Here is a 57671-nt window from a genome sequence, read left to right as displayed (position 1 = left end):
TCAACTTTAAAAATCTCGCCCACAAAATCTGAATAGGCATGATGATGACGCATTTCGTCGCCGGCAATCATTTTGCACATTTTGGCCAAGCGTTTCTCGCCGTATTGTTTGGCTATTTGCGACACGCGGTTGTGCGATACATACGTAGCCAATTCTTGAAAACTGGTGTAAACAAAGTTTTTATAGGGATCGGCTCCTGTGCCAATATCAAAACCGTCGGCTATTAAATATTGTGTTGAAATTTCTACCTCGCGCATATTGATGCGGCCCGAAAGGTATAAGTATTTGTTGAGTACATCGCCGTGGCGGTTTTCTTCGGCTGTCCAGTTGCGCACCCAGCTTGACCAGCTATTGGGCCCGAGTTGATCAATACCTTCAACGGTCATGAGCCATGATTCATAGGTGGGTAATGCTTCTTCAGTAACGGCATCGCCAATAAGGGTAATCCAGAAATCATACGGAAGGTCTTTGGCAATTTCTTGAAGTTCTTTGATTTCTTCAAAAAAGTTGTCGTTTTGCGCATCGGGCAAAAAATCTGAAGGTTGCCAAATGGTATCGGTAGGAATGAGGTATTTGTCAACAAATGACCCGATTTTTCCTTCGAGCAACTGCATGACTTCTTTGCGAATGTTGATTACTGACATGTATAGTATTTTATTAGGCTTTGCCTAGGGTTGAATAGATTTTATAATGGCCGATTCTGTTTGGGCGAAAAGTGTGTCAAAATCAAACGCACTAACAGCCATCGGCTCGTGAATAGTAAAGGTGACATGGTTGCCCAAGCCAAGCGGAAAGAATCCGAACTTGACCATTTTCCATGAGTTGTTGATCGTAATAGGCACCACATAAGCCGATGGAGCATATTTGCACAAAATCTTGAGTCCGTTGGGCGCAAAAGTTTTTGGTTTACCATTGCGAGAGCGTGTTCCTTCAGGGAAAATCACCGCTGAACGATTGTGGGTTTGAATATATTCGCCCATTTGTTTGATGACCGGCAAGGCTTGTTTGGGATCTTTGCGATCAATCAATACTGAGCCTCCGTGGCGCAGGTTAAATGAAACGCTGGGAATGCCTTTGCCGAGTTCTTTTTTACTGACGAATTTGGGGTGGAATCGGCGCAAAAACCAAATGATTCCGATGATGTCATACAAACTTTGGTGGTTGGCAACCATAATTAGCGGAACGCCTTCAGGAATGCGTTCACGTCCTTCAACTTTAAAAGTGGTTCCCACCAAATGTGCGATTCTGAGCAAGCAAAAGTTGAGATAATCTACACTTTTTTTATGTGCTTGATAACCAAATAAGTTCAGACAAATCCATTGAATAGGATGAAAAATAATCAATGCCAAAAAAAACACTACAAAGGCGAGTGCAGAAATCGGGTATGAAATGATTTTTTCCATCAAATAAATTTGCGCCAAAAGTATAAAAATATTTGGGTTTTTAGATGGTTTAAAGCTGGTTCATTTTGGTTTAACAACTGATGAAGAAAATCCTCAATGAGCAAAACATTATTATTTCTAGGTTTGAATTCTATTATCAACGCCATGCAAAACAATATCTATAAAATCCTACCGCTTTTTTATCTGCACTGTATTTTAGGGCAAAGTAAACAACCCAATACTCTATTCGATACAGACTATTTCAACGCCGTAAACCATTGGGTTGTTTTGCCCCAAAATCTACCTTCAGAAACATTTTTATTGGGATATGTTTATCCTGATCCGCATCAAGGATTCACCTTTGTTTTTGAGGACGAGCTCAAACTAAGTCCGCGCAAAAATTGGCAAAGAATCAATACGGACAACAATGCCATCATTAGATTCGTGCTTGACCTGAAAAGCCCAAAACTTCATTTACTAAATGCTCAAACAATCAAAAAGTTCAAATTGCCTATTGCGCCAGCTTGGATTGAGTTGATGTCTTATGATTCGGAAAGCTGGATTGAATCGGCTAGAAAATTTATGAAAAAGCGGCAATATCACGAAGCTATCCATGGCTTTGAGTCTGCTTTTAAACAAAATCGCGCAATTCCAAACTTGGCTTTTGAGCTAGCTTTAGCGTTCAATTCAGCCGAACAATATCCTAAATGCATTGCTCATTTAATGCGTTATTTACCTTTGGAATCAACTGACTATCGCCTATATCGCGAATTAGGCTTTGCGCTCGTGCAATTACATCAAGCAGAAGAAGCCGAAAAAATATACGAACAAGGTCTGCAAGTATGCCAAAAAAGTGAAGAAAAAAGAGAAATGGCGCTTGATATGGCACAAACTTTTTATCGATTACGCGATCAGCAGCGATTTGAAAAATGGGCCAAAATATTACGCCATTTTTGATTTGTAAACCGCTAAAATATTCTTGATAACTGTTCAAAAAGTCTGTTGCAACTTGTCAAAAAAAAAGTAAATTTACCAGCCTAATACTTAATATAATCCACAGAAAAATGAGCTCAGAAAAAGAAGCAAAACTCAAAGCTTTACAGCTTACTTTAGATAAACTCGACAAAGCTTACGGCAAAGGAACTGTCATGAAAATGGGCGATCGCGCCGTTGAAGAAGTTGAAGTTATTTCGTCAGGATCACTCGGGCTTGATTTGGCTTTAGGCGTAAATGGTTATCCAAAAGGCCGTATCATTGAAATATACGGACCGGAATCATCGGGTAAAACAACCCTGACTTTACACGCCATAGCTGAGGCTCAAAAAGCAGGTGGAATTGCCGCGTTCATTGATGCGGAACACGCTTTTGACCGTCATTATGCCGAAAAGTTGGGTGTTGATATTGAAAACCTCATCATCTCACAACCCGATAATGGTGAACAAGCGCTTGAAATTGCCGAAAACTTAATCCGCTCCGGAGCCATTGATATTGTAGTGATTGACTCGGTTGCTGCTTTGACTCCGAAAAGTGAAATTGAAGGTGAAATGGGCGATTCAAAAATGGGATTACACGCCCGATTGATGTCGCAAGCGCTCAGAAAACTCACCGCAACCATCAGCAAAACCAACTGTACCGTGTTTTTCATCAACCAATTGCGTGAGAAAATCGGTGTGATGTTCGGAAACCCTGAAACAACTACCGGTGGTAACGCTCTTAAATTCTATGCTTCGGTTCGATTGGATATTCGTCGTTCATCGCAAATCAAAGAAGGCGAAAGCGTGATTGGTAACCGCACCAAAGTAAAAGTTATCAAGAACAAAGTAGCGCCACCGTTTAAAACCGCTGAGTTTGATATTATGTACGGTGAAGGTGTTTCAAAAACAGGTGAAATTTTGGATTTGGCAGTTGAATTTGAAATCATCAAAAAATCAGGTTCTTGGTTCAGCTATTCGGATACCAAACTCGGGCAAGGTCGCGATGCAGTAAAATCACTCATCAAAGACAATCCGGAATTGGCCGATGAACTCGAGCAAAAAATAAAAGACCACATCAAAGAAATGGATGCTTAAGAATCAACCCGACTCGTTCGGGTTTTTTTATGCGCGATTGAGTTCGGCAAGAATTTGCTCGCGCACTTGCTCACGCAAAACTTTGATGTCTTGCTTGTCTTCTGCAGAAAAAGGTTTTGTAGACACTTCGGGCAAAATGGTGACACGCATTCGACCAGTGCTTCCGCTTAAAAAAGTATAAGAAAATCGCTTTTTATTATCGTGAAAAACCAACGGTAAAATAGGAATTTGATGTTCAATCGCCAATCGGAAAGCTCCGTCTTTGAACTGATCCAGCACAATGGATTCATCAGCAGGAACACCGCCTTCAGGAAAAATACAAATGCTCAAACCTTGATTGAGTCGCTTCTGGGCTCGATTAAAAACCTCCATACGACTTTTAGAACTGCTGCGATCAACCAAAATACAAGTGCGTTTATAGAAAAACCCAAACAACGGAATTTTAGCCAACTCTTTTTTTCCGACAAAAACAAACGGATTGCGCACCACAGCGAGCATCAGCATAATGTCGGTCATTGAGGTGTGGTTGGCCACAAACATATAGCTTTGATGTGGGTTGATTTGCGTTTGCGATTGAACGCGGTGGTAAAATCCGCAAGTAAACAAAATTGATTTAGCCCAAATTCTCGCCAAAACAAAAAAGAACGGATACCATTTTTCTTTGAGAATGGACACCAATAAAAAAGGCAACATCAATATAATCGGAACGGCCATCATGATGTAAAACCAAATGCGCCACAGAATCCAGAAGGTTATTTTGAGGATTTTCATGTTTTCAAAAGTAACAATTCGATTTATATTTTTGTCAAATCAATTACCTTTGCCCGAAAATTTCACCTTATGGCCAAAATACTCACCGGGATACAAAGCACCGGAACCCCGCACTTAGGAAACTTGCTCGGAGCGATTCTTCCGGCCATCGAACTCTCTGAGCGCCCAGAAAACGAGTCTTTTTTGTTTATTGCCGATATGCACGCAACCACACAAATTAAAGACGCAAACGTTTTGAGCGCAAACAATTTGAGTACAGCTGCTGTATGGTTGGCCTGCGGACTCAATACCGATAAAGTTATTTTTTACCGTCAGAGTGATGTGGCGCAAACCGCTGAACTTTCTTGGTATTTGAGTTGTTTTTTTCCGTATCAAAGACTCACTTTGGCGCATTCTTTTAAAGATAAAGCCGATCGTTTAGAAGATGTCAACGCCGGATTGTTTACCTATCCGATGCTGATGGCTGCTGATATTTTGTTGTATGATGCCGAGTTTGTTCCGGTGGGAAAAGACCAATTACAACATATTGAAATCACGCGCGATGTGGCTTCGAGATTTAACTATCAAATGGGTGAAACCTTTGTCTTGCCTGAAGCGAAAACTTCTGAAGAAACAATGTATGTTCCGGGAACCGATGGCCATAAAATGAGCAAATCACGCGGCAACATCATCAATATTTTCTTAGATGATAAAGCGCTGCGCAAGCAAATCATGAGTATTGAAACCGACAGCACGCCGCTTGAAGAACCCAAAAATCCGGATACTTGTAAAGTGTTTGCCATTTATCAACTTTTGGCCAATGCAGATCAAATAACACACATTCGCGAACGCTACCTAAATGTAAATCGCGATTTTGGTTATGGTCACGCCAAGCAAGCGCTGTTTGAACTGATTATTGAAAAATTCAAAACCCAGCGCGAAAAGTACAACCATTTTATGGCGAATCCGCAAGAAGTTGAAGCGGCACTCATGAATGGTGCGGCCAAAGCACAAACTGTGGCACAAGGTGTTTTGTCTCGCGTTCGTGAAAAACTTGGTTTTAAAGGCTAAACAATGGCCTCAAAATATTTTCCGGGCAATGGCGTAACCAAACCTTTGAGTTCCATTTGTAAAAGCAAACTTGAGAGTTCATAGATTGGAATTTCACAACCTCGGGCAATCCAATCGATTTGTTCTTTTCCGGTGGTTTTTAAAAATTCATAGACTTTTTGTTCTGAGGGTTCTAAATCAAAAAACAATTGCTTTTGTCTGATTTTGGGGGCTTGCTTCAAATCCCAATTGAGTTGATAAACCAAATCAGCCGCCGACGTCAGAATTTGTGCCCGATGTGTTTTGATGAGTTGATGACATCCTTGACTCATGGTATCATTCACTCTGCCGGGAACTGCAAAAACTTCTCGTCCATAATCATTGGCCATTTGTGCTGTAATCAGCGAACCACCTTTCATGGCTGACTCAACCACAATAGTAGCTTCAGACAGCCCGGCAACAATGCGATTGCGGCGAATAAAGTTTTCGCGCAACGGCTGCGAATCACTCGTAAATTCGGTCAGAAAACCACCGTTGTAAAACATTTGAGGTGCATATTTTTGATGCTTTTTCGGATATATTTGGTCGAGTCCGTGGGCCAAGACACCAACGGTTGTCAGGTTGTTTTCTAGCGCTGAAACATGGGCGGCAATATCGATTCCGTAGGCATAACCACTCACAATCATCGGATCTAGTGGCGCTAAATCAGAAATCAGTTGCCGACAAAACTCAATGCCTGCCGCGGTTGCCTGCCGGGTTCCGACAATGCTGATGATTTTGCGGTTCTTGAAATTAAAATGACCTTTTGAGAACAACAATACCGGAGCGTCTGTGCAATGTTCAAGCGCTGAGGGATAATCAGCATCTTTAAAATAGGTTGTGGTAATTTGATTTTGCTCGATAAACAAAAGTTCTGCTTCAGCAGCTTTAAAAAGCTGATCTTTGTCAATGCTTTTTGTTGCGGGGAATCTGATCCCAGAACGGGGCCAATGTTTGGGCTTTTCAGTAAAGATATCTGACGGTGAAGGATAGTTTTCAAGGAGCTTTCTGGCGTAAACACCGCCCACACCTTCTACTTTTAGCAAGGCTAATACATAAAATAAATCTTCGTGGCGCATAGTAAATAATTGAATCTGAAAAATATAAAATTTAATCGGGATTGTTAATAAAAATTGTGAATAAAATTTTGCTGGCGGCGTTCATTATTTAACTTTGTTGACATGAAGATTGAACAATACATTTCCCAACTTTTATATCGTCACCAGTGTGTAACCGTTCCCGGATTTGGTGCTTTTTTGACCGAAATCCAATCGGCACAACTACATGAAAGCACGCATTCATTTTACCCGCCAAAAAAGGTTATTTCTTTTAATGCTCAGGTAAAAAACAACGATGGTTTATTGGCGAATCACATTGCCCAAATTGAAAAAACCAATTATGAGTCTGCGGTTGCGTCTATTGAAAGTGAAGTGGTGATTTGGAACAGCATCTTAGAGGTCAACCAAAAATTTGCGCTCAAAAACATCGGCGAATTATCGTTAAACTCTGAGAAAAACTTGGTGTTCACTCCTTCTGAAAATGTCAATTATCTCAAAGAATCTTTTGGATTAAATTCATTTGTGTCTCCGGCGGTCAAACGCGAACAATACCAACAACAAGCCGAAGTTTTCTATCAAGAACCACCTGTTGCGAAAGAAGTCCAAACTGATAAAACACCGGTAATTGAGTTGGCTACTGAATCTAAAAAAGGACGCGGTTATTTAAAATATGCCGCCATCTTGGTTTTAGCTTTGTCAGCAACGGGCAGCATCGGATTCAAATTGTATCAAGATCATGTAGCCGAGCAAACGCTTTTAGTTGAAACCCAAGTTCAGAAAAAGGTGCAGAATAAAATTCAAGAAGCAACTTTTATGATCGACAATGCGATTCCGGCAGTAACCCTCACGGTTCGCGAAGAAAAGTTTGCCTATCACATCATGGCGGGTGCTTTTAGAAACGAAGCCAATGCAGAGAACATTTACAACAACTTAATTCAATCAGGGTTTAAAGCGCGTCGCATTGCGCCCAACAAGCACGGATTGTTTCCGGTTTTATACGGAAGCTACGCTACACTTGAAGAAGCGCGCGCAGCTCTTGACACCATTCACCAAAGCAACCCGGACGCTTGGTTACTGGTTAAAAACTTATAAAATCAAATCCCGTTATCAAGCGGGATTTTTTATTTAACCAATTATCTTTGCCTAAAAAAATGCATCCGAAAACTCCTTCTGAATCACTCACTGTTTTAACTGATTTAGTTTTACCCAGCGAAACCAATCCACTAAACAATCTCTTTGGCGGTGAACTTTTGGCCCGCATGGATCGCGCTGCCAGCATTGCCGCCCGCAGACATTCGCGCAGAATTACCGTAACAGCTTCGGTGAATCACGTGGCTTTTAACCGTTCTATTCCACTCGGAAGCGTGGTCACGGTTGAAGCCAAAGTATCGCGTGCGTTTACCTCATCGATGGAAATTTTTATTGATGTGTGGATTGAAGACCGCGAGTCTGGCATTAGAACCAAAGCCAACGAGGCCATTTATACTTTTGTAGCGGTTGATGAAACCGGACGTCCGGTAGAAGTTCCGCAGATTGTGCCCGAAACAGAGCTAGAAAAAGAACGCTTTGACGCGGCGCTGCGCAGAAAGCAATTGAGTTTGGTTTTGGCCGGAAAAATGAAACCACACGAAGCTTCAGAGCTTAAAGCGCTGTTTGTCTAAGTTGATTGAGTTACATATTTGACAACCAACTCGCCGGATTGTTGTAAGTAGTGTTTTGAGAAATCGTGAATTTAAGAACGGTTTTTCCGGTATCTCCGTTGGTTCTGACTTTGCCAATAGATTGTTTGGTCGATACTTTATCGCCTTTGCTTACCGAAACGCTGCTTAAATTCTGATATACAGTAAAGAAATCTCCGTGTTGAATCATGACGGCTTTATTTACCGGTGAAAGCATCATTACGCTAACCACCTCTCCGCTAAAAACCGAGCGCGCGTTGGCACCATTATCGGTCGTAATCTCAACGCCACTGTTGTGCACCACAAGGGTTTTATATACCGGATGCGGTTGGTCACCATAAGGCAATGAAACAAATCCTTTCTCAACCGGCCAAGGCAATCTTCCTTTATTGGCTCTGAAATTATTGGCCAAAGTTTGTCCTTCGGGTGTCAGTACTATTTTGGTAGAAGTTTCAGTCGCTTTGGTCTCAGCAGCAGTAGTGGTTTTGGGGTTGGCTTTGGCTACTGCTGTAGCGGTTTTCTTATTGGCCGCCGCAATCGCTGCTTTGATCAACTTTTGAATTTGGTTGTCAATATTGCGGGTTTCTTGCTGCTTGCGTTTGATTTCGGCAACAATTTGCTTTTTGTCTTTTTTAATAGAACGCTCAAGTTCTTGTTGCACGATTCTTTCTTTTTCAAGTTGCTCGCGCTCTTTTTGATTTTCTTTTAAGAGCTTTTCTTTTTCAACTTTTTGAACGCCAATTTTCTGATTGTAATCTTCAAGTTCTAACGATTTGTGTTGAATTTCTTCGCCTTGCATTCTGCGGAAACTCGCATATTGCTTCATATATTGTGCGCGTTTGTAGGCTTGGGTAAAGTTTTTAGACGATAGCAAAAACATCGCCCGGCTTTGCTCAGAGCGACTTTTGTATGATTTGAGAATCATCTCAGCGTAATCTTCTTTGAGCTGCTCGAGTTCTCGTTTAAGCCGATTGATGTTGATTTGATTGATGTACATATCATTGTTCAACACCTTGGTTTGTTTCTCGGTGGTTTTAATGAGTTTTTGGTTGAGCTGAATTTTTTCGTTTTGAATTTTGAGTTGTTTTACAACCGTTTTTTCTTTTGAACGCACATCGTCAAGTTGACGTTCCTTTTCTTTAATTTCTCTGAGAATTTCAGCTTTGCGCTGTTCAAGCTTTTCTTGCTGATTCACGCTGGTCTGACTCCAAGAAAAAGTGGTCAGGGTCAAAAATATCAGACAAAGTATGCGTTGTGACATATGGCAAAATTTTGACAAATCTAGTGAATATTTATATGCTTATAACCCTCGGGGACACTATACGGAAAAGAAAGTTCTTCGTCAATAGTCAAGTGATTGAAATCAATGTCAATATGAATTTTACCACTAGGTTGCAAAGCATCAACGATTATCCCTGTAGGCAAACTCATAACTCCATAAGCGTTTTCACCCGGATAAACCACTTGCAATGATTGCTGTTTCTGATTCTGAACAAACTGCTCTTTAATGATACGGCATTTCCCGGATTCAAAACTGTAAACCTTGGTGATATCAGGATTCGTCACATCTTCTAAGCGATAGTATTTATCCGAATCAATCGATGTGTTGAGTGTTTTGCCTTGTAAGTCTTCAAAAGCGCGTGCCAAGAACAAATTCTGTAAACTTGCATAATTGAGTGGCGTTCCTAACCAACGACTCAGGGTTGAAAAATCACCTTCAAAATAGGTGTTGTTCATCTTTTCATAATAGCTGACCTTATTAGGAGTAATGAGCGCCTTGGCCATCGTTATCCCTAGAAACCGAACGCTGATTAATATTTTTTCGTCTTTCTTAATCTTGATTTCAGCGGTCATATTTTGACTGTCTTTATCGTCTTCATAATGCACCGCTGACTTGATGTAGAGCGTTGAAAACAACTTGGCGTTTTGATAATGTCGGTCAACAATAACCGCAGAGCTCAAGGTGTCTTTGGCTTTTCCTTCGGTCAAAATAGGTTGCGCGGTTTTGCACGATGCCATCAAAAATACGAGCAAAATTAATCCGAGGTATTTGGTCATTTTTTTTGTTGTTTGATCAGTTGATCGGCTTTTGAAAAATATTTTTCTTTCTTTTTGGCATCGCCTAGGCCTGCAGCTGCTTCACCGAGTTGAATGTTAAAATTCATCTCTAGAGTCACATCATCAAGCACATAATCTAAACCTACTTCCAGAAACTCCATGGCTTTTTTGTAATTCTTGAGTTGATTGTAAGCCAAACCCGCATCGTAATACAACTGTGGTTGCGACGGATAAAACTCTGTCAAGGCCGAGGCTTTAGAGGCTACAACGTCAAATTGTGCCGTACTGATATAAATCTCTAGCAATAAAAGTGCGGTGTCTAAATCATCGGGCTGGTTTTTAAGCTGGAGCTCATAAAATTTAGCCGCGCGCGCCCAAGCTTTTTTAGCGTGAAAAAATTTGCCGATTTCTTTGGCGGGTTGCACTTTTTTATCTGATTCAAAATAAGAAATAGACTGTGACAAATCAGCATCAAGTTCGGGTTTGTCTTTGGCAAAAACCAAAAACTCGTTCAAAACACGGTGCTTTATTTTGTTGTCAATTTTACTGCTTTTGAGAATTTTATTCATGGATGCAACAGCCGATTTAGCATCATTGCTGTTGATTTGAAATTTGAACAAACTCACTTGCGCCCAATCAGAACTCGGAATTTCTTTTTCAAGTTTTTGCGCAATTTGCTGGGCTTTGTCGTCTTGATTGCTGTCAGAATACAAAAAAATCAACGCCACATAATTGGATTCTTCTTTAGGATATTTGGCAATCAACTCAAGTAAATGTCCGGCCTCTGAACCTTGATATTTGGCTTGACTTAAAATATCACGCCGATAGATATCGCGCTGTTCGGTTCGCCCGACTTTGGCATCGAGTTCGTTGATTAAATCCAGCGCCAAGTCAAACTGTCCGGCATTCATATAGAGCGAAACCAAATCTTCCTGGTAATCTTTCTTGAATGGAATGAGCTTTTGCACAATCGGAATCGCGCGTTTGTAATCTTTGGCTTCATAACAAGCATCGTACATTCCAACCCAATACCAGCTGTTTTTCGGGTCTAATTGCGCCGCTTTTTCAAAAGAATCATACGCTTCTGTGTATTTTTTCAGACCCAGATAATTCTTGCCAAACTCAGAATAAACCACCGGATTTTCGGGTTGTAAATCTTTGCATTTGTATAAATAGACGATGGCTTTGTCGTAGTTTTCGATGCCTTTTTGTAAAAGCGCATCATAAAAAGCATCTTGGAATTTGTTTTCGGGCGGAGCCATCAAATCGGGTTCGGTTTGTGCCGAAAGCCTTCCTGAAAGCAGGATTAAAGCCGTTAAACAAATGATTCTTTTCATGATAATGATGCAATTCTTATTCTAAAACTGAATAATCGCCAATGCTGATGCTCGTGAATTTTCCGTTAAAACTCGCATGACTTCCAATCATAGCATTGTCTAATTGCGCGTTTTTGATGTGCGAATGGTTTTGTACCAAACTGTTTTGTATCGTACTGTCGATCACGTGACATGCTTTACCCAGTGAAACATTCGGGCCAACGGTCGCGTTGATGAGCACCACATCTTCGCCAATAAAACACGGCGGAATAATTTTCGAGTTTTCAAGTTTAACAGATGAATGCACCAGGTTTTCTCCGTCTTCATGCAAAAATCCAAGCATGCGCGTATTAGTTTCAACGGTTACGTTTTTGTTGCCGCAATCCATCCACTCGTCGACTTTTCCGGGTACGAATTTCAAACCTTTGACTTTCATGTTTTCGAGTCCGTCGGTAAGTTGGTATTCGCCGCCTTTGACAATGTTGTTGTCGAGTAAATATTGTAATTCTGCACGAAGCGTCTCGCCTGATTTGAAATAATAAATACCGATGATGGCCAAATCAGAAACAAATTCTTTTGGTTTTTCAACAAAATCAACAATCTGGTTTTGATCGTTGAGTTGCACCACGCCAAACGCGCTCGGATCTTCCACTTGCTTCACCCAAATCACACTATCAGCCGAAGTGTCTAACGTAAAGTCTGCGCGAAAAAGTGTATCAGCATAAGCCACCACAATCGGTCCGCTCATAGAATCTTTGGCACACATAATCGCATGAGCAGTACCTAAAGCTTCATTTTGATAATAGATAGTTCCTTTAGAGCCGAGTTTTTCGGCAATAGCTACGAGGTCTTTTTCAACCTGAGCACCAAAATCTTTGTGAATGATAAATGCGATTTCATCAATTTTTTGGTTGATTACACCGGCAATATCTTCAACCAAACGGTGAACAATCGGTTTTCCGGCAATCGGGATCAGTGGTTTTGGAACAGTAAGCGTATGCGGTCTAAGTCTTGATCCGCGCCCTGCCATAGGTACAATTATTTTCATCTTTACTTTTTTATAAGTTCAAAATTCGTTTATCATTGTTGAATATTCAATATTACTAATGATTCGAAAACTATTTATTCCTATTCTTTGATGTTTCAATACTTTTTACAAAGATTGAAATCAGTTCGTCATTTTCTTTGATTGTTCTATTTAAATTATCTTCTTCTTTCAAATACAAATTTGCGCGCTTTATAATCTTTAAACAAGAGTGTGTTTCTCTTAACTCTTTGAGTACGATAGACATTTTATGAACAAAATCATTTCTTGATTCGGCACTTTGAGCTTCACTATAATTCAATGATGGCGCAGTACCTGACCTCACAATTTGCCCAGACAAATGATGCCCTGCTTTTGTTGATTTTAAATTGTCTGTAATATCAATAATAATTACCGCAAAATCGATTAATCTTTCGTGTAAATCAAATTTCTTCATGGCTTATATTTTTATTTCGGCGTGTATTCTGAATTTTGAACAACGAATGTTCAGCAACGAACTTAAAACGAAATCCGAATCAATTATTTCACTCCTGTACTCCCAAATCCGCCCGCACCACGAGATGTTTCTGAGAGTGTTTCTACTTCCATCCACTCGGCGCGTTCGTGTTTGGCAATAACCAATTGTGCAATGCGCTCGCCGTTTTCGACGATAAAATCTTCAGCGGACAAATTTACTAAAATCACCCCGATTTCACCGCGATAATCGGCATCAACGGTTCCGGGTGAATTCAAAACCGTGATTCCTTTTTTGGCAGCCAATCCGCTGCGTGGACGCACTTGTGCTTCATAACCCACGGGTAATTCTATAAAAAGCCCGGTTTTGATGATGGCTCGACCGAGCGGTTTTAACACGACCGGTTCTGATAAGTTGGCGCGCAAGTCCATTCCGGCTGAAGCGTTTGTTTCATAGGCCGGTAAATCATGGCCTGATGTATTGACAATTTTAATTTGCATTTTATTTTCGTTTGGCTATTCTGAGTAAAGTTTCTTTTTCGTTTCGATAAATAAATCCCAAAAATATGATGAGTAAAAGTATTTTGATAACGTAGTTTTCGCGCAACATCGGCACATAAAACGACACCGCCGAGAAAACCACGGTCAATCCTAGATAACTGAAAATCTTCGGAAAATCATACGGAATTGGATATTCTTTTTGGCCCATTTGATACGAAATAATCATCATGCTTCCGTAGGCGGCAATCGTGGCAATCGCAGAACCGTAATAACTCATTGTGGGAATGAGCAAATAATTGAGCGTCAAAGTAACTGCTGCGCCCACCAGTGAAATATAAGCGCCAATGTGGGTTTTATCAATCAGTTTGTACCAAACCGATAAGTTGGTATAAATACCCAAAAAGAAATTGGCCAGCACAATGAGCGGAACAACCTTCATCGCATCCCAATACTGGATGTTAGGCACCAAAATATGTTTGAATAAATCCGCAAAAACAATCACAAACAAACTAATGAACGATCCAAAAATCACAAAGTATTTGGTAATGGTTGCGTAGGTTTGTTGTGCATTTTCATGGTTGGCATGGCTAAAGAAAAAAGGCTCAATGCCCAAAGTGTAAGCGGTTCTGTACAACACCATAAACATTCCGATTTTATAACAGGCCGAATACGCACCAATGTCAGACATCGGAACATGCAACCAATCCAGCAAAATTTTATCAAAATGCTCGTTGATGGCAAAGGCAATTCCGGCAAAGAGAATGGGCAGTCCGTAACGCATCATTCGCTTCCACAAACCAAAGTCAAAACGCCAAGAAATACGCGTATAATTCGGAATCAAAACCAGTAAGGTAAACAAGCTCGCCAATAAATTGGAAATAAAAATGTAGCCTATTTGGTAGTGTTCAAGATAAATGGTGCTGAAAAATCCGTTGGGGTTTTGCACCGCCCATTTGGGAAGCAATGCCAAAAAGAAAACGTTGAGCAACAAGTTGATGGATACATTGGCCATTTTAATAGCGGCATAACGCATAGGTCGTTTCTCGGCACGTAGTTTTGAAAAAGGAACAATCGCCAAAGCATCTAATGCCAGTATCCAAATGGTATAAGTGATGTATTCTGTGGTGATGCCTGACCACGCTCCGAGGTTTTTTCTAAAAACCAACGCCAAGGCCAAAAATCCAATGGATGACCAAAAAAGCGAAATCGTGGCCGTAGAAATGACTTTGTTTTTGTTGTCCTCTGAATTGTAAAAACGAAAAAAAGCGGTTTCCATTCCGTAGGACAAAACCACATTAAAAAAAACCAAATAGGCAAAAATCACCGAGACTTCACCCATCTGACTTTTGTTGGGCAAATAATACACAAACAGCGGGTTGAGGATGAAGCTAATAATCCTCGGAAAAACCGTTGCCAGTCCGTATATCAGGGTTTGTTTAAAAAGACTTTTGTAAAGACTCAACTTGAAAAATGATTTTTGGAATCAAACAAATGTAACATTTTCTTTGTTTTTTACTGTTGGAGCTGCAAGCTAATTTTCTGGAAGTTATCAGCTGTTTTTGGATAAGGATTTTGATTATATTTACCCAAAAGCCAACCCTTACATGAAAAACATCATCATCGCCTTTTGCCTTTTTTGTGTTGTCTTCGCTGTTCAAGCCCAGAAATATCCAACAACAAAGAAAAATCCACATCAAATCACACAATTCAACATTACTTATAATGACGATTATGAGTGGTTGGAGGATGTTGAAAGTGAAGCTGTGAAAAATTGGCGAAACGCCCAAAATGAAACCGCTAATTTATATTTAGAAGATGTCAAGAAGAAATATAATATTCTCGGAAAAATAAAAGAATATAAAGCATTTTCATCGGGAAGCTTGCCTGCTAAAAAAGAAGCTTATTATTACAAACAGTATATTTTAGACAAGAAAAACACAGGTGTCCTTTTTTATAGAAAAGAACTCAACGGAAATCCGGTGGACCTTTTTAATCCATTTAAAATTTATCGCGATAATGTTGCTGCAATAAGCGGTTATATGCCTTCAAAAAACTCGCGTTATATGGCTTGCGCTGTGAGTCTTGACGGAAGTGATCGCCAAGAAATCCGGTTTGTTGACTTTGACAAAATCAAGCTACTTGATGACATCGTTAAGGATGTTAAGTTTTCAAACATTGCTTGGAATAGAGATTCTGGTATTTTTTATAAACGAAATACCAATCAAAAAACTTTTGAAAGAGATTCGACCTATTTTTTGTATTACCATAAATTAGGAACACCTTCCGGTGACGACAAATTGGTTTTTGACGCTTCTGATAAGAATCTAACTTATAGACATTTTACAAAAGATGATAAGTTATATGTCTTGGTGACCAATGAAAGAACAGGTTTGCAGAGCTTTTACTTTGCCTATTTGAATCAAGAAGATTTCAAACTCGAAAAATTCTATGAAAGCCTTGAAGATTATGATTACCATCATACTACCAAAGACAAAATTTATTTCTCTAAAAAAGATTATCAGTGGGGTGAAGTCCGCGTGATGGATCTAAATAAACAGAATGAAGAAACCCAAATTATTCCACAAACATACAATCATTTGCTTTTAGGGGTTTCTTTCTATGATGATTATATATTTTGTCAATATAAAAATCTAGGTAAATATTATGTGGCTGTTTATGATTTACAAGGTAATTTTGTGCGCAAGTTCTTTACCCCTGAGGGAACATCTTTCTCTATAAAATTTTATGACAGCAAATACAAAAACCTCTACGTGAGTGTATACTCATATACTATTTCGCCACAAAATTTTAAATTAAATATAACTACCGGAAGTATTGACCAGTACTACAATGATTATTTGCCGCCGACGCCAACTTTATTTCCTTTAGATCATTTTGTAACCAAGAATATTACTTGTAAAAGTCGTGATGGAGTTGATATTCCGCTTACCATTATCTATAAAAAAGGCACCGCTTTAGACGGAAATAACCCAACGCTTTTAGAGGCCTATGGCGGTTTTGGCGTAGTTAGCGGACCAAGCTTTGAACCGGGTTTACTGTGTTTTTTAGAAAAGGGCGGCGTATTTTGTTTTGCCGAAATCAGAGGTGGTGGCGAAAAAGGAACAAAATGGCATACCGATGCAGTGAAACTCAAAAAAATGAATTCGTTTAATGATTTTATTGATGCCGCTGAGTTTCTGATTAAAGAAAAATATACTTCGCCACAAAAACTTGCTATTACCGGCGGCTCATACGGCGGATTGGTTGTGGGTGTAGCCATGACGCAAAGACCGGACTTATTCAAAGTGGCTGTTCCGAAGGTAGGGGTTTACGATATGCTCAAGTTTGAGCAATTTACTGTTGGGCGTTACCATTTGGATGAATTTGGCAGTGCAAAAAAACCTGAAGACTTCAAAATGCTGTATTCGTATTCGCCTTATCACAACATCAAAGAAGACGTTAATTATCCGATAACTTATATCATTACTTCAGAAAATGATGACCGCGTTCCGCCTTTGCACTCATATAAATTTGCAGCCTCACTACAAAACCGAGCAGCACAAAAAAATCCGATTATACTAAAGACCAGATCAGATGCCGGGCATTACGGAAAATCATCTTACCAAGATTATTTTGAGGATGAAGCAGAGTTTTACGATTTCATACTCTATCATTTAAACCCATAAAAAAAGGCGCTTTTAAAGGCGCCTTTTTTATTTTTATTCAAACTTAAATTATCCGTTCAAAGCTTCTGCTCCACCTACGATCTCAAGGATTTCGTTGGTAATAGCCGCTTGACGCGCTTTGTTGTAGGTTAATTTGAGTTGGTTTCTGAGTTCGGTTGCGTTGTCTGTTGCTTTGTGCATAGCCGTCATACGCGCTCCGTGTTCTGCGGCAAATGAATCTCTGATGCCTTTGTACAATTGGGTTTTCAATGATTTTGGAATCAAGGTCAACACAATTTCTTCTTTCGATGGCTCGAAGATATAATCAGCGGCGGCTGAAGCATCACCGGTTACCGGAGCCAATGGTAAATATTGCTCGGTTTGGATGATTTGCGTCGCTGCATTTTTGAATTGGTTGTAAATGATCTCAACGTGATCATAATCTCCATTCAAAAATCTTTCGGTGATCTCATCGGCAATATGCGCCGCATTTTCATAGGTTAAATCGTCAAAAATTACATTGTTGAAACCTATTACCGTATGCGTTTTCTTTAAAGTATCAGAAGCTTTTTTACCGATAGCATAAACATCTACTTGTTTGCCGACGTGAAAATCAGTTCTGTTTTTTACTTCTTTAAGAACGTTGGTGTTAAAAGCACCACACAATCCGCGGTTTGAAGTAATGGCTACCAACAAAACTTTCTGTACTTCACGTTGCGAAGTATACGCTCCTCCGGTATCACCGTCAAGCGTTGCTGAAAGGTTTTGCAAAAGTTCAGTAAGTTTCTCAGCATACGGACGCATCGCCGTAATAGCATCTTGCGCCTTTTTTAATTTAGCGGCAGAAACCATTTTCATCGCCGATGTAATTTGCATCGTCGACTGTACCGAAGTAATTCTGTTACGTATTTCTTTTAAGTTTGCCATTTAAAAATGGTTTAATGGGTTAATCGGTGAATGTGCTCACTTAAAAATGAACACATTCGTCAAATTAACTAATTAGTTGTATTTCGCTGCAATTTCTTTAGCTGCGCTTTCGATTACATCGGTAATGCTGTCGTCTAATTTACCAGCTTTCAAAGCATCTAAAGTAGCTCTGTGTTTGCTGTTCATATAGGCCAAGAAATCTTTTTCAAATTCTTTTACTTTAGCTACCGGAACGTTTCTCAAAAGGTTTTTAGAACCTGCGTAGATAATCGCTACTTGATCTTCAACCGTGAACGGATCATTTACTGATTGTTTCAAGATTTCAACGTTGCGACGTCCTTTTTCAATTACGTTTAAAGTAACGGCATCAAGGTCAGAACCAAATTTGGCAAACGCTTCTAATTCGCGGAATTGCGCTTGATCCAGTTTTAATGTACCTGATACTTTTTTCATCGATTTGATCTGAGCGTTACCTCCCACACGCGATACCGAAATACCTACGTTGATCGCCGGACGAACCCCTGAGTTGAACAAGTCAGACTCCAAGAAAATCTGTCCGTCAGTAATTGAGATTACGTTGGTTGGGATATACGCAGAAACGTCTCCCGCTTGTGTTTCGATGATCGGTAAAGCAGTCAATGAACCGCCACCTTTTACGATGGGTTTCAATGATTCAGGCAAATCGTTCATGTTTTGAGCGATGCTGTCATCTGCAATTACTTTAGCCGCTCTTTCAAGCAAACGTGAGTGCAAGTAGAATACGTCACCTGGGTAAGCTTCACGTCCTGGTGGTCTTCTAAGCAACAAAGACACCTCACGGTAAGCTACCGCTTGTTTTGACAAATCATCATATACAATCAAAGCCGGACGACCTGTATCGCGGAAATACTCACCAATAGCAGCACCTGCCATCGGAGCATAAACCTGCATCGGAGCCGGGTCAGAAGCATTCGCAGCAACAATAGTTGTATAAGCCATCGCGCCTTTTTCTTCTAATGTTTTAGCAATTCCTGCTACAGTTGAAGCTTTTTGTCCAACAGCAACATAAATACAATATACCGGTTTGCCGGCATCGTAGAATTCTTTTTGATTCAAAATGGTATCGATACAAACCGTTGTTTTTCCGGTTTGACGGTCACCAATTACAAGCTCACGTTGTCCTCTTCCTACCGGAATCATCGCATCAATTGATTTGATTCCTGTTTGCAACGGCTCAGTTACCGGTTGACGGAAGATAACTCCAGGAGCTTTTCTTTCTAATGGCATTTCATATAAATCGCCGGCGATTGAACCTTTACCATCGATTGGGTTACCCAAAGTATCCACAACACGACCTACGATTCCTTCACCTACTTTAAGCGACGCGATACGTTGTGTTCTTTTTACCGTTGAACCTTCTTTGATTCCGGCTGACGGGCCTAAAAGTACCACACCCACATTGTCTTCTTCTAAGTTCAATACGATGGCCTCAAGACCATTCTCAAATTGAACCAACTCACCGTATTGTGCGTTTGACAATCCGTAAACGCGGGCAATACCATCACCCACCTGAAGTACTGTTCCTACTTCTTCTAACGTAGCGCCTGATTGAAAACCTTCAACCTGCTTTTTTAATATTGCTGAAATTTCAGCAGCTTTAATTTCTGCCATTGTATATATCTTTAATGGTGATTAATTACTAAACTCTCTTTTTAATTCTTGTAAACGATTGGCCACCGAAGCATTGAATTGTCGGTCGCCGATTCTGAGGATGAATCCACCTAAAATAGCTGGATCTATGATGTTTTTGACGGTTACTTTTTTATCTGAAATAGAGGCAATTTTTGATTTTACTTGCGCTTCAATTTCTGAGGTCATCTCAACAGCTGTAGTAACATAAGCCACTTCAATTCCGTTCATTTGATCGAACTGATGATTGAATTGTGCCGCCACTGAAGCCAAAATTTCAAAACGTTTGTTTTCAAACAACAATCGAAACAATGAATTGGTTTCAGATTGAACGTTTGTGAAAATTTCTTTCAAAGCGTTTAATTTGATTTCAGAGGTGATGATTGGGCTGGCCAAAAAATGCTCAAGTTCTCTGCTTTGGGCAATAGTATCAACCACCGACAACATATCATCATTGACTTTTGCGGCATTCCCAGAAGCCACCGCGGTATCTAAAATCGCTTTCGCGTATCTAATCGCAGCTCTTGACATATTAGCTTAATTTAACATCGTCCAACATCTTCTCTACCAATTTTACTTGAGCAGATTTATCAGACAATTCGTTTTTCAATAATTTTTCAGCGATGTCTAATGACAAAGTAGCCACGTGAGCTTTAAGTTCAGACAAAGCAGCATTTTTTTCACTTTCAATGGCCGATTTAGCTTGCTCAATCATTTTTTGACCTTGCGCTTGTGCATCAGCTTTGGCATCAGTGATCATTTTTTCTTTGATTTCGCGCGCTTCTTTAAGCATAGAATCTCTTTCGGCACGAGCCTCAGCCAACAATTTATCGTTGTCAGACTTTAAGCTTTGCATTTCTTTACGCGCTTGTTCGGCTGATTGCAAAGCATTTTTGATTCCTTCTTCTCTTTCGTTTACAGAGTCAAGAATCGGTTTCCAAGCAAATTTTTTCAAAAGGAAAATAAGCCCGACAAACAAGATGGTTTGCATGATAAACAAGCCAAGCGAAAACTGTCCAAATAATTGTTCCATTATATTATGTCTTAGTTTTTAATGATGTTTCAATAGTAAAACAAAAGCTACAACCAACCGTTATAGCTTTTGTTTGTTTTTTAGTTTACTGCGAACAAAGCCGCGAAACCAATACCTTCAATAAGAGCAGCTGCGATCAACATAGCTGTTTGGATTTTACCAGTAGCTTCTGGTTGACGAGCAATCGCTTCCATGGCAGAACCACCGATTTTTCCGATACCGATACCGGCTCCGATTACTACTAAACCTGCTCCAATAATTTTAGGAATTTCCATAATGTATATATTAATTAATTAAACATTCAAATGATTAGTGGTGAGCTTCGTGCTCGTGGTGATGCTCTTCAACGGCGGCTCCGAAATAAAGCGCTGCCAACATCGTGAAAATATAAGCTTGTAGCAAGGCTACCAAAATTTCTAACAAGGATAATACAAAAGCCAAGAAAAAAGAAAGCGGGCTTCCGATTGGGCTGTTGAACGTGTACATCAAAGCAATCAAACTCATCAATACAATGTGACCTGCAACCATATTGGCATACAAACGAATCATCAATGAGAATGGCTTGATGATGGTACCGAGTAGTTCAATCGGCGCCAAGATAAACTTCATCGGAACCGGCACACCTGGCATCCAGAAAATGTGTCCCCAATAATCTTTCTTAGCGGTAAAGGTTGTAATCAAATAAGTAACCAACGCCAACGAAGCTGTGATGGCTAAGTTTCCGGTAATATTTACCCCTAGTGGAGTCAATCCAAACATATTTAAAAACCAAATAAAGAAAAAGATGGTCAATAAAAAGCTCATGTATTTTTTGTAGTGTTTCTCGCCGATGTTTGGAATAGCGATGTCATCACGGATGTACAAAATAATCGGCTCAAAGAATCTTCCGGCGCCGGTAGCAATCAATCCGTTTTTTTGATATGATTTACCCAAACCTCTAAACAAGAAGAACATGATTCCGGCCACAATCATAATCATCAAAATACTTTTGGTAATCGAAAGATCTAATGGTTTTACGTTGGTTACGTGACCTTGGGTGTCTTCAGTAAAAGCACCTTCTGCATCGGTTCTGTAAACCAATCCGTCATGGTGATTGATTTTGTAGTAATTCCCGTTTGATTCAGCTACACCTTCACCATGCTCAAATTTAGCTGATGAAAAAACATGCAATCCATTGTCAAACAAAATAACCGGAAGCGGAAACCCGAAGTGATTTTCTCCGTCTTTACCATAAGTAAATAAAGTGAAATCATGCGAGTCCATCAAGTGATGTTTGATGTGTGCTTTTCTTTCTAAATCTGCTTTTTGCTCTTCGGTAAGATTTGCGTCTTCGGCTTCATGACCATGTACTTGAGCCTGAGCCACATGTGGTGTTTGCGCCGGAACAGCGGTGCTGTCAACCAGATTGTTAGCAAAACTAAATAAAGGTAAACACGCTACGAAAGCAGCTATAATGAAATGGAGTGGTTTTTTTGAAATCACCATATAAGGATAATTAACTTAAATTAACTTTCTCAAATTTGGTGCAAAAGTACAATTTTAATTGATTCTGAAAAGTATATGTTTTTATTTTTTTTGGCGGATTGTCAATTTATGTCAGAATTATTGCTTTTTATTTAAAATTCTGATGGTTACAACGGTTTCTACAATCAAAAAATAGATAAAAATCAGAAAAAAGTTGGTTTTTTCAACAGCTGTTTTAGGAAGATCAAAAGATAAGATTGGTTTCAAGAAAAAATAAGCCACACCCATTTTTAAGGTAGTTAATAAAAGGTAGAAATAACCGACATTATTAACGCTTTTTTTACTGATGAAATTTAAGGTCGATACTATAAGTGCAGATGAAACCGCAAAGAAAGCGTAGAGCATTTCAACAGAATACACAAAATCAGCTTCAAATTTTTGCGGAACTATGAAATAAAACAACACTTTGTGCAAGGCATAACCTAAAACTGAGGCAAAAACAACAAATAAAACAGGGTGCAATTTTTTGAGGCTCATGATTCGTCTTTGTTGATGTCTTTAAGTTGACGGTTTAGGTTGTAAAACGATATAGCTACACCTGCCAACGTGAAGATTTTTACATATATATTATGCGGATTCAGGTATTTCGCATCGAGCCATTTACCAAACGAGGCAAAGGCAAAAACAATAACGCCAATTTGAATTGGAATGTTAATTAAAGCTAGCCATTTATTGGGCTTGCGCGGCGGTTCCGGATTGGGTTGTGTCATGCGGAGCTATACTTTTTACTTGAGATTTCATTGTGCAAGTCGCGCTGAACTCTGCTCCTGGCTCAACCGATAATTTTCCGCAAGTGACCTCACCCTGAATACTGGCTTTACCTTTTATGTTGAGCAATTCATAAACTTGAATTTTCCCTTTGAAAAACCCTTCTATGTCGGCATTCTTACATACAATATCACCCTTAATACTACCCGCCGGACCGATAACTATTTTGCCTTCTGATTGAAAATTACCCACCAAATGACCGTCTAACCTAAAATCAGCTTGTGAGGTTATATCTCCACGTATGGTCGTTCCCTCAACAATTCTATTGGTTTTACCCAATAAATCAGTATATGACTTTGGTTTTTTTTCAAACATGATTATCGTTTTTCTGATTTTTCTCCGGTTGATTTTACTCCGCCTCTCGGATCAGCTCCGCCAGTTGGAGGTGCCGCTGGGTTAAGCCCCGGGAGTCCCGGTGGTTGTGTTGAAAAGGCCGGAGGAGCATCCTCACCTTGCTCATGGCTGGCTCTAGGGCGAACAACTTCTTTTTGGCCGTCGTTGTCATGCTTCATTTTCGGAACATAGGTCTTGGCTGGCAACGGGTCAGAATAAGGTGTAGTTAAAAACTCTTCAAAGTTCTTTTTGATTTGAACTATCTTATAATTTTCATTTGAAATAATATAGGCTTTGTCCGGTATTTTATACTCTTTAAACTCTTTTAAAATCGACACAATTCCTTTGGCATATTCATCAGATTTAAGACCGTGGATAACCACAAAGTTTTCACTCATCGTATACAAATCGTACGAAACTGTGAGCTTTTCTAACCCGCGTTCCTGAATGAACTTATTGACTTTATCCAAAATAAACTTTGTTGGTTTGTCTTCTTTATTAGATGATTTGTATAAAATTTTCCAACTCAATGGTTTCTCTGCATAAAACTTCAAGGCTTCAAGTTGTGGAACCTGTTCTCTAAGCAATTTTTCAGCTTGCTTGCCTTCATCGCTGTTTGGGTAATTCAATGCCGCAAAATTCAGCGTTTTCTTATATTGCTCCAAGCCTAACAATCTTCCAACAACATTGGCTTTAAGCAATTCAAATTTTGGCACAACAGGTTCTCCGGTGTATTGCGCAATAGCCAAGTCAATATCTGTAAGCAAAACTTTTAAATCTCCGTCTTTGAGCTGTTTATAAAGCTTGTCGTATTGACCCTCGGGTGTATCAGCAATGGTTCCTGAGGCCGAGGCTTGGTTGGACAAAATCTGTGCATACCGCGAATCCGGAAATTCAGAAACAATTCTGCTTTTCATAGTCAGAGCCTTGTCTTTGTCAATGATTTCGTAAATTTTGAACAAATGATACATCGAAGGCAAAACCAATCTTTCTTCGGGCTTGTTTTCAAGTAACATTTCGAGTTTGTCGGCTGCGCGCTTATATTCTTTAAATTTTTCTTTGTAGATGATTCCCAATTGGTAATAAGCAAAATTTCGCTCTTTGGTTATACTATCAATAACTGTTTGCGAAGTAGGAATTTTATTTAGGTAAGAAGTTGCTAAATAACGTTCGTCAACGGGTTTGTCTTTGGTTGACTTACTGTCGATAGATTCAGTGTTTTCTTGCTTATCATCTTGATTCTTATCATCGTTTTGTACTGAGGCATTTTTATCTTGGGTAATTCGCCAATTGTTTGCATATGCTCGTTCACCCCATTTTTTTATAAAGTCAACCTTGCCTTTTGCAACTGTATTAGCATTGTAAAAATAAAAATTACTGTTCCCTGAAGTGGCTCCTGGGCTATCAGGTGGTCGTGAAGATTTTTTTGATTCAGCAGGATTCATATCTGCGCGACCATCTTTTCCTTGGTCGGTTTTGGTGTCTTGTCCTTTTTCTTTGTCCGCTGCTAAAGCTTTTTGGGCATCTTGTTCTTTAAGTTTTAAAATATAATTCTCAAAAAACACTGTTCGCTCAGCGTCAGACATTTTGCACAACTTAATAATACTATCGTTTTGGGCAGCAATTCCTTCAAACTTAATTACATCATCTAAATTATCGCGTTTTTTGCGAATCAATCTGAACTCTCGTGTGCGCTTTTCTAATTGTACAAGTGTACTATCGTAGTATTTCCCTGCCGTAACATAACTGGCTTCGTTGAAAAAAATTTCGGCCAAGTTTCGGTAATTAGACGCAATCAAATATTTATCAATCGATTTGGCGTTAAGAGAAATGTTGTAGTATTTTTTGGCCTGTTTGAAATTTTTGTTCTTGTCATAAAACAAGGCAATTTCATGGTTGATGAAGTTCAAGTACGGACGGTTCTCTCGATCTTTGAGCAGCTTATTGTACTTTTCAAGAAAAGCAATGCTGTCTCCTTTTTCAAAATCATTGATAAACGCCTGACGCATATGCGCATGAATCACATACGGTTTGGGCGAACGACGTTTCATGTCAATTACTTCTTGGTAACAAATATAAGCGCTGTCGGGTTGCTTCAAATCTTCAAACAACTGGCCGAGAATGTATCGATAACGGGCTTTTTCTTCTTTAGATTTGGTAAAATCACGCGCCAATTTAAGTCTGGCCATCGCGCTGTCTTTCTCACCCAAATTCAAAAAGGCTTGTGCTAGAGTAGCATTGGCGTCAGCAAAAATTTGATCTTTAAATTTAATTTCCTGCAGCAGATTTCTCATGTTTTCTACGGCAATAGCGTCATTCTCTAGACGCATATTGGTTTTTTCGCGCCAAATTTTAACCTCATTAATCTTACTGCTGTTGGCGTGTTTATACAAAACATAATTAAATGCTTCTAAAGCCGGAACAAATCGCTGGTCATAGTAACGCGCTTTTCCGAGTAACAAATGTGCTTCATCCATTTGTGGGTTCTTTTCAGAACCGCCAATATTCATAGAATGTTTTTGAATGGCTTTGGTCGCCTTGGTTTCTGCTCGGGTAAAGTTTGGATTGGATTGGTTTTCTGCTTGGGTCAAATCTTGTTGGTCTTTCACGGTCATGCGTTCAACCGGAAGGATTTTCCAGAAATTGTCTTTGTACTGAGTTTTGAGCTCAACAATTCCTTTATCAAGCGCCAATCCTCCGTTGTATAAGATATTGTCGCGCGTACTGAGCGCATGAGAATTTCTAGAAATAAATGTATTTCTCTTGGTGGAACAAGCCATCAAAAACAGCAATCCAACAATAAAAAAATACCTGAGCAAGTTGGTTTTCAATGTAAAAACGATTTTTTAGAAAACTATTAAAAGTCGGCTTTATTATAACAACGGGTAAAAATACGTTTCTTTTTGATATGGCGAAAATTATCACTTAAAACTTTGTCCGTAGGGGAAGTCTTGCTTTTAAATGAGACTGAAAAAACTTAGTCGTGCTTCAGAATTTTTTATCACAGGATGCTTACTTTTGTCAAAAAATATCTCATGTCGTCATTTTATAAATTAAGTATAAAAGAAGTTCGCCGAGAAAGCCCAGAAGCAATATCGGTTTTATTCAATGTTCCTATAGAATTCAAAGATTTTTACCGTTTTACCGCCGGTCAATACATCAACTTAAAACTCACGCTCAACGGTCAAGAAATCAGACGCGCGTATTCGTTGTGCAGCGCACCTGAAAGCAGTGATTTGCGCATTGCGATTAAATCAGTTGCTGGCGGAAATTTCTCTGTTTTTGCCAACAAAGAACTCAAAGCAGGTGATGTTTTAGAAGTCGGAACGCCCGAAGGAAAATTCACTTTTCAGCCCGATGCTGCACGTCAAAAAAACTATATGGCTTTTGTTGCCGGCAGTGGAATCACGCCGGTAATGTCTATTGCACAAAGCATTTTGCTCAGCGAACCCAAAAGCACGATGGTTTTGGTTTATGGTAACAAAACTCCTGAGCAGACTATTTTTCACCAACAATTACTTGATTTGCAGCGCCAATATGTAGGGCGATTTTTTGTGCATTTTGTATACAGTCAAGCCAATGTAAACGGAGAGTTTTTTGGCCGAATTGACAAATCAACGGTCAACTTTATGCTCGGCAACAAACACAAAGAAATGGAGTTTGAAAAATTCTATTTGTGCGGACCCGAAGCGATGATCAACACCGTTTCGGCCGCGTTAAAAGAGCGCAACATTAAAGAATCAGCCATTAAGTTTGAATTGTTTTCAACGGATTCTTCTTCAGATAATACGGCCCAAATCAGCACAGACGGTCATACAAAAATTACCGTTTTGGTTGACGACGAAGAAACCACTTTTGAAATGTCGCAAAAACAAACGGTGCTTGAAGCGGCGCTCAAACACGGCGTAGATGCTCCGTATTCATGCCAAGGTGGAATTTGCAGCAGTTGTTTGGGCCGCGTGACATCAGGTTCTGCGGTGATGAAAAAGAATTCTATTTTGACTGATTCAGAAATTGCCGAAGGTTTGATTCTAACATGTCAAGCGCATCCAACCTCTGACACACTCTACGTTGATTACGACGATGTATAAAAAGAAAGCCTGTTACAACAACAGGCTTTTTATTTTTTGAATCACTTTTTCTGGACGAATCGTTCGCATCACATCTTCATAGCCCGGAACCACTTTGTTGCCATAAACCGAAGTTGGTAAAAGCGGATATTGATTTCTGTCGGCAGTTAAGGCATTTTCGATCGGCTGGCCAAACGGCAAAAACCCGGCATACGGATGCGTGGCGCCCCAAAGCGTTACAACTTGCACGCCATACATGGCCGCCAAATGTGCATTGCCTGAATCCATAGAAAGCATCACGTCTAGATTTGCAATGAGTTCAAGTTCGTGTGCTAATGATAATTTTCCGGCGATGATTTGAACGTTCTGAAAACTTCCGGCTAGATTTTTTAACTGTGCAACCTCATCGCGCGAACCGAATAAGAATATTTTACAGCTGTTTTCTTGCGCCAATCCGGCCACTACTTCACGCATTAAATCTTGAGGATATACTTTGCCGGCATATTGAGCAAAAGGCGCAATACCAACCCATTTTTGAGTTTTGATTCCGGTAACCACTATGGTTTCTGGGCTGAGTGTTTGTTTTGGAAAAACCGGATGGCTTAAATCAATCTCAAAACCCAATTGGGCAAAGGTTTGCGCGTGACGCTCATACATGGTTTTGAGCGGTTTAAAAACCTTGTTTTGGGCTCGTGTCAAGGCTTTTTTCTCGGCGCGACCTTTATCGGTGGCAGCGGTTTTGGTGCCTCGAATAGCAAACCGACTGCGGATAAATTTCGAGCGTAATACATTGTGCAAATCGGCAAAATAATCAATTTGCAACGGTTTTAAATCCCAATACAATTGCAATAATCCAAGCACGCCTTTGTGCCTCTTGTGCGCATCAAAAGCAAAGAAATCTGTGCGTGGAAGATCTTTGAAAAACGGAGCAAAAAATGGTCTTGAAATCACCGTTAATCGAACCTCGGGATGTTGGGCCAACAAAGCGCGCAATACAGGAACCGTCATAGCGACATCGCCCATGGCCGAAAGCCTCATAACCGCGATATGTTGGATGGTTTTTGCCAAACGTTCAGGGAAATGTCAGGCCCTAGCCCCGGTAGCAGCGGATATCCTTTTGGGCCGGGGTTCGGCACAAAAGATATGAGCGAATAACGGGAAATAGCTCCTGAAAAATTTACTTTTTATTTTGATACAACACCGGATTGAGTGATTCGTCGTTGTACATTTTCATTTGTTTGTAGACCTTCATGAATTTGTCGCCGTTTTCAATATCGGTGAGCAAATCATTAATTGAGGCAAACATATCGCTTTTTTGATCGAGCAATACGTTGAGTTTTTCTTGGCATTTGGCGCGGTGCTCGGCCGAAGCTTCGGCGCGGTTGGCCTCTTCGCTCATGTGGTAAATTTTGAGTGCCAAAATAGACAAACGGTCAATGGCCCAAGCCGGACTTTCGGTGTTGATTTTGGCATTCGGTTTTACTGGAACGTCTTGATATTTCTGCAGAAAATAGCTGTCAATATACTCAACCATATCGGTGCGGACTTGGTTGGACGCATCGATTTTGCGTTTTAAATCAAGCGCGGCGACTGGATCAATTTGCGGGTCGCGGATGATGTCTTCATAATGCCATTGAACGGTATCGACCCAGTTTTTGGCATAGAGCAAATACTCGATGGTTCCGTTTTGGTAGGGATTTTTGACCGGTTGATAAACATCGTCTAGGATGTGATAATCGCGGATGCTTTGCTCAAAAATAGGAAACGCAAATTCTGAAAACATATCTTTTTTGATTTTGAAAACACAAAGATACTTTTTATACATTTATAACCTAAAAATAAAATGTTCGGTTTATGCAAATTCACTATTTATCTGATGACAACAGCGTGTTGAACCATTTCTTGGGGCAAATACGCAACGTCAACGTACAACATGACAGCATGCGTTTTCGCAGAAATATTGAGCGCATTGGTGAGGTCATGGCCTACGAACTCAGTAAAGATTTGCGTTACCGAAATCTTGAAATTCAAACGCCGCTGGGCATAAAAAAAACCACTGAAATTGACAATCGATTAGTGTTGTGCTCGATTTTGCGCGCCGGGCTTCCGTTGCATTTGGGGTTTTTAAATTATTTTGATGCGGCCGAAAACGGATTTGTATCGGCTTATCGTCATCACCCGAACAACGACGATGCATTTGACATTAAAGTAGAATATCAGGCGGTTCCGAATTTGCAAGACAAAACCTTGTTGCTTATTGATCCGATGTTGGCCACCGGACAATCTATTGTGGCGGTATACAATCAACTCATGACCAAAGGTGTTCCGGCCGAAGTGCATATAGCCGTAATCATTGCTGCTCCTGAAGGTGTAGCACATTTAGAGGCGCTTTTGCCCGACAGTTGTCATTTATGGGTAGCTACTTTAGACGAGCAACTGAACGAGAAAAACTACATTGTGCCCGGATTGGGCGATGCCGGAGATTTAGCCTACGGGAATAAATTATAGCTGGCTAAAAAAAGCGATAAAGCTGAACAAAATCAGCAAACCCAAAACGACTTCTTTTTTCCATTGTGCTTGACCGATTTCAATGTGCGCTGTAGCAATCATAGCCAGTGGCGCGAATGAAAACACGAGTAAATCATTGGATTTGTTGGGTGAAATAAAATAAACGGCTAAACCAATTAAAAAGGCCGACATGATTTTTTTGTAGGTCGGATGTAAAATCAAAGGACGATTGGATAGCGAAAACAGCAACGAAGCCACAAAAAACAAAGCAACCGTTGCATAAACCGACAGTGTGATGTTTTGATATGCACCGGTGAAATAATCAATTTTGAAATCGTAAACTGATTGCGACAAGAGCATTTGAATCCAACCGGTATTAAAAAACAACGAGATAAAAACAAAAACCACAGCTACACTCACAAAAGCAATCGGAGGTAAAAACCAGTTGCGGTAATCACGCGCCACGTGAAAAAGAATCGAGATAAAAATCAGCAGAATAAAAAGGATGCTCCAAAAATGAAACAATGTAGCGATAAAAACCCAGAGCGAAGCATCAAAAACTTTCTCTTTTGGGTCTTTGAGTGAGTGCAGAGAGACGATTCTTCGGGTGGCCAACAAGATAAAAAAGTTAGAAATCAAGAGCTGAGGCTGACTCAATACTGATGGAAAAGCCATCAAAAACAACCAGAAAAACAAAACTGTATAGGCGCTGTCTTTGCTGATGCCGTTCTTCTTGACAATAAAATTGGCCAAAAAAACGAATCCAAAGACCAGCCCAAAGCTCACCAATCGAATGAGCAGATTACCATCTGATTTTTCGGGCGTTATATGCTTTAAAAAGTACAGAAAAAAAGTAAAAACAAGCCCGAGAATAACCAGCGAGTAATTTAGCGGTGTAGATTTTCTAAAAAGACTTGTAAACATGCGGATATTTTATACTTTTGTGACTGTAAATATAATACTTGTTTAAAAATGAGAGCATTTTTTGAAGCAATACAAACACTTTTCGTAGACTTTCTTTTCAAACCGCTTGATTGGTTGAGATCATGGGAATTGTCTAACTGGTGGGGCGCAAACTTAATCAATTGGGTTGGTGTCATCGTTTGTTCGTATTACATCGTTTATTGGTGTAAACAACTCAACTTGCACAAACAAAGCAACGAAGATTTTCAAGACACCACGGCGCATTCTTTCTTAGATAAGTAAATCTAGGCCGATATCTTTTCTAAAATACATCGTGTCAAAATGTAGTTTTGCTATGTTTTGATACGATTTTTTTATGGCTTCTTGTATTGAATCTCCAAAAGACGTCACGGCCAATACGCGTCCGCCGTTGCTGAGAATTTGTCCGTTTTGTTCTTTGGTTCCGGCATGAAAAACCATCGAATCTTCTACTTTATCAAAACCGGTAATTTCTTTTCCTTTTTGATAATCTTCGGGGTAACCGCCTGAAACCACAACCACAGTGGCAGCCGTTTGCGGGTTTGTATGAATTGAAATCTCGTTTAATTTTTGCTCGGCGATTGCTTGAAATAAGGCAACCAAATCGTTCTCAAGACGCGGAATCACAACTTCAGTTTCGGGGTCGCCCATGCGGACATTATACTCAATTACCTTTGGATTTCCGTCCACATTGATGAGTCCGATAAAGATGAAGCCTTTGTAGTTTATTTTTTCGGCATACAATCCGTTCACCGTTGGAATAACGATTTGTTGTTCTACTTTTTGCATAAAAGCAGCATCGGCAAACGGCACCGGTGATATTGCGCCCATGCCTCCGGTGTTGAGCCCTGTATCGCCTTCGCCAATGCGTTTGTAATCTTTGGCGGTGGGCAAAAGTTGGTAGTTTTTTCCGTCGGTGAGCACAAAACAACTGAGTTCAATTCCGTCTAGAAATTCCTCAATAACCACTTTACTACTGGCTTGACCAAATTTAGCATGCACGAGCATTTGGCGCAATTCATTTTGAGCCTCCTCCAAATCATGCATAATCAAAACGCCTTTTCCGGCAGCAAGTCCGTCGGCTTTGAGCACATAAGGCGGCGTGAGCGTTTCTAAAAACCGGCAACCTTGTTCTACCGTATCAGCATGAAAACTTTGATAGGCTGCCGTTGGAATTTGATGTCGAACCATGAATTCTTTGGCAAACTCTTTACTGCCTTCCAGTTGAGCTCCATACGCAGACGGGCCAATTACGGGAATGTTTTGCAGCTGTTCATCGCTTTGAAAAAAGTCAACGATACCGGCCACCAGCGGATCTTCAGGGCCCACCACGACCATGTTGACCCGATGCTCTAAAACCGCATTTTTGACGGCTTTAAAATCTGTGGGGTTAATGGATAAATTGGTGGCTATTTGCGCGGTTCCGGCATTTCCGGGTGCAACTAAAAGTTGGGTACAAAGCGGTGATTGAAGCATTTTCCAGGCCAATGCATGTTCACGTCCGCCCGATCCTAAAAGTAAAATAGTCATGAAGTAGTAGTTAGTTGTGTGCTGCAAAAATAGGGGCTTTTGACGGTTGGTTGCAATTAATTTTCAAAAAAATAAATTCATGCCGCGCAAGTAGTTTTGAACTCGTATTTTTGGAGAAATTTCTCAGGCGTGTTGCGATTATTTGATCTTAGTTTACAACTCAACGGTTTTCCGCTCAAAGCAGCGCAGGAAGAACTCAGCCAGATTTTAGCGCTGAATTCAACCGAATACGAAACCTTTTTAGAAGCCAAAAAACAAGAAATTCTCGAACATCACTTAACGCACAACGCGCACTATAAAAAACTGATTGGTGAGCAAAAAATAGAACAATGGAGCGATGTTCCGGTGATGCGAAAGGTTCATTTTCAAAGCCCGTTGTCAGAGCGCTTATCTGAAGGTTTTACGCCCAAAAATGTATACATCAACAAAACTTCGGGCTCGAGTGGCGATCCGTTTGTATTTGCCAAAGACAAGTTTTGTCATGCATTAATTTGGGCCAACATCATGCGCCGTTTTGATTGGTATGGAATCGATTTTAATCATTCATGGCAAGCGCGTTTTTATGGAATGCCTTTAGATTTTTGGGCCAACAAACAACTGCGCCTCAAAGATTTTTTAAGCCATCGTTATCGGTTTAATATTTTTGATTTTTCAGACGCCGCTATTCAGCGAATGCTGAGTAAATTCAGCAAAACACGTTTTGATTACATCAACGGATACACGAGCTCGATTGTGCTTTTGGCCAAATATCTCGAACGAAAAAATCTATTTCTGAATGATATTTGCCCCTCGCTCAAAGTGTGTATTGTAACTTCTGAAATGCTTTTTGAGTCTGATCGGTTGCTGTTAGAAGAGCGCTTCAGAGTTCCGATAATTAATGAATACGGAAGCGCAGAACTCGATATTATTGCTTTAGAAAACCCGCAAGGCGAATGGTTGATCAATTCAGAAACGCTTTTTGTTGAAATTCTCGATGACAACGACTGCATTTTGCCTTATGGCCAAGAAGGAAAAATTGTGGTGACTTCATTGTATAACAAAGCGCATCCGATGATTCGCTATGAAGTGGGCGATCGCGGCGTTTTGGATGAAAAAAGTACGCCGCAAAAACCGCTGCTCAAAAGCCTCACGGGCCGCACCAACGATGTCGCGTTATTGCCCAGTGGAAAAAAAACGCCGGGCATGACGTTTTATTCCATCACCAAACAATTGTTTGATGACCAAGGCAATGTCAAAGAATTTGTGATTATTCAGACCCAGAAAAATACTTTTGAAATTCAATATACCAGTGAGCGCGAACTTTCTGAAAATGAAAAACAAGAAATCAGCCGCGTTTTTGATCAGTTTTTAGAACCTAATTTGGTGTATGTTTTTAACCGAAAAGACACCATTGACCGAACCAAAAGCGGGAAGCTCAAACAATTCCGTTCACTCGTTTAGCTTTTTGATGTAGCGCGGCTTGATGATGAGTTGTACAAATAAAAAACCCAACATACAAAGCATCGAAACAAACACATTATAACCGTGAAACTGTCTATAAACATTGAAGTTGTGCTCGAGTAATTTGATTTTTGAAGCTGAAATGGAATCTTGACGAATTCGGTAAAAAGCCAAACTTTCTGCAACGGTCTGCGCTGTTCTGATTTTTTTTAAAACCGTGAGCCAAACCATCCAATCTTGTCTTTTGCGGATGCTTGAAATGGGAATTTTGCCGAAGAATTGGGTGTCGTAAATGCCTGTGAGGTTGCCCACAAAATTGCAGAAAAATAACTGATAATACTTGAGTTTTTGAGGTGCTCTTACTTGTTTGTTGAGCGCTTTTCCGGCCTCGTCAATACAATCGTAAAACGAAAAAGTAAACGGTAAATTCCGGCTTTGCATGAACTCGATTTGCTTTTGGAGTTTTTCGGGCTTCCACAAATCATCTGAATCTAAAAAAGCAATCCATCGGCCTTGTGCCATTTCAATCGCTTGTTGTCGCGCCACACCAGCTCCGGCATTTTTTTGAAGCTGATAGAATTTGATTCGGGTATCGGTTGAAGCAATTTGTTGAACGATTTGAGATGTTGCATCAGAAGAACAATCGTCAACAATAATCATTTCCCAATCAACATACGTTTGCGATTGAACCGAACGAATGGTGTCTGCAATAAATTTTTCAGAATTGAATGAGGGTGTTATGATGCTGACCAAGCCTTGCATTTTAATAGGCTTTTTCTTCGCCGCGGACAGCGTTGTAAACCGTCATAAAAATGATTTTTAAGTCGAGCAAAAGTGACCAATTCTCAATGTAGAAAATATCGTATTTAACACGATTAATGATGTCTTTATCTGTTTCAACTTCACCCCTATATCCATTGGTTTGGGCTAAACCAGTGATTCCGGGTTTTATAAAATGCCGAACCATAAACTTATCTACCTTTCTTGCATACATTTCTGTATGACTCACCATATGTGGTCTTGGGCCAACAACAGACATATCGCCTAAGAGAACATTAAAAAATTGCGGCAATTCATCAATACTTGTTTTTCTGATGAACTTTCCAATTTTTGTTATTCTAGGATCATTTTTAGATACCTGTTCTAAATCAGCAATCTCGTTTAAATTCATTGATCTGAATTTGTAACAATTGAACTCGTGGTAATTGAGTCCATTTCTTTTTTGTTTGAAAAAAATAGGACCTCTTGACTCAATTTTTATAAGCAGGGCCAAAATTGGCGTCAACCAAGAAAGTATTCCAAGAATAATAACCGACGAAAAAATGATGTCAAAAACTCGTTTAACAAACTGATTTATAATATCATCTAATGGAATATTCCTTAAAGATGCTACAGGAATGTACCCGTAATAGTCTATCTTTAAGTTTCTCGAAAATACTTCATTGTCGTCCGGAAGAAATTTAAGCTTTTTTAAATTATTGTCTGAAAAATCTATATAACTATCAATCTGTTCGTTTGTAAGATTTGCTAAAGAACAATAAATTTCATCAATGTTTTCGTTTAAAACAAATGTAAATGATTCTTGAATCTGATCTTTTTTACCTTCTTCTAACGAAAAAGACCCGACTAATTGGTATCCATAATCTGGATTATCATTAAAAAAATTGGTCAGCTGACTGACATTTTTCCCACTTCCTACAATGACAACTCTCCTGAAATTACCGCCAAAAAGAACACGGTATTTTCTCAGAAAAAAGAATATAGACAATTTTAACGTAAAGACTGTAATAAACGAAAACGCACCGTAGATTAGAATACTTTTCCAATTATTTGAATTAACATAAAATCCTGAGTAAGCAAAACAAAGTATTGTAAAAAAAGTAAATTGTTTAAAAAGCTTGTTGATTATTGACAAAACCTTTGTAAAGCGATATACTTCATAAAACTCAACATTAATTGCGATAACCATCCATGAAATCGAAGCAAACAAAATAAAATACTCCGAAAAAAAACCGGGTAATATTAAATAAGAAAACAAATTAATGATAATCAAATCTAATATGTAAGAAAACGGTCTGATATAGCTGGAATATCTTCCTATTTTATGCCTCATTCTCTAGTTGATGTACTTAGTGAAGTCTTTGTGCTCTTCTTTTAATAACTCATGCGTTGATAGAGACTTAAAGTATTCATAAGTCTTTTTCATGCCTTCAGATCTGGATACTTTGGCTTCCCAGCCAAGAATTTCTCTAGCACGCGTTGTGTCAGGCTTGCGTTGTAATGGATCGTTCATTGGGAGTGGATGATATACCACTTTTTGATTGGTTCCGGTGAGTTTAATGATTTCTTCTGCAAAATCTTTAATGGTAATCTCATCAGGGTTACCAATATTGACCGGATAAACATAATCTGAAAAAAGCAATCTAAAAATACCTTCAACTTGATCATCTACATAACAAAATGAACGGGTTTGTGAACCGTCTCCGAAAATGGTTAAATCTTCACCTCTAAGCGCTTGACCAATAAACGCTGGAATTACACGGCCGTCATTCAGACGCATTCTGGGGCCGTATGTATTAAAAATTCTAACGATTCTCGTCTCAACCCCGTGAAAGGTGTGGTAAGCCATCGTGATAGACTCTTGAAAACGTTTGGCTTCATCATAAACGCCTCGTGGGCCAATGGTATTTACATTGCCGTAGTAATCTTCGGTTTGTGGATGAACCAAAGGATCACCGTATACTTCAGAAGTTGATGCAATAAGAATTCTAGCTTTTTTTTCCCTAGCCAAGCCCAATAAGTTGTGTGTGCCTAGAGAGCCTACTTTGAGTGTTTGAATAGGGATTTTTAAGTAATCTATTGGGCTGGCGGGAGAGGCAAAATGAAGAATATAATCTAATTGTCCCTGAATGTGAACAAACTTAGTAACATCATGGTGATAAAACTCAAAATTTGGGTTTTTGAATAAATGCTCGATGTTTTTTAAATCGCCTGTAATCAAGTTATCCATGCCGATAACATAATAACCTTCTGAGATAAATCGATCACAAAGATGAGAGCCTAAAAAACCCGCAGCTCCAGTGATAAGAATTCTTTTCATATTGAGGTTTACTTTTGAATTTCTTTTGTCTGATTCGAATTAAACAAACAAAAAAGAATTATAAAAAAAGTAATTCCTCTCTGCCTACAAAAAAACGATTCAGACAAAAATAACATTAACATTGTTATTGCAAAAGCAATATGAAGAAAATCTTTATTGTTGATCGCATTTTGGAGGCTAATAAACAACATGGCTATAAGAATAATTAAACCAATAATACCAAATTCAGCTAGACATTGGATATATTGATTATGGAAATTATGTTGTGCATACACCGGGTTGATATTATGTTCTTCGGACTTAATAGCTATTGCTTCTTGTGATGCCTCTAAGCCGAATCCGCTTAAAATAATTTGTGGATTTTGTGAAACAATTTCACAAAAAACCCTTATTTGATATGTTCGTAATGCCGTACCAGGGAAAAAATCATTATATTGAAACTCACTTTTATTCCACGCTTCTTTTAAGCTAACTTGTTTTAGACTCTGCCTATTTGTAGAAAGTTTGGTGTTTACTGTATTATCAATAAAAGCCGTTTCATATTCCATTAAAAAACGCTCACGAACTTCCTTTACAAAATATAACGATACAAACAAAAACACAGAAACCGTTAAAACGGTAATTGTTTTAATGCTTGATGGAATCCTAGCAAAAAATGTATAATAACAAACAATAATAATAAAATCAATCGTAATGATGCTTTTAGAAGAAAGCAAGAAAATTACAATCGCTAAAATCAAAATTGAAAGCTTTTCAATACTATTCTTGAAATGAATTTGAATAAAGTAAAAGACCGCAAAAGATGCAAAAACTGAAAGATACACAACTCCCGGGTCACTTGGAACTAACTTATTGTAAAAAAAAACGCCTGTATCGTTTGTTTTAAAATATTGAAGAAATGCATTAATTACCAGTAAAACCGCAAAAAAAGTTATGCTAAAACTATATATTCTAAAAATTTTAAGAAGTCTTTCTTGGGTGACTTTTTCAGTGATTAAAAAGGCAATTGGTATAAACAGAAATGGAAGTTGTTTTTGAATACCCAATAAAGTTCTGTCAAAATTGTATGACCATAAAAGTGAACTTGCCATTAAAACAAAAAACGAAATCGGGATGAAAAATGTTTTTCTAAAATTGAACCTTTTTTTACTAAAAAAATAACTCCAAATTATAAATAAAATGGTTGAAATACTTATGTCTATATTTTTTAACGGTAAAGAAATGAATATAAATACAATGAGATAATCAGTTGGTTTTAATTCTCTGAACAACCTAACTATACTTAAAAATCTGTAAATACTTGCCATGAAAATAATATAGGACTTATTGAAGAATTGGCAAATTTAAATGTTTCCCAAAAATCTTTCTTTAAAAACTAAGGTTATAAACTTGGAGTTTCCAACTAGATACCTTTTCCACATTCTGGCCGGATCTTGAATTAGCCTAAAAAACCATTCCATACCTATTTTTTGTAGTAAAATAGGCGCTCTTTTAATTTTACCCGAATAAACGTCAAAACTACCTCCAACACCCATTATAAAGTTAACTTGTTTTAAAGCCTCTCTGTTTCTGTATAAAAACATTTCTTTATGGGGTGAAGTCATTGCTACAAAAAGCATTTGTGGGGCACTATCAACAATTTGCTTTATAATCTTCTCCTCGTCCTCTTTTTCAAAATAGCCATTCGCATATCCTGCAACTACATTTATTGAAAATTCAGATGCTATTCTTTTTTGGACTTTTTCAACAATTTCTTGCTTAGCCCCAAGTAGAAAAATCTTGTGGTTTTTTTCATGGGCTTTTTTGATTAGGTTGATAAATAAATCAATTCCGGCAACACGCTCTTTTAATGGCTTTTTGAGTAATCTTGAAGCCCACACTACTGCTTGTCCATCAGCATTAATTATGTCAGCGCTATTGACGCTCTCTTTTAAATCAGGGTCTGCTTGCATTGACACAATTTTTCCTGCATTAACAACAACATGATGAATTTGCTTTTTATCATTGATGGCGATTTCTATCTCTTTGATAGTTTCTTCCATCGTTAAATTGTCAATGTGCGTGCCTAAAATACTGACTCTATTTTGATTCATTTATTTGATTCCTATTTGTTGGACAATTAATTAGAAACAAAGCAAGCGTTACATAAGAAATCGCTGAGATATTAATAAAAAATTGCCCGGCAAATATAGAAATAATAAACACAGAGCACAAAGAAAAATTTAGAAAACGAGATTGGTGTGAGTTGCTTACCGACATTAATAAATACACTGTGTAGAGGTAGTAAATCATTCCTATAATACCAAAACTCACCACAAGATCTACAATTGTCATTTCATAAATTGGATAGTTTGAAATTCTTCCTCCGACTAAATAATTATACCATTCCCAAGTTGGCTGATATTTTTTTGATAAATCACAAAAAATGTCACTTCGGTATGAACTCAAGGCCGATAAAAGTCCTTTTTCGTGGTATAAAACTTCAATGGTATGAAAAACCTTCCTTAGAGTCAAAATTAATGTTTCTTTGTAAAACCAAAAAAACAACATAAAGAACAAAGCGACACTGTAAAACAATTTTTCTTTATACCACCTGAGTATGTAAAACAAATAAGAGGTAAATATTACCAAAAACAAATAAATGCCTTTTGTGCCAACTAGTAGACTAGCAAACACTGTTAAAAAAAAGAGCGCCTTTAAATAGAAGTTTTTTTCTCTGTATTGATATGTATAAAGAATAGCTGAAATGTAAAAATAGGTTGCTGTTATCGATTTTGGCAACACGCCAAGATATCCGAATCGAGCATAATAAGTCTTAAAATATGGAATTGAAAAGAAAAACCCAACAATCGTAGTTGTTGCTACAATCAAAATAATTATTTCAAATAAAATGCTAAGAACAACCTTGTCTTGGTTTTGATTGACTGTGTTGATATAAGTCGCAAAAACAATTGGAAAACAATAAAGTAACATTTCCCTGATGGTTTGAAATAGGCTCTGAATAACCAAGTCAGAGTGGTGTTGCAGCAATAAGCCTTGATGAATTACAATTAAAGCAACTAAAAAACCGATCTTCTTTAAGAAATTTATATTCTTCTCAGATATGAGAATAAAAGAAAATAAGGTTAAAAAAATCATTTTTATTGATTTTACAACCCATAAAACATTCTCAGGAACATTGAGCTGATCTTTATTAAAAAAATCTAGCGCAAAAAAAAGGATGAAGTAAAGTAAAACCGATTTTGCCTTTAAGGTATACTTCATTTTTTTTGATGAGTAAATAAAAAAAGATTAGAGAAAAATGCAATAAAAATTATCCCCGCATTATTTTTGAATATATTCTCAAAAACAGCTATTGACAATAATGAAATAAAAAAAACTATTACTGTTTTATCTTTTTCTTGAATTGAAAAATAAAGATTAGAGAATAAATAAAACAAAAATAAGCTAAGACCAATAAGACCAAACTCAATAGTTATTGAAAGATATTGATTATGTGCATCATAATTGTTCTTGGCGGCAAAATTTAATCCGTTTTGCTCAAATTTTTGATGTAGCACTTTCTTTTCCATAGCGCATCCATAACCTAAAATTGGCCGCTCTTTAATTAATGATATTGCAGTTTCCCATCGAACGATTCTTGAATCTGCTTTGTACTTTCCGTTGTATGCCGTATTAACATTCGGAGTTAAATCCCAAATTAGTTCCTGAGAGAACCGCGAAAACATATAGGTTTTTCTGACACTGAAAAACAACCCAATCAAGACCGAAAACATCATCAGAATTATTATGAAGAAACATGTTTTATTTTTATTAAATACAATTTTTAAAAAAATAATAGAATAATATAAAACCACGGCTGCAGTAACTCCTGTTATTGTGCGTGCGTTGAGAAATAAAATCGTAAAAAGCAAAATTACCACTGATAGGCTAAGTAAGGTTTTCTGAATTAACGATTTTTTTTTAAACAATATATCTAATGAGGTCCCAAGAGACAACAAAGCGTATAAACCAAAATAGGTAGGATAAAAACCTAGTCTTTTTGTAAAATTATGGTAGGTGTAATAATAATTAAAAAGATCTTTATCAAAAGTAAAAAAAGGTCGAGTTGAATAATATCTAACAAAATTATTAACTAATAAAATAAGTGAGGCTAGGGTTACGCCAATTATTAAACCGTATAAAGATTTTATCTTAATAGTTGCTATTTGATCTTTATCTAAAAAAAGTAAAAAAACCGGGATTAAAAGGTAAGAAGCATATCGTCCCAATAGATTAATTCCGTCTTCAATGTTTTCAGAAAAGACAAATCCAAAGACGAGTAGGGCAAACAAATGAATAGTTGAAAACCAGAGTTTTTTTGTGTTTTCTTTAAACTTATTACCATTGAAAAAAAATAGTAGGCTAACCAAAAAAAAGCCTAAAGTTACATTCCCTAATCTTGTGGATAAAGGAACTGCTATACCAAAAGCAAAAGCACTACTATAGAGTATGTTGTTCTTCATTTTTCCTTAAATACATCAAAGCGAACAACAAACCTATAAAATTTCCGGCTATTCCTGAGTTAAATATATGACCTGCAATTGATGAGATTACAAATAGTAAAATGACCATAAAATAAGTCAGTCTAGCATACGGAAAAATCAAATGCTTTTTTAACATTGAACTTTGTGCAACTAAAAAGCAAATCATCAAAACAAACATCGTAGCGCCTAGATATCCATAACCGAAGAAAATATCCATGAGGTCAATCTCAATAATATGTTTAAGTTTTGATTCGTAATAATTTTGGCCACCTCCTAATATTTTTTGCGTTAAAGTGTAAGTTGAATCATAAATCTGAAACATCTGAAGAGTAAAAAGATTCCTACTCGAGAATACAAAGGTTATAAAGTCCAATTTTTCCCAGAAATATTGAACACGAACCATAATTGCTGACTTAGCCATCAATTTAAATACAGAATAAATAATTGTTGGAAATATAACCAGCAAGAAAAATAATATACGCTTAAGTGTATTAATCTTAATTTTGAAAGTTCTTATATTAGTTGTAATCAATAAGAAAACAATAAAAACTCCTAAAAATACTGTTTTGGAGCTCACCAAAATTGCGAGAAATAAATTCAAAAAGAAAAAGCGGAAAAATTTGACTCGGTTCTTTTCGATTTCCCAATATTGATAACCAATAATTGAAGATGTAACCAATAAAAGTGACGAGATTTCATTGCCAGCATAGAAAAAACCACGTGTTCCTATATTTCCATAATCATACATGGGGTAACCCAAATTAAAAACCTTCAATGAAATATTTATGGCTAGTACCCAATAGGAAAACCTTACAAAACGAAAAATATCCTTCAGTAAGGCTTCATCATTAGTTTTAATTACACCTTTAAAATAAAAAAAGGCAATTGGTATATTTAAATATTTTGTAACCTTAATGAAATCACTAAATAAAAAACCAAACTTTAAAGACCTAAAGGATTCTATTAAAGAGCCAATAAATAAAGCAGCAAAAGCGAAAAAAATAACATCTAGCTTATTGGGTTCAAAGGACAATTTAAAAAGCATCAGCCCTAGTATGATAATTTTATGTATTTGACTAATCGAAATCGGCAAATTTACATGATTTTCTAACAGAATTCCATTAATCATATCAATAGGCAATACCAAAAGAAGTAAGAACAATATAAAATGGTTAATTTTATTATGGGTCAAAATCATGTTACTAACTATTTTTATGCGTTTTTAAACCAATAGTATAAAGATAAAAGTAGAAAAATCTGCTTCTCTTTATTGATTCCTGATTGATGAATTTTAAAAAAATTAAGAACCTCTTGCTTATCAAAGATTTCAAAAAAAAGACTGTTACTGCTTTTTAATTCATTATAATAATCTGCGCCCATGTCTCCTTTAAACCATTCGCGAGTTGGAGATTGAAACCCTAACTTCTTGCGATTAACAATACTCTCAGGTAATATTGTTTTTGCAAATTCCTTATGAATATATTTTCCGACACCATTTTTAATTCTGTATGAATATGGGAGCGACTCAATAAATGCAATCAATTCTGTATCTAGCAAAGGAACACGTGTTTCAAGTCCAAAATTCATCGAAACTTTATCGGTATATAATAATAAGTCATCTGCTAAATTCATTCTTGTATCTATGCTCATCATTGCTTCTACTCCATTCTTTGATTTGCAATCCAACAACTCATAAAAATAGGCTATCCTCTCATAACTTCTTTTATCTGAACGACGCAAAATCTTAAAGATTTCATCATCTCCAAATAGTGTATATATTTTTTCAAATCTTTTAATAATATCATTCTCTCCTAAGGCATATAGCGATCGGGCTAATTGCTCGTTTCTTATTTTCTTAGAAAAGGGCATTGCTAAATCAAACATTATGTTGGGTACATGTTTTCGATATATTTCTCCTTTATATCGGGTATACCCGCCTAACGGCTCATCGGCACCCTGACCCGTAAGCACAACTTTCAATGTCTTTGCAACCTCTTGATTTAAATAATACATTGGCACGATTGAAGTAGTGCCTATCGGCTCTTCAACAATTTGGCTTATCTTTTCTAGACCTTTCCTAAAATCATCTTTGGTAATGGTAATTTGATGGTGATTAGTACCAAGTATCAATGAGGTTTCACGCGCATGTTCAAGTTCGTTTACCGCATCATTGTCTTCAAAACCTACGGTATAGGTTTTTACAGGGTTTTTTGAATTTTGCTGAACAAAATAAGTTACCAAAGCCGAATCAACACCTCCGCTAAGTAAAGTCCCAATCTCAACATCGGCCATCAACTGACGCTTAATTGCCTTTTCAAACAATATTCCGTACTGATCTATTGCCTTGCTAAAAGTCGTGTTGGTATTTATTGAAACTGTTTTAATATATGAAGAAATTGAAGCCTCATGTGTGTTGAGATCAAATTCCAAAACATGTCCAGGTCTCAACTTTAAAATGTTAGAATAAAGCGTATCAGGTGAAGGATTGTACCTTAGCTTGAGTAATTCGGAAAGGCTGTCTTCGTCTAAGTTGTGTGTAACCATTTTTTTTATCGGCCTTATCTCTGAAGAAAAAATAAGTTTGTTTCCTGACAAATAATAATACAGTGGTTTAACACCAAAAGGATCGCGTGCTAGATATATTTTTCCTTTATTCCTATCTAAGAGACCAATAGCAAAAATTCCATTAAAATCAGAAACGCCTTTAATACCATGCTGTGCAATATAATTGATAATGGTTTCTGTATCAGAATGTCCAGCAAAATCAACATTCTGTATTTTTTTTTGTAAATCTAAATGATTGTAAATTTCTCCATTGAAGATAATACTAAACTGATTGTCAGGAGTATTCATGGGCTGGTTTCCTGATGGCGATAAATCTACAATAGAGAGTCTTCTGTGTCCGAAACAAATTGTATTATTATGAAATTCATACTGTTGAATTTCTCCATAATCTGGACCTCTGTGCTTTATGCTATCTAAAACAGCATTGTTAAAATTAATGTTTATTGCTCCTAAAATCCCGCACATTTCATTATTGGTTTACGATTTTTTTTAATTGCTTTAGTTCTAGATTACCTACTACGGGAACGTTTATCTGTTTTATATATTCCTGACCATTAGAAATAATCGCATTAAAAACTTCTTGTTGTTGTGTTATATGAACTATTTTATTAGCCAAATCTATTACATCTCTACCTAAAATACCTGTAACATTGTCTTTGATAAATTCTTTGCGTGAAGAATTATCGTATGCAGCTACCAAAAGTCCTGAAGACATTGCTTCAAGCATAGTTACGCCTTGTGAATCAAAAAGGGTGGTTGAAATAAAAAGATCGTAGGATAAAAACACTTGTTTCATGGCCTCACGATCTAGAAATTTTGGAATAATAGTAACTCTTTCCTCAAGATTCTTTTGTTTGATTACTCTAAGATAATATGGAATTAAAAAACCCTCTCCATAAATTGTTAATGTATAATCTTTAGGTAGTTTTTCTAGAACCATAATAGAGTCTAAAATATTATATACTTTACTGGAAAAAGACCTAATACTAACTAGTCTCCTTGGATTAGTTGCAATCGTTTTTGGAGTTCCAAAAAAATCTGTATCAATTCCGTTGGGAATAATTGTATAGTTGTTAATCTTCATGCGAAGATTTTCTTCTGCATTTTGTTTCATCCAAAGCGACGGAAAAATAATAATCGTGTTTGGTCTTGACTGTGTTTGTATGAGAAAACGTCTCATCTTTGGAATAACATATACGTTTTTATAAAAGAACTTGATCATCTGCTTTATGGACCAGTCAAAATCAAAGCCGTATTGTTGGTACCTCTGAACTTCTGATCCATGCAAATAAATTGCAAACGCTTTATTGTTTTTCTTTAAACGGTCATAAACAATACTTCCGTCAGCTGCACTAAATGGGTATAACTGTAAAAGATGTAAATAAGTAACATCGTATTGATCGAGTTGATTAGCAATGTTACTAGTTGAATCACACAAAACCCGAATATCATCAATAATATATTCAGTTTTTTCACTTGATGGAACCAAAACAGTCACATCTTGATTCTGACTTTTAAAATATAATGATCGAATGTGAACAAACATATGATTATATGGCTGTTCTGGTTTAGGATATCTTGAGGTCAGTATTGCTATTTTCATTTAACTTTAGATAAAAACCATTCTGACAAAAAAACAATACCTATAAAAACGGCCAGATTAGATAATAGGTTTGTTGAAATAGCACCTAAAGTTCCACATTTTGGCAACAAAATAATGATTGAAGCAATATTAGTAATTGCGCCCAAAAGCATAATTACAAAACGATGTTTTTGTTTATCAATAACCACTAATAGCATCTCATAACCTGAATACACGAAACTAATAAAAATGATTACTAGCACACATATAAAAGACTGATGAACCGTTTCGGTATATTCTAAATCAGTAATGAGTTTAACAATTACTTCTCCAAAATAATATACAATACATAAGACACCTGCAAGCAAAGCAGAAAAGGGCCAATGAAGCCATTTGAAAGTCGCTCCAATCCGGTTAGTTGGTGTTTTTTTTAGCTGAGCTAACAAAACTTGCGATACGGCAACGTTAACCAATGCAAATGGAGCTGTCAAGATTAACAATGCTCTGTATTCTCCATAAGTTGCTTTGTTGATAACATAAAACAAAATAAGCATCCCTCCTTGAGCATATGAAGCTGTAACTATTTCTTGTAAACCGAAAAAAAATCTATTAGCGCATCCTTCTTTGAAAGAGGTTAATGTGTAGTTTTTAAATTGAAAGATGTCATTGTCTTTTAATATTATTGAATATTTAAATGCAAAAACAAGCATTAACCCGTTGATTAATATGAGCAACAAAAACAATAAAAAAACAGGTATTTGTCCAACAAAATAAAGCTCTGACGCTAATAGAAAAATCAGAATTGAAAAAATACTGTAAATTTTCAATTCAAAAGTGAAATTACCAACACCTTTTAAAAATGAAAAAACAACTGTATTTAAACTAAATATAAGACTCAAAAGAATTCCGAGAGGAATCAAAGAAGCATTTTCAAAATGTGGACTAATCAAAAAGTATACTCCATAAAAAGACATTATAGCTGTGAATATAAAAAATATGATCTCAATAGAAACCGCTAATTCTTTGATTCCATTTTTTGAATCTTCAGCCTTATTTATTAAATAAACTGAGCTCCCAAACGGAAGCACAGAAACCAAAAAATTTGAGATTGAAAAAACAAAAGAAAACACAGCAAACATTTGAATACTCAACACCTTCAAAAGTACGATTGTCAATATCCATCGGGAGCCAAACTGAAGTCCCTGAGATAAATTATTTAATAAAATGTTTTTTAAGTAATATTTTGTCATTTAAACGGATCGCTTTGTCTAGCAAGATTCTCAATGATTTCTATCTCCTGAAAACGGTCATAATGAATATTTATTTCTCGAAGTGCAATAAATCCTCCATCGCGAGAATCTAAAAATTTTATTTTTACAGCGCTTCCGTTTTTTGGTGTTGGTAAGTAATAGGTTTCGATATAGGTTTCAAAATTATCAGTTTTGTAATAATTTCTATTTCTAATGGTCATTTGATAGGCATCACAGACCTTATTCCAATCGTTGTTTTGATAAACGTATACTTCAAAATTTCTAGGTAGCGTGTTTTCAGAAATTGCATAAAAAGTTATCGCTCGGATGTTAGTTTTAATACTCTCATTTCCTACAGGTGAAAAATTAATTTGTAAATCAGTCGGAAACTGATTTGTACTCCAATAATTTCCCCAGCTCCACAACTCATCATTGAGTTTGTTGACCCCAAAATTTATTGGCTCAATTGTACTTGAAGCAATAATTTGTGAAAATTTATCTATATTATAAAAATCTGTAACTTTTCCTGTATCATACTTTAAAAATTTGAGCGCATATTCTTTGAATATACTTTCATTTGTCCAAATATAAAGTGTTAGTAGCTGATAAATCACCAGTTCGTGATAATGATCCGGGTCTTCATTAATGGCAGAAGCAAAGACCGGTAATTCACCAACCAATTTGCTGTAGTATGAAGTGAAGGCTGCGTCATATTGGTTTATTTTTACTTTCAAACTGTTAATTCCAATATCAAACAATCTCTTAGCTTCAAGGTCCTCTGTTGTTTTATAAGCATAATACAAGCCCGACAAAGAAAACATATATCCGTTGAGAACGTGAGAGTTAGGGTCAGGATATTCTTCGTAAAAAGGTGTTCCGTCCCACATGCTCTTTACACCTCCGTCTTCGATTAAAACATCAAATGATTTGATCATTTTTTTTGCAATTTGCAAATACGATTTGTCATTCGTGATTGAATATGCCTCTATCATCATGCCTATACAAAAACTCTGTGCCATTGAGGATTGGCAAGGTGGATTTAAATTGTATGGTGTAACTATAAAGTCATACTGAAGAACAGCAAAATCGTCTATATAAACCATGTGGTCTTTAGCAAAATTTACAATATCTAAGAAGGTTTTCTTGCTGAATTCACTTTTTGTAGTAACATAATTAGCATAGTAATGCAATGCTATTTGTGTATATTGAATTGGATAATACTCATATTTGTTGTTATATAATAACATGGGTATTCCGTTTTCATCTCGATGAACGTTGTTGAATTTAGCAACATTTGAGTTTACAAATGGGAAAATTGGAGCAAAATCACTTTCTTTTTCATCAGAACTACAAGCTATGCCTACAGAACCTATCACACACAAAAGCAGCAATCTTAATATAATTTTTTTCACAATTTTCTGAATTAAATTAATTTATTAAAACCCAATTGTTTTGACCTAACAAAAGTGACTTTTGATTTATCTTATAATTGTTAATATTCTTTTAAAGAAAAACTCTTGAAATATTGTTCTCCTTCTAAATACTTTACAATCATCACAATTGCTCAGTCATTATCTTTTCAGCGATATATAAATATTGAAAAAAAAAGAGATCGCAAAAAAGAATCATCCTATTACATTTTTCTTAAAAAGAATGTATAATAATCGGAACTAATGAATTTCAAAACATGCAAAACTATTTATTTTAATTAAAATCTATGTTATCCTCTTCCAGAATTTAAAAAGTATTTACTGTTAAAGTTTTGCGTATTCTGAATTTTTTATTTCCGAAAGTTATGATTATCAACAATTACCCATTAGGTTTGAATACCTTCTCAATTCCTTTAATATTCATGCTCGTTTTAAATGCGTTTTCTGTTTTTCCTGCACTTCACAGACTATTTTCGCTTTGTATCGATAAAATAAAGCCGTTTGTTAACAATTATTATAGTTTTACGGCCTATTAATCAATACTTTAAAAAAGTCATGAAAAAATTTTCCCCAATTTTTATCACATTGCTTTTATTAACCTTCGCTTTTTCGACCTATGCTCAAGGTGTGGTCATCAACGAAATTCTCGAAGCCAACACCACCGTAAATGTCGATGAAGACGGCACCCATCAAGACTGGGTAGAACTCTTCAATAACGGAGCAACCGCTGTGAATCTTACCGGTTATGGCCTCAGTGATGACACTGCTCTTCCGTACAAATGGGTTTTTCCAAATGTTACCCTAGCCCCGGGCGGCTATCTATTGGTTTGGTGTTCTGACAAAAATCGCATTGATGCGGCTCAGCCCTTACACACCAACTTCAAGCTAAGTTCTGCTGGTGATAATGTGGTTTTGACCAATACTTCGGGGGTGACTGTTGATATGGTTCCGGCAACAGCTTCATTACAAAACATTTCTTATGGAAGGCTTCCCAACGGAACGGGGCCATTTAAATTCTTTGCCGAAGTAACTCCAGAAGCTGTCAACGCAACAACAGGTTATGATGAAGCATTAACACCTCCAACGTTCTCACAAGAAGCCGGTTTTTATGTCAATGGTTTCAACCTCAGTATTACAACGACCGTTCCCGGAGCCACCATTTTGTATACTTTAGATGGTTCAGAGCCTAAACTCTCGAATTTAGGAGGAACCACCTACAGCTATAAAAATCAATATCCATTTGCACCTGGTCAAGTTACCGGACCATTGCTTAACCAAAGTTTCAGAACTTTACAATACAGTGCGCCCATTAGCATCGTAGATCGTTCATCACAACCCAATAAAATTTCAGCCATCTCAACTACTTATGATTTTAATCCGACCTATATTCCGGCAAGTCCAATTTTTAAAGGAACTGTAGTTCGTGCTAAAGTAGTAAAAGCAGGTGCGCTTGACAGCCAAACAACAACTAAATCATATTACATATCTCCTCAAGGGGCTTCCAGATTTTCTTTACCTGTGGTCTCATTAAGTGTAGATGAAAACTTGCTTTTTGATTACAACCAAGGAATTTTGGTGGCCGGTGTTGATTTTGACAACTGGCGTGTGGCCAATCCGAATGATGAAGCACCAACCATTGGCGAGGTGGCCAACTTCTTCCGCCGTGGTAGTGAAACTGAAAGAAACACCAACTTTACTTATTTTGAAAATGGGATTCCTGTGCTTAATCAGAACATCGGACTGCGCATCCACGGAGGCTCATCGCGCGTAGCTCAGAACAAATCATTCGTGTTCTATTCTCGCTCAGATTATGGTGACGATACAATGAGTCATCAGTTTTTTAATGACAGAAGTTTTGACAGCTTCCAAAGCATTGTGTTGCACAATTCCGGAAACGACTACAACCAAACCATGTTTCGTGATGCTCTTTGTCATCAATTGCTCAAAAACTTGCACATCACCACCAAAGGATGGCAGCCCACGGTTACTTTTCTCAACGGTGAATATTGGGGAATATTGAGTTTCCGTGATAAAATTGACGACAAATTCTTCAATCGCGTATACAACATTGCCTCAACTGACATCCAAGTTTTAGAAAACGAATATTGGATTGTTGAAGGCGGACAAACGGCTCAAGATGATTACTACACGCTTGTTGACTATATGGAAGGGCACACTTTGAGCGATCAGGCCAACTACGATTATATAACAACACAATTGGATCCAGAGAGCTTTAAAGATTATTACATTTCGAATATTTTCTTAGAAAATGCCGATTGGCCGGTAAACAATATTTATTACTGGAGAAAGAAAACCGCATCATACATTCCTGATGCACCCTACGGACATGACGGAAGATGGCGCTGGATGGCTCATGATATGGATGACACCTTTGCCATTTCAAACAGCGATATCACCTTAAATAGTTTGGCAGATGCAACAGCCGAAAATGGTCCAGGCTGGCCAAATGCTCCTTGGTCAACTTTATTCTTGAGAAGAATGCTTGAGAATCCTGGATTCAAAACTGATTTCATCAACCGATTTGCCGATTTGCTCAACACTACTTTCTTAACTTCAAGAATGTTGTCAAAAATGGCCGAAATGAAATCAACTTTAGACCCTGAAGCGCCCGGACAATTTACACGTTGGGGTGTACCAGAAAACAATGGTGACTGGAACTATTTCTTAGGAAAACAAACCACGTTCATCAACCAACGTCCGGCCATTCAAAGAGATCACATCCGCGGGAAATTTGGAATTGCCAACAACATCAACGCAACACTCAATGTGTCTAATACAGCGTATGGTTATGTGAAAATCAACACCATCGACATCAAAGAAGGTACAGATGGAATTTCGGCCAATCCATATCCGTGGACCGGAGTTTACTTCTCAAACATTCCGGTAAAATTAAAAGCAATTGCTTTGCCTGGTTATGTGTTTAGCCACTGGACGGGTGCCTCATCAAGCACCGCCGATGAAATCACTATTACTTCAGCAACTAACTTTAGTGTAACAGCAGTATTTATTCCTGAAACAACTGCTTCAAGCCACCCTATTTACTATTGGATGATGAATTCGGCTATTGCCAATAACCTTCCGTTACAAACATTAAATACAACATACAAAGCCGGAACAACCGATGGTGTTATTGAATATCAATCTTGCTTGGTGGGTTATCCGTTTACATCACTTGATCCAAATTGGAGAAAAGCTTCAATGGAAAGAAGAAACAGCCCAACAGATATTAACTATCTTCCGGAGCTTAACAATAATTTACCTTTCTTGACCAGTGATATGAAAGGATTACAAATCAAAGAACCATTACAAAGCGGAAGTCTTGAAAACACGATGGTTTTTAATTTCTCAACCAGCGGATACAGAGATATTGCGTTTTCTTTTGCTGCCATCAACGAGTTAACCAACGCAACTTCAATTATAGTAGACTATTCTACTGTAGCAGGATCACCTGCTTGGTCAACTGCCGGATTGAGCTCTAGTACATTGGCGCTCGGAAGCGGATATGCCTTGTACCATGTTGATTTTAGTTCGATTGCTGCAGCAGATAACAATCCGAATTTTAAAGTTCGTTTGCGTTTTGCCGGAACCAACATGACTGCTGATACCGGAGCGCGCATCACCTTCAACAATATCGCCGTTGAGGGAATTGCTTTACCTCTTGCTGTAAATCAAGTTGTTGAAGATGCGTTTTCGGTTTTCCCGAACCCATTTACGGATGAGATTAACATCATTGGCGTTGGCCAAAACCAAGAAGTTACATACGAAGTTTACGGTTTAGACGGTCGAATGATTAAAGCCGGAAAACTCGATAACGCACAAGCTAATTTAGCAGATATTCCTAGCGGAATATATCTACTTCAATTGCACAGCGAAGGTAAATCTGAAACTAAAAAAATCATCAAAAAGTAAATTCTAAACTTAAATTATTTCAAGGTGAAAAGAGGAGACATTTAAAGTGTTCTCCTCTTTTTTTATCGATGAAACTCAAGTGCTTATTATAAAAATGCTGTTCATCGACTATCTGGGCTTTGTGCCGAAAAAAAAACGCTCATGGTTTCATTATCAATATTTTTACATCCCAAAGAGCAAACAAACCATGAAGATTTTTACACGATCATTGATCGCCTTATTTCTATGGGCGACTATCTCAGAAGTTCAAGCACAAAACATTGTCATCAATGAGCTTCTAGCCTCAAATACCGCCTCAATTCAGGATGAAGATTCAAGCCGAGAAGATTGGATCGAATTATACAACAACAGTTCAGTTTCGGTGAATCTTTCGGGCTATGGCCTTAGCGACGATCCGGCTTTGCCTCTGAAATGGACTTTCCCAAATGTAACTGTTGCAGCGGGTCAGTATTTAATCATCTGGGCTTCTGACAAAAACCGAGCAGTTGCCGGTCAGCCGTTACACACCAATTTTAAAATCAGCGGTAGTGGTGAAGCTTTATACCTGACAAATCCTTCCGGAACTACAATAGATAGTGCGCCGGCGGCTAATTTGCCTGCGAATGTTTCTTATGGGCGTCTTCCGAACGGAACCGGCCCTTTTGTGTTTTTCGGAACACCTACACCCAATACAGTTAACGCAAGTACAGGTTATTCGGGTACATTGAACACGCCGAATTTTTCACAGAATGCAGGTTTTTATACCTCCGGATTCACGTTGAACTTATCTACCACAGAACCAGGAACCACCATTTTGTATACCTTAGATGGCTCTGAACCTGATGAAAACAATCTTTCCGGAACCACTTACACCTACAAAAACCAATACATTGAAACGCCTGGGCAATCCAGCGGACCTTTCCTCAACAACAGCTACCGTACTTTTCAGTATTCGGCTCCGCTGAGCATCACAGATCGAACTTCACAGGCCAATGATTTGGCAGCTATGTCGTCAACTTTCAGCTTTAATCCAACTTACATTCCGTCGTTTAATGTTTTTAAAAGCACAACGGTTCGAGCTCGGGTGGTTAAACCAGGATATTTACCGAGTCCGATTGTGACCAAAAACTATTTCATCACTCCGTTAGGCAGCAGTAAATATACCTTCCCGGTAGTGTCTATTAACTTAAACGAAGACCGATTTTTTGATTACAATACCGGAATTTTTGTGGCCGGAAAAGATTTTGATCTTTGGCGAGCGGCTAACCCGAACGGAAGTGCTAAGTCAAGCAAACGCGGGAATTATTATCTAGAAGTAGATGACGAGCGCAGTGGTAACTTTAGTTATTTTGTCAACGGTAACGAAGTGGTTAACCAAGAAGTCGGATATAAAATCCGCGGTGGTGTTTCGCGTCGTTTTCAAAGTAAATCTCTTTCGGTTTATGCTCGTTCTGATTACGGTGATGACGATTTGGACTATAATTTCTTTAGCAATTTACCCTATACCGCTTATGAACGTTTGACCCTTTCAAACTCAGGTGGTGATTTTACCAGCACCATGTTCCGCGATGCTTTTTTACATGATTTGTGTAAAGAACTCTACCCGGAAAAAGAAGCTTATCAGCCCGCTATTGCCTTTGTTAACGGCGAATATTGGGGTATTCTTAATTTACGTGAGCGCTTTGACGACAACTATTTTAAACGCGTTTACAATACTTCGGCAGTAGATTTTCTAGAAAATGACAGTGTTGTTAAAGAAGGTGATACAGCACATTACACGGCCATGGTCAATTATCTCAATAATAATTCTCTGGCCTCACAAGCTAATTACGATTACATCAAAACACAGGTCGATCCTGAAAATGTAGCCGATTATTTCATTGCCAACATCTTTTTTCAAAACGAAGATTGGCCCAACAACAATATGTTCTTTTGGCGCAACAAAATAGCGGCTTACAATCCGGCAGCGCCTTATGGACTTGACGGAAGATGGCGCTATATGTTTCACGATATGGACAACTCTATGTCGTTTGTTTTTGGTGATTACACCTCAAATACATTGGCTGTAGCTACCTCTGTTGATACACCTCCCTACTATCTAAATCCGGCTTATTCAACTTTGGTTTTGCGTAAATTACTTACCAATATCGGTTTTAAAAATGATTTTATCAACCGATTTGCTGATTTACTCAATACTTCATTTTTAAGCAGCAGAACCACGGCTCGTTTGAACGAAATGGCCGCAGTGGTTCGACCAGAAATTACCGCTCATTCAGCCCGATGGAAAGCGCCTTCGAGTTTAAGTTCATTTGAGAGTAATGTTGAATATGAAGAAGAGTTTTTATCGCATCGACCAGAAATACAAAGAGACCACATTCGATCCGTTTTTTCGATAGATTCAAACATCACAGCATCACTCAATGTTAATGATGTGGCTCAAGGCTACATCAAAATGAATACGATTAATATAGTTCAGGGAACACCGGGTATCACAGCGGCCAATCCGTATCCGTGGACGGGGATTTATTTCAAAAACATTCCTGTAAAACTAAAAGCCGAAGCCAAACCGGGTTATATTTTCTCACATTGGTCAGGCGCATCAAACAGTACCAATGCAGAAATTACCTTAACTCCGTCAGCGAATTTTTCAATTACTGCGCACTTTGTGGCCGACACAAATACTGATGTTTTTGTTCCGATTTATTTTTGGATGATGGACGGCAACATCGTCAACGGAGCGCAACTCACCAGTTTGAATACTACATATGAACTCGCTGCCGATGGTGTAATTCAATACCAATCGTGTTTGTCCGGTTATCCGTACCCTTCAGGAAATCCGAACTTCGGAAAAGCGTCTATGGAGCGTCGCAACAACCCGACAAGCATCAACTATCGTCAATCGGTCAACGGAAACATCGCTTATGCCTCGAGCAATATGCGCGGTCTGCAAATCAAACAACCTTTTCAAAGCAACGGCCTAGAAAACACCATGGTTTTTCAGTTTTCAACCGCCGGATACAAAAAACCTAAATTTACTTTTGCTGCGGTTGATGAAGGCGCGGCCAGCGGAATATCGGTAGATTATTCGGTCAATGCCGGAACACCGATTTGGATTACTACTGGTTTGACATCAACTTCGTTAGCATTAACATCAACTTATCAATTATTTACGGTTGATTTTTCAACGATTGCCTCGGCCGACAACAATCCGAATTTTAAAATCAGATTCCGTTTTACCGGCTCAAATATGACCGCTGATAATGGCGCGCGCGTTACTTTTAACAACATTGCAGTCGATGCGGTTCAACTTAAATTGTCGTATCCTTCACCTAATTCATACACCGTCGGAACTGCTATTACCGCTTTATCGCCCACCACTTCTGAAACGATTCTTTCTTATAGTGTGTCACCAGCTTTACCGGCTGGATTAACACTTAACACATCAACCGGTGTCATCTCAGGAACGCCAACTGTGGTGAGCCCAACCACAACCTATACCATCACCGGAACCAAAGCTAGTGGAAGCGTTACCTTTGGTGTGGTCATCAACGTGAATGAGGCCGCTCCGAGCAATTTGAGTTATCCGTCACCGAATGTCTTTACGGTAAATTCAGCGATTCCTAATTTAAACCCATCGGTATCAGGCGGAGCAGTTTTGAGCTATAGTGTTTTACCTGCGCTGCCGAATGGTTTGAGCATGAATGTGCTCACTGGAGTGATTTCAGGAACGCCAACAGCCGAACAAGGCGCATCAACTTATACAGTTACCGCTACCAATTCAGGCGGTTCTGCTTCATTTGGCATCGTGATTTCAGTCAATGATGTTGCTCCTTCAAATTTAAGCTATCCAACACCGAATATCTTTACCAAAAACACCGCCATTAGCAACCTAACGCCAACTGTTTCGGGGGGCAGCGTTACATCATACAGCATTGCGCCGGCGCTTCCGAATGGTTTGAATTTGAATATTTCTACGGGTGTCATTTCAGGAACTCCGGCACAAATCAGCAGCATTACAACCTATACAATTACAGCGGCCAATGCTTTCGGATCGACAACATTTGATCTGCAAATTACCGTAAAAGATATCGCGCCTTCTGCCTTGAGCTATAACTCTCCGAATATTTTTACCAAAGACGTAACCATCGGCAATCTGAACCCAACGGTTTCAGGCGGAGCGGTAGTTCAATATGTTGTAAGCCCGGCGCTTCCGGCTGGATTATCTATTGATGCAACAACCGGAATCATTTCAGGAACACCAACGAATATTACATCTTCAGCTACTTATACTGTTACGGCTAGCAATAGCGGAGGCTCAGCTTCATTTGGCGTAGTTATTACCGTGCGCGATGTGGCCCCTACAGCTTTAAGCTATCCAACACCCAATGTATTTGTCAGAAATACAACTATTACTCCTTTGACACCAACGGTATCGGGAGGAACTGTGGTTAGTTTTAGCATCAGTCCATCTTTGTCTTCAGGTTTGAGTTTGAATACTGCTACCGGCGTGATTTCAGGAACACCCACGGCTTTAAGAACTGCAACCAATTATACCGTAACTGCAACCAATACCGGTGGCTCAACGAGTTTTATTGTAAACATAACTGTAAATGAAACTCCACCAACAAATTTGAGCTACAACACACCCAATATTTTTACCCGGGGCACGGCCATTACCGCTTTAAATCCGAGCGTTTCAGGCGGCGCGGTAAGCTCGTACAGCATTAGTCCAAGTTTGTCGGCCGGTTTGGTATTTAACACCTCTACCGGACGTATTTCGGGAACACCGTCGGCGATTCGCGCTACAACCATCTATACCATAACAGCAACTAATTCTGGCGGTTCAACTTCATTTGATGTGAGTATTACGGTGAATGATATTCCGCCGAGCAATTTGAGCTACAACACACCTAATGTCTACACGCGCGGAACGGCTATTGCCAACTTGAATCCAACTATTTCAGGCGGACCAATAACCGCATACAGCATTAGCCCGAGTTTGTCGGCGGGCTTGAATTTCAACACCAGTACCGGACGTATTTCTGGAACACCTTCGGCTATTCAGCCATTAACGGTATATACAGTTACGGCAACTAATTCAGGAGGTTCCATATCTTTTGATGTGAGCATTACCGTTAAAGATATTGCGCCGACTAATCTCAGTTATAATTCACCAAATATTTATACTGTAGGAGTTCCGATTACTCATCTTCATCCATCGATTTCAGGCGGAGCAGTAGTCAACTACAGTATTTCGCCTAGTTTACCAAGCGGATTGACTTTTAATACCGCAAATGGTGAAATTGAAGGAACGCCTAATGTAGTTTCATCGACAGCAATTTATACAGTGACAGCCTTCAATTCCGGTGGATCAACTTCGTTTGGAGTTTCGATAACGGTGAATGATATCGCGCCTTCAACTTTGAGTTATACATCTCCGAATGTGTTTACCGTTGGAAGTCCGATTGTAGATTTGATTCCGAATTTCTCAGGAAATGTGA

The 57671-nt window shown here is 38.2% G+C and carries 49 protein-coding genes (1 of these 49 running past the window's edge); 12 read left to right on the top strand and 37 right to left on the bottom strand.

Annotation, left to right across the window (positions count from 1 at the left end):
• Positions 1 to 644 carry the 5' portion of an acyl-ACP desaturase gene (locus tag KIH23_RS09665; RefSeq protein WP_213213283.1) on the bottom strand. The gene continues 346 nt to the left of window position 1, outside the view, so 644 of the gene's 990 nt are visible here — the first part of the coding sequence; the start codon lies at positions 642 to 644; the stop codon falls past the left edge of the window.
• Positions 645 to 668: 24 nt separating this feature from the next.
• Entirely contained in the window at positions 669 to 1403 is a 735-nt protein-coding gene (locus tag KIH23_RS09660; protein ID WP_213213282.1) for a lysophospholipid acyltransferase family protein, read from the bottom strand.
• 96 nt (positions 1404 to 1499) lie between these two features.
• Between KIH23_RS09660 and KIH23_RS09655 the strand changes: the two genes are divergently transcribed.
• Both KIH23_RS09655 and recA read left to right on the top strand, forming a co-directional pair.
• Positions 1500 to 2339 carry a tetratricopeptide repeat protein gene (locus tag KIH23_RS09655; protein WP_213213281.1) on the top strand — a complete coding sequence of 280 codons (840 nt, stop codon included), beginning with the start codon at positions 1500 to 1502 and terminating at the stop codon, positions 2337 to 2339.
• Positions 2340 to 2446: 107 nt separating this feature from the next.
• Positions 2447 to 3451, top strand: a complete 1005-nt coding sequence (gene recA, locus KIH23_RS09650) for a recombinase RecA (protein WP_213213280.1) — start codon at positions 2447 to 2449, stop codon at positions 3449 to 3451.
• 27 nt (positions 3452 to 3478) lie between these two features.
• On the opposite strand, the gene KIH23_RS09645 is transcribed toward recA, so the two are convergent.
• Entirely contained in the window at positions 3479 to 4222 is a 744-nt protein-coding gene (locus tag KIH23_RS09645; protein WP_213213279.1) for a lysophospholipid acyltransferase family protein, read from the bottom strand.
• A 69-nt stretch (positions 4223 to 4291) separates the two neighbouring features.
• Here KIH23_RS09645 and trpS point away from each other — a divergent pair, with 69 nt between their 5' ends.
• Positions 4292 to 5272 (top strand): tryptophan--tRNA ligase, encoded by a 981-nt coding sequence (trpS, locus tag KIH23_RS09640; RefSeq protein ID WP_213213278.1) that lies wholly within the window; start codon positions 4292 to 4294, stop codon positions 5270 to 5272.
• On the opposite strand, the gene dprA is transcribed toward trpS, so the two are convergent.
• Positions 5269 to 6369, bottom strand: coding sequence for a DNA-processing protein DprA (dprA, locus tag KIH23_RS09635; protein WP_213213277.1), 1101 nt, complete (start codon positions 6367 to 6369; stop codon positions 5269 to 5271). The two genes, trpS and dprA, sit on opposite strands and share 4 nt — an antisense overlap.
• Before the next feature lie 102 nt (positions 6370 to 6471).
• On the opposite strand from dprA, the gene KIH23_RS09630 reads away from it, so the two are divergent.
• Together KIH23_RS09630 and KIH23_RS09625 are read left to right on the top strand one after the other, a co-directional pair.
• On the top strand, positions 6472 to 7440 hold the full coding sequence (locus tag KIH23_RS09630; RefSeq protein WP_213213276.1) for an SPOR domain-containing protein: 969 nt from the start codon (positions 6472 to 6474) through the stop codon (positions 7438 to 7440).
• Between the two features lie 59 nt (positions 7441 to 7499).
• The gene (locus tag KIH23_RS09625) at positions 7500 to 8009 is read left to right on the top strand and encodes an acyl-CoA thioesterase (protein ID WP_213213275.1); all 510 of its coding nucleotides are present in this window, start codon (positions 7500 to 7502) and stop codon (positions 8007 to 8009) included.
• 10 nt (positions 8010 to 8019) lie between these two features.
• Here KIH23_RS09625 and KIH23_RS09620 read toward each other — a convergent pair whose 3' ends face one another.
• From KIH23_RS09620 to KIH23_RS09590, 7 genes are all read right to left on the bottom strand, one after another.
• Complete coding sequence (locus tag KIH23_RS09620; protein WP_213213274.1) at positions 8020 to 9288, bottom strand: murein hydrolase activator EnvC family protein; 1269 nt, start codon at positions 9286 to 9288, stop codon at positions 8020 to 8022.
• A 20-nt stretch (positions 9289 to 9308) separates the two neighbouring features.
• Positions 9309 to 10085, bottom strand: coding sequence for a DUF4292 domain-containing protein (locus tag KIH23_RS09615; protein ID WP_213213273.1), 777 nt, complete (start codon positions 10083 to 10085; stop codon positions 9309 to 9311).
• Positions 10082 to 11422 carry a tetratricopeptide repeat protein gene (locus tag KIH23_RS09610; RefSeq protein ID WP_213213272.1) on the bottom strand — a complete coding sequence of 447 codons (1341 nt, stop codon included), beginning with the start codon at positions 11420 to 11422 and terminating at the stop codon, positions 10082 to 10084. Before KIH23_RS09610 ends, KIH23_RS09615 begins: the two co-directional genes overlap by 4 nt.
• Positions 11423 to 11438: 16 nt before the next feature.
• Positions 11439 to 12449 (bottom strand): sugar phosphate nucleotidyltransferase, encoded by a 1011-nt coding sequence (locus KIH23_RS09605; RefSeq protein WP_213213271.1) that lies wholly within the window; start codon positions 12447 to 12449, stop codon positions 11439 to 11441.
• Between the two features lie 70 nt (positions 12450 to 12519).
• Positions 12520 to 12882: a four helix bundle protein gene (locus KIH23_RS09600; RefSeq protein WP_213213270.1), complete on the bottom strand. Its 363-nt coding sequence runs from the start codon at positions 12880 to 12882 to the stop codon at positions 12520 to 12522.
• An 83-nt stretch (positions 12883 to 12965) separates the two neighbouring features.
• On the bottom strand, positions 12966 to 13400 hold the full coding sequence (gene dut / locus KIH23_RS09595) for a dUTP diphosphatase (protein WP_213213269.1): 435 nt from the start codon (positions 13398 to 13400) through the stop codon (positions 12966 to 12968).
• A gap of 1 nt (position 13401) precedes the next feature.
• Positions 13402 to 14862, bottom strand: coding sequence for a lipopolysaccharide biosynthesis protein (locus KIH23_RS09590; protein ID WP_213213268.1), 1461 nt, complete (start codon positions 14860 to 14862; stop codon positions 13402 to 13404).
• A 142-nt stretch (positions 14863 to 15004) separates the two neighbouring features.
• On the opposite strand from KIH23_RS09590, the gene KIH23_RS09585 reads away from it, so the two are divergent.
• Positions 15005 to 17086, top strand: coding sequence for a prolyl oligopeptidase family serine peptidase (locus KIH23_RS09585; protein WP_213213267.1), 2082 nt, complete (start codon positions 15005 to 15007; stop codon positions 17084 to 17086).
• Between the two features lie 48 nt (positions 17087 to 17134).
• Here the strand turns inward: KIH23_RS09585 and atpG are convergent, their stop codons facing one another.
• The 10 genes from atpG to KIH23_RS09535 all read right to left on the bottom strand — a co-directional run bounded on the left by atpG (position 17135) and on the right by KIH23_RS09535 (position 26149).
• Positions 17135 to 17992: an ATP synthase F1 subunit gamma gene (atpG, locus tag KIH23_RS09580; protein WP_213213266.1), complete on the bottom strand. Its 858-nt coding sequence runs from the start codon at positions 17990 to 17992 to the stop codon at positions 17135 to 17137.
• Positions 17993 to 18064: 72 nt separating this feature from the next.
• Positions 18065 to 19642 (bottom strand): F0F1 ATP synthase subunit alpha, encoded by a 1578-nt coding sequence (gene atpA / locus KIH23_RS09575; RefSeq protein ID WP_213213265.1) that lies wholly within the window; start codon positions 19640 to 19642, stop codon positions 18065 to 18067.
• A gap of 21 nt (positions 19643 to 19663) precedes the next feature.
• Positions 19664 to 20191: an ATP synthase F1 subunit delta gene (gene atpH, locus KIH23_RS09570; protein WP_213213264.1), complete on the bottom strand. Its 528-nt coding sequence runs from the start codon at positions 20189 to 20191 to the stop codon at positions 19664 to 19666.
• A 1-nt stretch (position 20192) separates the two neighbouring features.
• Entirely contained in the window at positions 20193 to 20693 is a 501-nt protein-coding gene (locus tag KIH23_RS09565) for a F0F1 ATP synthase subunit B (RefSeq protein ID WP_213213263.1), read from the bottom strand.
• Positions 20694 to 20773: 80 nt separating this feature from the next.
• Positions 20774 to 20968, bottom strand: a complete 195-nt coding sequence (gene atpE / locus KIH23_RS09560) for an ATP synthase F0 subunit C (RefSeq protein WP_213213262.1) — start codon at positions 20966 to 20968, stop codon at positions 20774 to 20776.
• Between the two features lie 34 nt (positions 20969 to 21002).
• Positions 21003 to 22178 carry a F0F1 ATP synthase subunit A gene (gene atpB, locus KIH23_RS09555; protein ID WP_213213261.1) on the bottom strand — a complete coding sequence of 392 codons (1176 nt, stop codon included), beginning with the start codon at positions 22176 to 22178 and terminating at the stop codon, positions 21003 to 21005.
• 117 nt (positions 22179 to 22295) lie between these two features.
• On the bottom strand, positions 22296 to 22694 hold the full coding sequence (locus KIH23_RS09550; protein ID WP_213213260.1) for a hypothetical protein: 399 nt from the start codon (positions 22692 to 22694) through the stop codon (positions 22296 to 22298).
• Complete coding sequence (locus KIH23_RS09545) at positions 22691 to 22927, bottom strand: AtpZ/AtpI family protein (protein ID WP_213213259.1); 237 nt, start codon at positions 22925 to 22927, stop codon at positions 22691 to 22693. The genes KIH23_RS09550 and KIH23_RS09545 overlap by 4 nt, the downstream gene beginning before the upstream one ends.
• Complete coding sequence (locus KIH23_RS09540) at positions 22887 to 23300, bottom strand: polymer-forming cytoskeletal protein (RefSeq protein ID WP_213213258.1); 414 nt, start codon at positions 23298 to 23300, stop codon at positions 22887 to 22889. Before KIH23_RS09540 ends, KIH23_RS09545 begins: the two co-directional genes overlap by 41 nt.
• A 2-nt stretch (positions 23301 to 23302) precedes the next feature.
• Positions 23303 to 26149, bottom strand: coding sequence for a tetratricopeptide repeat protein (locus KIH23_RS09535; RefSeq protein ID WP_249684883.1), 2847 nt, complete (start codon positions 26147 to 26149; stop codon positions 23303 to 23305).
• Positions 26150 to 26353: 204 nt separating this feature from the next.
• On the opposite strand from KIH23_RS09535, the gene KIH23_RS09530 reads away from it, so the two are divergent.
• Entirely contained in the window at positions 26354 to 27409 is a 1056-nt protein-coding gene (locus KIH23_RS09530; RefSeq protein WP_213213257.1) for a ferredoxin--NADP reductase, read from the top strand.
• 12 nt (positions 27410 to 27421) lie between these two features.
• Here KIH23_RS09530 and KIH23_RS09525 read toward each other — a convergent pair whose 3' ends face one another.
• Together KIH23_RS09525 and KIH23_RS09520 are read right to left on the bottom strand one after the other, a co-directional pair.
• Positions 27422 to 28426, bottom strand: a complete 1005-nt coding sequence (locus KIH23_RS09525; protein ID WP_213213256.1) for a glycosyltransferase family 9 protein — start codon at positions 28424 to 28426, stop codon at positions 27422 to 27424.
• A 139-nt stretch (positions 28427 to 28565) separates the two neighbouring features.
• Positions 28566 to 29171, bottom strand: coding sequence for a DUF4254 domain-containing protein (locus tag KIH23_RS09520; RefSeq protein ID WP_213213255.1), 606 nt, complete (start codon positions 29169 to 29171; stop codon positions 28566 to 28568).
• A gap of 71 nt (positions 29172 to 29242) precedes the next feature.
• On the opposite strand from KIH23_RS09520, the gene upp reads away from it, so the two are divergent.
• A complete protein-coding gene (gene upp / locus KIH23_RS09515; RefSeq protein WP_213213254.1) occupies positions 29243 to 29896 on the top strand; it encodes a uracil phosphoribosyltransferase in 654 nt (217 codons plus the stop codon).
• Here upp and KIH23_RS09510 read toward each other — a convergent pair.
• Positions 29891 to 30820, bottom strand: a complete 930-nt coding sequence (locus KIH23_RS09510) for a hypothetical protein (RefSeq protein ID WP_213213253.1) — start codon at positions 30818 to 30820, stop codon at positions 29891 to 29893. The genes upp and KIH23_RS09510 overlap by 6 nt on opposite strands.
• Before the next feature lie 114 nt (positions 30821 to 30934).
• On the opposite strand from KIH23_RS09510, the gene KIH23_RS09505 reads away from it, so the two are divergent.
• A complete protein-coding gene (locus KIH23_RS09505) occupies positions 30935 to 31102 on the top strand; it encodes a DUF6341 family protein (RefSeq protein ID WP_317197033.1) in 168 nt (55 codons plus the stop codon).
• Here KIH23_RS09505 and purD read toward each other — a convergent pair.
• On the bottom strand, positions 31091 to 32368 hold the full coding sequence (purD, locus tag KIH23_RS09500) for a phosphoribosylamine--glycine ligase (protein WP_213213251.1): 1278 nt from the start codon (positions 32366 to 32368) through the stop codon (positions 31091 to 31093). The two genes, KIH23_RS09505 and purD, sit on opposite strands and share 12 nt — an antisense overlap.
• Positions 32369 to 32497: 129 nt before the next feature.
• Here purD and KIH23_RS09495 point away from each other — a divergent pair, with 129 nt between their 5' ends.
• On the top strand, positions 32498 to 33808 hold the full coding sequence (locus KIH23_RS09495) for a phenylacetate--CoA ligase family protein (protein WP_213213250.1): 1311 nt from the start codon (positions 32498 to 32500) through the stop codon (positions 33806 to 33808).
• Here the strand turns inward: KIH23_RS09495 and KIH23_RS09490 are convergent.
• Genes KIH23_RS09490 through KIH23_RS09435 form a run of 12 tightly spaced genes read right to left on the bottom strand, consistent with a single transcriptional unit; the run spans position 33797 to position 48243 of the window.
• Positions 33797 to 34570, bottom strand: coding sequence for a glycosyltransferase family 2 protein (locus tag KIH23_RS09490; RefSeq protein WP_213213249.1), 774 nt, complete (start codon positions 34568 to 34570; stop codon positions 33797 to 33799). The two genes, KIH23_RS09495 and KIH23_RS09490, sit on opposite strands and share 12 nt — an antisense overlap.
• Before the next feature lies 1 nt (position 34571).
• A complete protein-coding gene (locus KIH23_RS09485) occupies positions 34572 to 35921 on the bottom strand; it encodes an undecaprenyl-phosphate glucose phosphotransferase (protein WP_213213248.1) in 1350 nt (449 codons plus the stop codon).
• A gap of 3 nt (positions 35922 to 35924) precedes the next feature.
• Positions 35925 to 36908, bottom strand: a complete 984-nt coding sequence (locus KIH23_RS09480) for a UDP-glucuronic acid decarboxylase family protein (protein WP_213213247.1) — start codon at positions 36906 to 36908, stop codon at positions 35925 to 35927.
• 8 nt (positions 36909 to 36916) lie between these two features.
• The gene (locus tag KIH23_RS09475; protein WP_213213246.1) at positions 36917 to 38215 is read right to left on the bottom strand and encodes an O-antigen ligase family protein; all 1299 of its coding nucleotides are present in this window, start codon (positions 38213 to 38215) and stop codon (positions 36917 to 36919) included.
• A 36-nt stretch (positions 38216 to 38251) separates the two neighbouring features.
• Positions 38252 to 39001 carry a WecB/TagA/CpsF family glycosyltransferase gene (locus KIH23_RS09470; protein ID WP_213213245.1) on the bottom strand — a complete coding sequence of 250 codons (750 nt, stop codon included), beginning with the start codon at positions 38999 to 39001 and terminating at the stop codon, positions 38252 to 38254.
• Positions 38988 to 40172 carry a hypothetical protein gene (locus tag KIH23_RS09465; protein ID WP_213213244.1) on the bottom strand — a complete coding sequence of 395 codons (1185 nt, stop codon included), beginning with the start codon at positions 40170 to 40172 and terminating at the stop codon, positions 38988 to 38990. Before KIH23_RS09465 ends, KIH23_RS09470 begins: the two co-directional genes overlap by 14 nt.
• Complete coding sequence (locus tag KIH23_RS09460) at positions 40169 to 41413, bottom strand: O-antigen ligase family protein (RefSeq protein WP_213213243.1); 1245 nt, start codon at positions 41411 to 41413, stop codon at positions 40169 to 40171. Before KIH23_RS09460 ends, KIH23_RS09465 begins: the two co-directional genes overlap by 4 nt.
• A complete protein-coding gene (locus KIH23_RS09455; RefSeq protein ID WP_213213242.1) occupies positions 41391 to 42632 on the bottom strand; it encodes an O-antigen ligase family protein in 1242 nt (413 codons plus the stop codon). The genes KIH23_RS09460 and KIH23_RS09455 overlap by 23 nt, the downstream gene beginning before the upstream one ends.
• Positions 42633 to 42646: 14 nt before the next feature.
• Complete coding sequence (gene asnB, locus KIH23_RS09450; protein WP_213213241.1) at positions 42647 to 44464, bottom strand: asparagine synthase (glutamine-hydrolyzing); 1818 nt, start codon at positions 44462 to 44464, stop codon at positions 42647 to 42649.
• A 4-nt stretch (positions 44465 to 44468) separates the two neighbouring features.
• Positions 44469 to 45602, bottom strand: coding sequence for a glycosyltransferase family 4 protein (locus tag KIH23_RS09445; RefSeq protein WP_213213240.1), 1134 nt, complete (start codon positions 45600 to 45602; stop codon positions 44469 to 44471).
• Positions 45599 to 46831: a lipopolysaccharide biosynthesis protein gene (locus KIH23_RS09440; RefSeq protein ID WP_213213239.1), complete on the bottom strand. Its 1233-nt coding sequence runs from the start codon at positions 46829 to 46831 to the stop codon at positions 45599 to 45601. Before KIH23_RS09440 ends, KIH23_RS09445 begins: the two co-directional genes overlap by 4 nt.
• Positions 46828 to 48243 carry a D-glucuronyl C5-epimerase family protein gene (locus tag KIH23_RS09435; protein ID WP_213213238.1) on the bottom strand — a complete coding sequence of 472 codons (1416 nt, stop codon included), beginning with the start codon at positions 48241 to 48243 and terminating at the stop codon, positions 46828 to 46830. Before KIH23_RS09435 ends, KIH23_RS09440 begins: the two co-directional genes overlap by 4 nt.
• A gap of 573 nt (positions 48244 to 48816) precedes the next feature.
• On the opposite strand from KIH23_RS09435, the gene KIH23_RS09430 reads away from it, so the two are divergent.
• Positions 48817 to 52191: a CotH kinase family protein gene (locus tag KIH23_RS09430; protein WP_213213237.1), complete on the top strand. Its 3375-nt coding sequence runs from the start codon at positions 48817 to 48819 to the stop codon at positions 52189 to 52191.
• 187 nt (positions 52192 to 52378) lie between these two features.
• Positions 52379 to 57671: putative Ig domain-containing protein (locus KIH23_RS09425; protein WP_213213236.1), on the top strand; the 5293-nt coding region annotated here is incomplete at its 3' end.

Source organism: Flavobacterium sp. CYK-55 (assembly GCF_018413465.1).
Lineage (GTDB): Bacteria > Bacteroidota > Bacteroidia > Flavobacteriales > Flavobacteriaceae > Flavobacterium.
The sequence above is the reverse complement of the archived record's forward strand: the minus strand, read 5'-3'. Positions and strand labels throughout refer to the sequence as shown.

Coding starts and splice junctions, on each gene's coding strand:
- KIH23_RS09485 (WP_213213248.1), bottom strand. CDS start 35,921: ATGAGGCATAAAATAGGAAGATATTCCAGCTATATCAGACCGTTTTCT.
- KIH23_RS09550 (WP_213213260.1), bottom strand. CDS start 22,694: ATGAGCCTCAAAAAATTGCACCCTGTTTTATTTGTTGTTTTTGCCTCA.
- KIH23_RS09660 (WP_213213282.1), bottom strand. CDS start 1,403: ATGGAAAAAATCATTTCATACCCGATTTCTGCACTCGCCTTTGTAGTG.
- upp (WP_213213254.1), top strand. CDS start 29,243: ATGCAAATTCACTATTTATCTGATGACAACAGCGTGTTGAACCATTTC.
- recA (WP_213213280.1), top strand. CDS start 2,447: ATGAGCTCAGAAAAAGAAGCAAAACTCAAAGCTTTACAGCTTACTTTA.
- KIH23_RS09445 (WP_213213240.1), bottom strand. CDS start 45,602: ATGAAAATAGCAATACTGACCTCAAGATATCCTAAACCAGAACAGCCA.
- trpS (WP_213213278.1), top strand. CDS start 4,292: ATGGCCAAAATACTCACCGGGATACAAAGCACCGGAACCCCGCACTTA.
- KIH23_RS09645 (WP_213213279.1), bottom strand. CDS start 4,222: ATGAAAATCCTCAAAATAACCTTCTGGATTCTGTGGCGCATTTGGTTT.
- KIH23_RS09585 (WP_213213267.1), top strand. CDS start 15,005: ATGAAAAACATCATCATCGCCTTTTGCCTTTTTTGTGTTGTCTTCGCT.
- KIH23_RS09440 (WP_213213239.1), bottom strand. CDS start 46,831: ATGACAAAATATTACTTAAAAAACATTTTATTAAATAATTTATCTCAG.
- KIH23_RS09465 (WP_213213244.1), bottom strand. CDS start 40,172: ATGAAGTATACCTTAAAGGCAAAATCGGTTTTACTTTACTTCATCCTT.
- KIH23_RS09605 (WP_213213271.1), bottom strand. CDS start 12,449: ATGAAAATAATTGTACCTATGGCAGGGCGCGGATCAAGACTTAGACCG.
- KIH23_RS09620 (WP_213213274.1), bottom strand. CDS start 9,288: ATGTCACAACGCATACTTTGTCTGATATTTTTGACCCTGACCACTTTT.
- KIH23_RS09480 (WP_213213247.1), bottom strand. CDS start 36,908: ATGAAAAGAATTCTTATCACTGGAGCTGCGGGTTTTTTAGGCTCTCAT.
- asnB (WP_213213241.1), bottom strand. CDS start 44,464: ATGTGCGGGATTTTAGGAGCAATAAACATTAATTTTAACAATGCTGTT.
- dut (WP_213213269.1), bottom strand. CDS start 13,400: ATGCAAATTAAAATTGTCAATACATCAGGCCATGATTTACCGGCCTAT.
- KIH23_RS09490 (WP_213213249.1), bottom strand. CDS start 34,570: ATGCAAGGCTTGGTCAGCATCATAACACCCTCATTCAATTCTGAAAAA.
- atpE (WP_213213262.1), bottom strand. CDS start 20,968: ATGGAAATTCCTAAAATTATTGGAGCAGGTTTAGTAGTAATCGGAGCC.
- KIH23_RS09520 (WP_213213255.1), bottom strand. CDS start 29,171: ATGTTTTCAGAATTTGCGTTTCCTATTTTTGAGCAAAGCATCCGCGAT.
- KIH23_RS09455 (WP_213213242.1), bottom strand. CDS start 42,632: ATGATTTTGACCCATAATAAAATTAACCATTTTATATTGTTCTTACTT.
- dprA (WP_213213277.1), bottom strand. CDS start 6,369: ATGCGCCACGAAGATTTATTTTATGTATTAGCCTTGCTAAAAGTAGAA.
- atpG (WP_213213266.1), bottom strand. CDS start 17,992: ATGGCAAACTTAAAAGAAATACGTAACAGAATTACTTCGGTACAGTCG.
- purD (WP_213213251.1), bottom strand. CDS start 32,368: ATGACTATTTTACTTTTAGGATCGGGCGGACGTGAACATGCATTGGCC.
- atpH (WP_213213264.1), bottom strand. CDS start 20,191: ATGTCAAGAGCTGCGATTAGATACGCGAAAGCGATTTTAGATACCGCG.
- KIH23_RS09475 (WP_213213246.1), bottom strand. CDS start 38,215: ATGGCAAGTATTTACAGATTTTTAAGTATAGTTAGGTTGTTCAGAGAA.
- KIH23_RS09525 (WP_213213256.1), bottom strand. CDS start 28,426: ATGAGGCTTTCGGCCATGGGCGATGTCGCTATGACGGTTCCTGTATTG.
- KIH23_RS09630 (WP_213213276.1), top strand. CDS start 6,472: ATGAAGATTGAACAATACATTTCCCAACTTTTATATCGTCACCAGTGT.
- KIH23_RS09600 (WP_213213270.1), bottom strand. CDS start 12,882: ATGAAGAAATTTGATTTACACGAAAGATTAATCGATTTTGCGGTAATT.
- KIH23_RS09625 (WP_213213275.1), top strand. CDS start 7,500: ATGCATCCGAAAACTCCTTCTGAATCACTCACTGTTTTAACTGATTTA.
- KIH23_RS09565 (WP_213213263.1), bottom strand. CDS start 20,693: ATGGAACAATTATTTGGACAGTTTTCGCTTGGCTTGTTTATCATGCAA.
- KIH23_RS09460 (WP_213213243.1), bottom strand. CDS start 41,413: ATGAAGAACAACATACTCTATAGTAGTGCTTTTGCTTTTGGTATAGCA.
- KIH23_RS09545 (WP_213213259.1), bottom strand. CDS start 22,927: ATGACACAACCCAATCCGGAACCGCCGCGCAAGCCCAATAAATGGCTA.
- KIH23_RS09530 (WP_213213257.1), top strand. CDS start 26,354: ATGTCGTCATTTTATAAATTAAGTATAAAAGAAGTTCGCCGAGAAAGC.
- KIH23_RS09470 (WP_213213245.1), bottom strand. CDS start 39,001: ATGAATCAAAATAGAGTCAGTATTTTAGGCACGCACATTGACAATTTA.
- KIH23_RS09430 (WP_213213237.1), top strand. CDS start 48,817: ATGAAAAAATTTTCCCCAATTTTTATCACATTGCTTTTATTAACCTTC.
- KIH23_RS09615 (WP_213213273.1), bottom strand. CDS start 10,085: ATGACCAAATACCTCGGATTAATTTTGCTCGTATTTTTGATGGCATCG.
- KIH23_RS09610 (WP_213213272.1), bottom strand. CDS start 11,422: ATGAAAAGAATCATTTGTTTAACGGCTTTAATCCTGCTTTCAGGAAGG.
- KIH23_RS09655 (WP_213213281.1), top strand. CDS start 1,500: ATGAGCAAAACATTATTATTTCTAGGTTTGAATTCTATTATCAACGCC.
- atpB (WP_213213261.1), bottom strand. CDS start 22,178: ATGGTGATTTCAAAAAAACCACTCCATTTCATTATAGCTGCTTTCGTA.
- KIH23_RS09510 (WP_213213253.1), bottom strand. CDS start 30,820: ATGTTTACAAGTCTTTTTAGAAAATCTACACCGCTAAATTACTCGCTG.
- atpA (WP_213213265.1), bottom strand. CDS start 19,642: ATGGCAGAAATTAAAGCTGCTGAAATTTCAGCAATATTAAAAAAGCAG.
- KIH23_RS09540 (WP_213213258.1), bottom strand. CDS start 23,300: ATGTTTGAAAAAAAACCAAAGTCATATACTGATTTATTGGGTAAAACC.